This is a genomic window from Psychrobacillus sp. Z3-81, assembly GCF_056620325.1.
On sequence record NZ_JBWQPU010000022.1, the window covers coordinates 1 to 45,143 of the forward strand.

At 39.7% G+C, this 45,143-nt stretch carries 47 protein-coding genes, 1 riboswitch and 1 other annotated feature; of the genes, 28 read left to right on the plus strand and 19 right to left on the minus strand.

What is annotated here, in order from left to right; all coding sequences use genetic code 11:
- Positions 1-218: 218 nt before the first annotated feature.
- Entirely contained in the window at positions 219-776 is a 558-nt protein-coding gene (locus tag AC1ECF_RS16700; protein WP_480390564.1) for a GNAT family N-acetyltransferase, read from the plus strand.
- A 26-nt stretch (positions 777-802) separates the two neighbouring features.
- Here the strand turns inward: AC1ECF_RS16700 and AC1ECF_RS16705 are convergent, their stop codons facing one another.
- Positions 803-1,087 carry a hypothetical protein gene (locus tag AC1ECF_RS16705; protein WP_480390565.1) on the minus strand — a complete coding sequence of 95 codons (285 nt, stop codon included), beginning with the start codon at positions 1,085-1,087 and terminating at the stop codon, positions 803-805.
- Positions 1,088-1,204: 117 nt separating this feature from the next.
- On the opposite strand from AC1ECF_RS16705, the gene AC1ECF_RS16710 reads away from it, so the two are divergent.
- Together AC1ECF_RS16710 and recQ are read left to right on the plus strand one after the other, a co-directional pair.
- Positions 1,205-1,441: a hypothetical protein gene (locus tag AC1ECF_RS16710; protein WP_480390566.1), complete on the plus strand. Its 237-nt coding sequence runs from the start codon at positions 1,205-1,207 to the stop codon at positions 1,439-1,441.
- 42 nt (positions 1,442-1,483) lie between these two features.
- Positions 1,484-3,250, plus strand: coding sequence for a DNA helicase RecQ (recQ, locus tag AC1ECF_RS16715; protein WP_480390567.1), 1,767 nt, complete (start codon positions 1,484-1,486; stop codon positions 3,248-3,250).
- On the opposite strand, the gene AC1ECF_RS16720 is transcribed toward recQ, so the two are convergent.
- On the minus strand, positions 3,235-3,456 hold the full coding sequence (locus AC1ECF_RS16720) for a DUF2187 family protein (protein WP_480390568.1): 222 nt from the start codon (positions 3,454-3,456) through the stop codon (positions 3,235-3,237). The two genes, recQ and AC1ECF_RS16720, sit on opposite strands and share 16 nt — an antisense overlap.
- Positions 3,457-3,651: 195 nt before the next feature.
- On the opposite strand from AC1ECF_RS16720, the gene AC1ECF_RS16725 reads away from it, so the two are divergent.
- Both AC1ECF_RS16725 and AC1ECF_RS16730 read left to right on the plus strand, forming a co-directional pair.
- Entirely contained in the window at positions 3,652-5,091 is a 1,440-nt protein-coding gene (locus AC1ECF_RS16725; protein WP_480390569.1) for a DEAD/DEAH box helicase, read from the plus strand.
- 290 nt (positions 5,092-5,381) lie between these two features.
- A complete protein-coding gene (locus AC1ECF_RS16730) occupies positions 5,382-5,840 on the plus strand; it encodes an SRPBCC family protein (protein ID WP_480390570.1) in 459 nt (152 codons plus the stop codon).
- On the opposite strand, the gene AC1ECF_RS16735 is transcribed toward AC1ECF_RS16730, so the two are convergent.
- From AC1ECF_RS16735 to AC1ECF_RS16745, 3 genes are all read right to left on the minus strand, one after another.
- A complete protein-coding gene (locus AC1ECF_RS16735; RefSeq protein WP_480390571.1) occupies positions 5,837-6,694 on the minus strand; it encodes an alpha/beta fold hydrolase in 858 nt (285 codons plus the stop codon). The two genes, AC1ECF_RS16730 and AC1ECF_RS16735, sit on opposite strands and share 4 nt — an antisense overlap.
- Before the next feature lie 243 nt (positions 6,695-6,937).
- A complete protein-coding gene (locus tag AC1ECF_RS16740; RefSeq protein ID WP_480390572.1) occupies positions 6,938-7,120 on the minus strand; it encodes a hypothetical protein in 183 nt (60 codons plus the stop codon).
- A gap of 14 nt (positions 7,121-7,134) precedes the next feature.
- Positions 7,135-7,701 (minus strand): DJ-1/PfpI family protein, encoded by a 567-nt coding sequence (locus AC1ECF_RS16745; RefSeq protein WP_480390573.1) that lies wholly within the window; start codon positions 7,699-7,701, stop codon positions 7,135-7,137.
- A gap of 144 nt (positions 7,702-7,845) precedes the next feature.
- On the opposite strand from AC1ECF_RS16745, the gene AC1ECF_RS16750 reads away from it, so the two are divergent.
- From AC1ECF_RS16750 to AC1ECF_RS16765, 4 genes are all read left to right on the plus strand, one after another.
- Positions 7,846-8,934, plus strand: coding sequence for an AI-2E family transporter (locus tag AC1ECF_RS16750; protein WP_480390574.1), 1,089 nt, complete (start codon positions 7,846-7,848; stop codon positions 8,932-8,934).
- 12 nt (positions 8,935-8,946) lie between these two features.
- Positions 8,947-9,402 carry a PH domain-containing protein gene (locus AC1ECF_RS16755; RefSeq protein WP_480390575.1) on the plus strand — a complete coding sequence of 152 codons (456 nt, stop codon included), beginning with the start codon at positions 8,947-8,949 and terminating at the stop codon, positions 9,400-9,402.
- 9 nt (positions 9,403-9,411) lie between these two features.
- On the plus strand, positions 9,412-9,795 hold the full coding sequence (locus tag AC1ECF_RS16760) for a DnaJ family domain-containing protein (protein WP_480390576.1): 384 nt from the start codon (positions 9,412-9,414) through the stop codon (positions 9,793-9,795).
- Between the two features lie 197 nt (positions 9,796-9,992).
- Positions 9,993-10,532 (plus strand): biotin transporter BioY, encoded by a 540-nt coding sequence (locus tag AC1ECF_RS16765; protein ID WP_480390577.1) that lies wholly within the window; start codon positions 9,993-9,995, stop codon positions 10,530-10,532.
- Between the two features lie 246 nt (positions 10,533-10,778).
- On the opposite strand, the gene AC1ECF_RS16770 is transcribed toward AC1ECF_RS16765, so the two are convergent.
- Complete coding sequence (locus AC1ECF_RS16770) at positions 10,779-11,096, minus strand: DUF3243 family protein (protein WP_480390578.1); 318 nt, start codon at positions 11,094-11,096, stop codon at positions 10,779-10,781.
- Between the two features lie 363 nt (positions 11,097-11,459).
- Here AC1ECF_RS16770 and AC1ECF_RS16775 point away from each other — a divergent pair, with 363 nt between their 5' ends.
- Both AC1ECF_RS16775 and AC1ECF_RS16780 read left to right on the plus strand, forming a co-directional pair.
- The gene (locus AC1ECF_RS16775; RefSeq protein ID WP_480390579.1) at positions 11,460-12,611 is read left to right on the plus strand and encodes an NAD(P)-dependent malic enzyme; all 1,152 of its coding nucleotides are present in this window, start codon (positions 11,460-11,462) and stop codon (positions 12,609-12,611) included.
- Between the two features lie 713 nt (positions 12,612-13,324).
- Positions 13,325-15,463 carry a YhgE/Pip family protein gene (locus AC1ECF_RS16780; RefSeq protein ID WP_480390580.1) on the plus strand — a complete coding sequence of 713 codons (2,139 nt, stop codon included), beginning with the start codon at positions 13,325-13,327 and terminating at the stop codon, positions 15,461-15,463.
- 43 nt (positions 15,464-15,506) lie between these two features.
- On the opposite strand, the gene pepT is transcribed toward AC1ECF_RS16780, so the two are convergent.
- The 3 genes from pepT to AC1ECF_RS16795 form a co-directional block, all read right to left on the minus strand.
- Positions 15,507-16,733, minus strand: coding sequence for a peptidase T (gene pepT / locus AC1ECF_RS16785; protein WP_480390581.1), 1,227 nt, complete (start codon positions 16,731-16,733; stop codon positions 15,507-15,509).
- 36 nt (positions 16,734-16,769) lie between these two features.
- Positions 16,770-17,420 carry a lysoplasmalogenase gene (locus tag AC1ECF_RS16790; RefSeq protein WP_480390582.1) on the minus strand — a complete coding sequence of 217 codons (651 nt, stop codon included), beginning with the start codon at positions 17,418-17,420 and terminating at the stop codon, positions 16,770-16,772.
- A gap of 220 nt (positions 17,421-17,640) precedes the next feature.
- The gene (locus AC1ECF_RS16795) at positions 17,641-19,290 is read right to left on the minus strand and encodes a M3 family oligoendopeptidase (protein WP_480390610.1); all 1,650 of its coding nucleotides are present in this window, start codon (positions 19,288-19,290) and stop codon (positions 17,641-17,643) included.
- Between the two features lie 197 nt (positions 19,291-19,487).
- Between AC1ECF_RS16795 and AC1ECF_RS16800 the strand changes: the two genes are divergently transcribed.
- The 4 genes from AC1ECF_RS16800 (at position 19,488) to AC1ECF_RS16815 (ending at position 21,967) form a co-directional block, all read left to right on the plus strand.
- Positions 19,488-20,243, plus strand: coding sequence for a DUF2087 domain-containing protein (locus AC1ECF_RS16800; RefSeq protein WP_480390583.1), 756 nt, complete (start codon positions 19,488-19,490; stop codon positions 20,241-20,243).
- Positions 20,244-20,299: 56 nt separating this feature from the next.
- A complete protein-coding gene (locus AC1ECF_RS16805; RefSeq protein WP_480390584.1) occupies positions 20,300-20,644 on the plus strand; it encodes a DUF6176 family protein in 345 nt (114 codons plus the stop codon).
- A 115-nt stretch (positions 20,645-20,759) separates the two neighbouring features.
- Entirely contained in the window at positions 20,760-21,500 is a 741-nt protein-coding gene (locus AC1ECF_RS16810) for a class I SAM-dependent methyltransferase (protein ID WP_480390585.1), read from the plus strand.
- On the plus strand, positions 21,497-21,967 hold the full coding sequence (locus AC1ECF_RS16815; RefSeq protein WP_480390586.1) for a DinB family protein: 471 nt from the start codon (positions 21,497-21,499) through the stop codon (positions 21,965-21,967). Before AC1ECF_RS16810 ends, AC1ECF_RS16815 begins: the two co-directional genes overlap by 4 nt.
- Before the next feature lie 834 nt (positions 21,968-22,801).
- On the opposite strand, the gene AC1ECF_RS16820 is transcribed toward AC1ECF_RS16815, so the two are convergent.
- Together AC1ECF_RS16820 and AC1ECF_RS16825 are read right to left on the minus strand one after the other, a co-directional pair.
- Complete coding sequence (locus AC1ECF_RS16820; RefSeq protein WP_480390587.1) at positions 22,802-23,389, minus strand: YdcF family protein; 588 nt, start codon at positions 23,387-23,389, stop codon at positions 22,802-22,804.
- Positions 23,390-23,398: 9 nt separating this feature from the next.
- Positions 23,399-24,046 carry a glycerol-3-phosphate acyltransferase gene (locus AC1ECF_RS16825; protein ID WP_480390588.1) on the minus strand — a complete coding sequence of 216 codons (648 nt, stop codon included), beginning with the start codon at positions 24,044-24,046 and terminating at the stop codon, positions 23,399-23,401.
- 140 nt (positions 24,047-24,186) lie between these two features.
- A riboswitch (SAM riboswitch) is annotated at positions 24,187-24,298 on the plus strand.
- Positions 24,299-24,412: 114 nt separating this feature from the next.
- On the opposite strand from AC1ECF_RS16825, the gene AC1ECF_RS16830 reads away from it, so the two are divergent.
- Entirely contained in the window at positions 24,413-25,705 is a 1,293-nt protein-coding gene (locus AC1ECF_RS16830) for an O-acetylhomoserine aminocarboxypropyltransferase/cysteine synthase family protein (RefSeq protein ID WP_480390589.1), read from the plus strand.
- A 124-nt stretch (positions 25,706-25,829) separates the two neighbouring features.
- Positions 25,830-26,816 carry a homoserine dehydrogenase gene (locus tag AC1ECF_RS16835; protein WP_480390590.1) on the plus strand — a complete coding sequence of 329 codons (987 nt, stop codon included), beginning with the start codon at positions 25,830-25,832 and terminating at the stop codon, positions 26,814-26,816.
- Between the two features lie 144 nt (positions 26,817-26,960).
- On the opposite strand, the gene AC1ECF_RS16840 is transcribed toward AC1ECF_RS16835, so the two are convergent.
- From AC1ECF_RS16840 to AC1ECF_RS16855, 4 genes are all read right to left on the minus strand, one after another.
- Complete coding sequence (locus AC1ECF_RS16840) at positions 26,961-27,512, minus strand: hypothetical protein (RefSeq protein ID WP_480390591.1); 552 nt, start codon at positions 27,510-27,512, stop codon at positions 26,961-26,963.
- A gap of 103 nt (positions 27,513-27,615) precedes the next feature.
- A complete protein-coding gene (lysS, locus tag AC1ECF_RS16845) occupies positions 27,616-29,079 on the minus strand; it encodes a lysine--tRNA ligase (protein WP_480390592.1) in 1,464 nt (487 codons plus the stop codon).
- Positions 29,080-29,143: 64 nt separating this feature from the next.
- Positions 29,144-29,403 (minus strand) — a binding site (T-box leader).
- Positions 29,404-29,480: 77 nt separating this feature from the next.
- The gene (locus AC1ECF_RS16850; protein WP_480390593.1) at positions 29,481-29,942 is read right to left on the minus strand and encodes an NUDIX domain-containing protein; all 462 of its coding nucleotides are present in this window, start codon (positions 29,940-29,942) and stop codon (positions 29,481-29,483) included.
- A gap of 349 nt (positions 29,943-30,291) precedes the next feature.
- On the minus strand, positions 30,292-30,522 hold the full coding sequence (locus AC1ECF_RS16855; RefSeq protein WP_480390594.1) for an excisionase family DNA-binding protein: 231 nt from the start codon (positions 30,520-30,522) through the stop codon (positions 30,292-30,294).
- 95 nt (positions 30,523-30,617) lie between these two features.
- On the opposite strand from AC1ECF_RS16855, the gene AC1ECF_RS16860 reads away from it, so the two are divergent.
- On the plus strand, positions 30,618-31,481 hold the full coding sequence (locus AC1ECF_RS16860; protein ID WP_480390595.1) for a DMT family transporter: 864 nt from the start codon (positions 30,618-30,620) through the stop codon (positions 31,479-31,481).
- A gap of 131 nt (positions 31,482-31,612) precedes the next feature.
- On the plus strand, positions 31,613-31,990 hold the full coding sequence (locus AC1ECF_RS16865; RefSeq protein WP_480390596.1) for an SET domain-containing protein: 378 nt from the start codon (positions 31,613-31,615) through the stop codon (positions 31,988-31,990).
- A gap of 43 nt (positions 31,991-32,033) precedes the next feature.
- Here the strand turns inward: AC1ECF_RS16865 and AC1ECF_RS16870 are convergent, their stop codons facing one another.
- Positions 32,034-32,288: a transposase gene (locus AC1ECF_RS16870; RefSeq protein ID WP_480390597.1), complete on the minus strand. Its 255-nt coding sequence runs from the start codon at positions 32,286-32,288 to the stop codon at positions 32,034-32,036.
- A 503-nt stretch (positions 32,289-32,791) separates the two neighbouring features.
- On the opposite strand from AC1ECF_RS16870, the gene AC1ECF_RS16875 reads away from it, so the two are divergent.
- From AC1ECF_RS16875 to AC1ECF_RS16885, 3 genes are all read left to right on the plus strand, one after another.
- On the plus strand, positions 32,792-33,127 hold the full coding sequence (locus AC1ECF_RS16875) for an NIPSNAP family protein (protein ID WP_480390598.1): 336 nt from the start codon (positions 32,792-32,794) through the stop codon (positions 33,125-33,127).
- 137 nt (positions 33,128-33,264) lie between these two features.
- Positions 33,265-33,789, plus strand: coding sequence for a sigma-70 family RNA polymerase sigma factor (locus AC1ECF_RS16880; RefSeq protein WP_480390599.1), 525 nt, complete (start codon positions 33,265-33,267; stop codon positions 33,787-33,789).
- Entirely contained in the window at positions 33,782-35,149 is a 1,368-nt protein-coding gene (locus AC1ECF_RS16885) for a DUF4652 domain-containing protein (protein WP_480390600.1), read from the plus strand. The genes AC1ECF_RS16880 and AC1ECF_RS16885 overlap by 8 nt, the downstream gene beginning before the upstream one ends.
- Before the next feature lie 100 nt (positions 35,150-35,249).
- Here the strand turns inward: AC1ECF_RS16885 and AC1ECF_RS16890 are convergent, their stop codons facing one another.
- Complete coding sequence (locus AC1ECF_RS16890) at positions 35,250-35,720, minus strand: GNAT family N-acetyltransferase (RefSeq protein WP_480390601.1); 471 nt, start codon at positions 35,718-35,720, stop codon at positions 35,250-35,252.
- A 250-nt stretch (positions 35,721-35,970) separates the two neighbouring features.
- Positions 35,971-36,627, minus strand: coding sequence for a LytTR family DNA-binding domain-containing protein (locus AC1ECF_RS16895; RefSeq protein ID WP_480390602.1), 657 nt, complete (start codon positions 36,625-36,627; stop codon positions 35,971-35,973).
- Positions 36,628-36,816: 189 nt separating this feature from the next.
- Between AC1ECF_RS16895 and aceA the strand changes: the two genes are divergently transcribed.
- Both aceA and aceB read left to right on the plus strand, forming a co-directional pair.
- On the plus strand, positions 36,817-38,097 hold the full coding sequence (gene aceA, locus AC1ECF_RS16900; RefSeq protein ID WP_480390603.1) for an isocitrate lyase: 1,281 nt from the start codon (positions 36,817-36,819) through the stop codon (positions 38,095-38,097).
- A 22-nt stretch (positions 38,098-38,119) separates the two neighbouring features.
- Positions 38,120-39,715: a malate synthase A gene (aceB, locus tag AC1ECF_RS16905; RefSeq protein WP_480390604.1), complete on the plus strand. Its 1,596-nt coding sequence runs from the start codon at positions 38,120-38,122 to the stop codon at positions 39,713-39,715.
- Between the two features lie 182 nt (positions 39,716-39,897).
- Here the strand turns inward: aceB and AC1ECF_RS16910 are convergent, their stop codons facing one another.
- Positions 39,898-40,803 (minus strand): BsuPI-related putative proteinase inhibitor, encoded by a 906-nt coding sequence (locus AC1ECF_RS16910; protein WP_480390605.1) that lies wholly within the window; start codon positions 40,801-40,803, stop codon positions 39,898-39,900.
- Between the two features lie 343 nt (positions 40,804-41,146).
- Here AC1ECF_RS16910 and AC1ECF_RS16915 point away from each other — a divergent pair, with 343 nt between their 5' ends.
- The 4 genes from AC1ECF_RS16915 to AC1ECF_RS16930 all read left to right on the plus strand — a co-directional run bounded on the left by AC1ECF_RS16915 (position 41,147) and on the right by AC1ECF_RS16930 (position 44,996).
- A complete protein-coding gene (locus AC1ECF_RS16915; RefSeq protein WP_480390606.1) occupies positions 41,147-41,812 on the plus strand; it encodes a potassium channel family protein in 666 nt (221 codons plus the stop codon).
- A 244-nt stretch (positions 41,813-42,056) separates the two neighbouring features.
- The gene (locus tag AC1ECF_RS16920; protein ID WP_480390607.1) at positions 42,057-42,749 is read left to right on the plus strand and encodes a response regulator transcription factor; all 693 of its coding nucleotides are present in this window, start codon (positions 42,057-42,059) and stop codon (positions 42,747-42,749) included.
- Positions 42,727-42,894, plus strand: a complete 168-nt coding sequence (locus AC1ECF_RS16925) for a hypothetical protein (protein ID WP_480390608.1) — start codon at positions 42,727-42,729, stop codon at positions 42,892-42,894. The genes AC1ECF_RS16920 and AC1ECF_RS16925 overlap by 23 nt, the downstream gene beginning before the upstream one ends.
- Positions 42,891-44,996: a sensor histidine kinase gene (locus AC1ECF_RS16930; RefSeq protein ID WP_480390609.1), complete on the plus strand. Its 2,106-nt coding sequence runs from the start codon at positions 42,891-42,893 to the stop codon at positions 44,994-44,996. The genes AC1ECF_RS16925 and AC1ECF_RS16930 overlap by 4 nt, the downstream gene beginning before the upstream one ends.
- Positions 44,997-45,143: the final 147 nt, after the last annotated feature.

Below are 45,143 nucleotides of genomic sequence, written 5' to 3' on the forward strand. Positions count from 1 at the left end.
TTTATTCATCGTATACTTGGTCATAAAAAACTGCACCTCCAATTGTTAGATGTGTCTAACAAACGGGGTGCAGTTCAGAATCATAAGTGCTTTCTTTAATCAGAGATATGTCTTTTAATTGTTTTGAGTGCATAAAATTTACTAAGTTCAAGAGACGGATTTCTCGCTTTAAGAGAAATTTAAGAGAAAGATGGAAATGCGGAAAAGGGGCGGATTGGATGAACTTAAGAGAAGAGCCAATTACGAAGAGATCAAAGGAAATGGAGAAAGTAAAAGAATTATTGCTTAGTTCTTTTCCTGAAAATGAACAAATTCCATTTGGCTTTTTGTTATGGAGAGCAAAAAGAGAATATGTAGATTTTTTAGCTTTTTATGATAGTGATGTCTTTGTTGGATTCACTTATTTAATCACTTATGAAGATTTGACGTTTATTTTATATTTGGCAATAAACGATAAAATTAGATCAAAAGGATATGGGAAAAAGGTATTGTCACAAATAAAAGAAAAGTACCCAGATAACCGAATAGTCCTTAATATTGAAGCGGTTGACGAGACTGCAAGTAACTACGAGCAAAGAGTTATAACGAAAAATTTTTATCTTCGAAACGGTTATCGAAATACAAACCTAAATATGATAGATAGTGGAAATTCATACGAGGTTATGATTAATCGAGGGATGATTTCGAAAGATGAGTATTTGAAATTGTTGAAGAGATTTCCTGGGACTTTCCTTTTTCATTTTGTTAAATCTAACATATCAATATCAACAGAATGAAACAGCAAGAAGTGTTTCTTTTCATATCAATCATGCCATTTTTTAAAAATGCCTATTAGTAATAGGATAAGACCAAGTATGAAAATAATAGGAAATAAAATTACCATCATGGCTCCTGCGGCAAAACCATCCCCAACGAGTATCCCAACACTCATACCGAATAGCCAACTAAGGCCCGGCGCGAAAATGAACATAGTTAGTAAACCCCAAGTAACAAACTTCCTTTTTCTACTTTTCTTCAAAGTTAGTAAAAATCCCACATAAACAGTAACGAAAACAAAAATAAAAGCGAATAATAGTAATTCCCACATTTGGCTTCCCCCTCTCCTATTTGACGAAAAGCAGGAAGAGAAAGATTCCTTGAATCTCCTTCTCTACCGACCTTGTGGTACAATGGAGATAGATATGTAACGGAAAGGAAGTTACCATTGAATAAATTAAAAGGTATTGTGCCTATCATGGTAATAGTAATCATATTGGCCACGATTATGCTAAGTCAGGATCAATACGATGAAGTATCCAACCTAAATAAAATTATCATGACTGCTGGAGCAGCAATCCTTTCTTCTCTTCTTGGATTACTGTTATTAAGACCAGACAAAGACAAGATTGATCCAAAGCCGACGAATCAATCAGGACCGAATAAAAGAGGAAACGGAAAATAATCTGTTTCCTCTTTTGCTTCACTAATATAAGGAGTGACATTATTGATAAAACAAGCAAGACAATTACTGCATAAATACTACGGCTACGACTCCTTCCGTGAGGGGCAGGAAACGATTATCCAACATGTGTTGAATCAGCAATCCAGCTTATGTGTAATGCCTACTGGAGGAGGGAAATCGCTCTGTTATCAGATTCCTTCTCTTATGCTAGAAGGTACTACCATTGTGATTTCTCCCTTAATTTCCCTCATGAAGGATCAGGTGGACACACTATTGCAGGCGGGGATACCAGCAGCCTTCATCAATAGCTCATTGACTACGGAAGAAGTGAGAGAAACTATGGAGGAGGTTGTGAATGGTCAGTATCGCTTACTGTACATTGCTCCTGAACGACTAGATTCGCAATTTTTTTTAAACCAGCTAAAAAGAGTAAAGGTGCCTTTGATTGCAATAGATGAAGCGCATTGTATTTCACAGTGGGGACATGATTTTCGTCCTAGCTACCGTTTGATTCATCGATTAAAGGAAGTTTTTACCGAGGAGCCTGTCATCTTAGCGCTAACTGCAACAGCAACTCCGGCTGTTCGAGAGGATATTTGCAAGCTACTGCAAATCAGTGAAGACCACACGGTAATTACGGGTTTTGAAAGAGAGAATCTAACCTTTTCTGTCGTGTTGGGACAAGACAAAAACAAATTCCTCAAGGATTTTATTAAAAAGAATGCAAATGAAGTTGGGATTATTTATGCAGCAACGAGAAAGACAGTGGACTTGCTCTATGATTTGTTAAATAAAGCAGGGGTTCGTGCTGCAAAGTATCATGCAGGCTTGTCCGAGGTAATGCGGAATCAAGAGCAGGAACGCTTTCTGACGGATGACGCTCAGGTAATGGTTGCCACGAATGCTTTTGGTATGGGGATCGATAAATCCAATGTTCGCTATGTCATTCATTATCAGCTACCGAAAAATATGGAAAGCTATTATCAGGAGGCAGGGAGAGCAGGGAGAGATGGATTGCCAAGTGAATGTGTTGTCCTCTATGCATCTCAAGACGTCCAAACGCAACGTTTCTTAATTGATCAGTCACCGGACCGCGATAGAATTCCGCAAGAGCTAGAAAAACTCCAAGGAATGGTAGATTACTGTCATACAGAAAGCTGTCTACAAAAATTCATCGTAGAATACTTTGGCGAACCAACTAGCGGGGACTGTGGCAGATGTGGAAACTGCACAGATAATAGAGAAATTCAGGATGTCACAAAGGAAGTGCAAATGGTCCTTTCTTGTGTTGTTCGCATGGGACAAAAATTTGGAAAGACGATAACTGCGCAAGTTTTAACTGGCTCAAAAAACAAAAAAATCCAAGACTTTGGATTTACGAAGCTATCTACTTATGGAATTTTAAAAGGAAAATCAGTAAAAGAGGTTTCTGGACTTATTGAGTTTATGATTGCAGAGGGATTATTACTAGTAAACCATGGGAGCATGCCTACGATTTATATTTCCCCTAAGGGGAAGGAAGTTTTATTAGGGAGTAGTAAAATTATGCGAAGAGGGGCAACGGTAACGAAGAAAATTGCTGTGGATGATCCGTTATTTGAAGGATTAAGAGCACTTCGGAAAAAACTTGCGGACGAGGCAGGAGTACCTCCGTTTGTCATTTTTTCTGATAAAACGTTACAGGACATGTGTGTAAAGCGTCCGCAAACCGAAGAAGAGCTATTAGATGTCCATGGTGTTGGCGCTAATAAACGAGATAAATACGGAAAGGCATTTATCGAGGAAATTAGACGTTATATTACGGTGTAGTGTTTATGAGATACTACTGTTAAGTTGGAAGGGACATTAATCTTTTTTGCATCTTCCGTGGATATTTCCACAATTACCGATTGCTCTAAGATTTTAAAGATTGTGCCTTGCACCTCATGGTTATTTCGAGTAAAAGAGATTTTCTCATCAATTTTCCGTGCTGCCACGAAAGGTGTAACATCCTTTGGTTGTCGTTGGAAACTCATGTCATTGCCTCTTTTCTATAAAATTCTCACAAAAAGCGATAGTTTCATTGTACCATAGATGGAACCTAAACAGAGGAAATTAAGCTTTTATATAGAGAGATTACCAGAATAAGATACGTTTTTGTCGATTAAACGAATAAATTAGTTGTCGAAGTTTAAAATTAATTAGAAAGCTTAAAATAGAGGAGAAAATAAATGAACCAGTTTAAAAATCTAAAATTAGATGAAAAAATTATAAAAGCGATTGACCAGTTAGGCTACCAAGAGCCGACAGAGGTTCAGCAAAGAGTGATACCGGTTGCACTACAAAAGCAGGATGTAACAGTCCAATCTAAAACAGGAAGTGGTAAAACTGCTGCCTATGCTATTCCACTGTGTCAATTAGTGAAATGGGAAGAAAACAAGCCACAGGTACTTGTTTTGGTTCCTACGAGAGAGCTAGCTGTACAGGTACAGGAGGACTTTACAAATATCGGCCGTTTTAAGCGGATAAAGGCTCTTGCTGTCTATGGAAAGTCTCCTTTTGCAAAGCAAAAGCTTGCATTAAAGCAGAAGACACATATAGTAGTGGGTACCCCAGGGCGTGTATTAGACCATATAGAAAAGGGTACGCTTGACGTTTCGAAAATAGAATACTTAGTGCTTGATGAAGCAGATGAAATGTTAAATATGGGATTCCTAGAGCAGGTAGAATCTATTATTAAACTGTTGCCGGAGAACCGCACAACGATGCTTTTTTCAGCCACACTTTCTGAGGATATAAAGAACTTGAGCAGTGCGCATATGAAAGCACCTGTTTCTGTCGAGGTTGAAACCAATGAGTTACAACCATCCTCTATCGAGCATGCAAAATATGTCGTAAAAGAGGAAGAGAAGATAGCATTTCTGGAAAAGATGACAATTGTAGAAAATCCAGATAGCTGTATTATCTTTTGTCGAACGAAGGATCGCGTTGATATGCTAGTGGATGTGCTGGACCGAAAAGGATACACAGCAGATAAGCTTCATGGGGGCATGCATCAAGAAGACCGTTTCGAAGTGATGGATGATTTCCGAAGAGGGGAATTTCGCTATCTTATTGCAACGGATGTAGCAGCACGTGGAATTGATATAGAAAATATAAGCCTTGTTGTTCATTTTGATGTACCACTTGAACGAGAAAGCTATGTACACCGTACGGGTAGAACTGGACGTGCTGGGATGACCGGAAAGTCTATTTTACTTGCTACCCCTCACGAAGGGAAATTTGTAAAAGAAATTGAGGAATATATCGGCTTTGAAATAGAAGCGGGTCCTAACTATACAGAAGAAGAGGTTTCGAAAAATAGAGAAGCTTTCCTTGAGAAAATGGAGGAAGCACCTAAGCTTAAATCACAGAAAGGTGAAAAGCTAAACGAAGGTATTACGAAGCTTTATTTTAACGGTGGTAAGAAAAAGAAGCTTCGCGCAGTCGATTTTGTAGGAACCATCGCAAGAATAAATGGTGTCACTGCCGACGATATTGGCATTATTACGATTCAGGACAACTCGACCTATGTAGAAATACTAAACGGTAAAGGTCCCCTTGTATTAAAGACCATGAAAAACACAACAGTAAAAGGAAAACAACTGAAGGTCCACATAGCGAAGAAATAATGATGGAGGCTTGGACAAAAAAACATGATGAGTATATTCCACTTGTTAAAGATTTTTATTAGGAAGTACTCATGGTTCAAAGCGGTGCCGATGATTGCTGTAAAAACAGGGTTACAGTTGAGCCATAGCAACAGTATGCGTTAGCGTGCAGCTATGGCTCATTTTAAGTTTGGAAAATAAGAACGTCTCATCGTGCGATAACGTTTTCCTGCTCTAAGTGGCCGTCGCATCGGAGGACCAAAAAGAACGTCTTAATTGTCCCACCCTCATGCTGATAAGGAGCAAAGTTTATGCCAGTAATCCAATATGAAGTGTATATAGAAGCGCCAATAGAAGTCTGCTTTGACTTAGCCAGAGACATTGATATACATATGAAAACAACAGCCAAAACAAAAGAGAGAGCAATTGCCGGAGTTACTTCGGGATACATTGAAGAGGGGCAGACCGTTACTTGGGAAGCAGTACATCTAGGAGTTAAGCAAAGACTAACAGCTAAAATTTCGCAGATGGATCGACCACACAAATTTACAGATGTCATGGTGAAGGGGGCATTCCATTCCTTTACCCACACCCATGAGTTTGTTCAAAAAGGTAACGGTACAGTAATGAAGGATACCTTCATCTATACTTCTCCCTTAGGTATCCTTGGTAAGCTTGCAGATAAACTGTTTTTAGAAAGATATATGAGAAACTTTATTGTGACTCGTGTAGATGCTCTAAAAAAGTACGCAGAAGAACAATACAATTAGTTAGGAAATGAGAGTCCCTGAACAATGAAAGAAACAGCCTCCTCAAAAGCTTGTTTTTCCTCTAAAAAAGGATAATGATTACTTTCTTCAAAAATCCATAAAGAGGAGCGGGGGATCAATTCTTTCATTTCAAATGAAAATTCTACTGGACATTGGACGTCATGTTGTCCGCAAAGGATATAGGTTTTGACTTGAATGGAAGGCAACTGACGAGTGACATCGTAAATCAGCGCCTCTCTGCTAAAAAAGTTCAATCGACTAGCAACAATGCTTTTGGAGATACCTTTAGAAAAGAACTCCTCATATTTTTCGGGACGATAAAGGGAAAGCTGGATTCTTTTCTTGCTATAGGAAGTTCTTTCTTCAGCAGAAAGAGTAGATTTTTTCAATATCTCCATCAGCTCTTGCATTCTAGCATAGTGGGGATGTTTTTCATTATAAATACATCTTTCAGAGGAGGAGCTGTATTCTCTGGCAGCTGATCCTACAGCGATAAGAGCATCCAATGAAGAGGAGAAATGGATTCCATAAAGAAGTCCTAGCATTCCGCCTGTTGAATGTCCGACAAAGGCCCAAGTTGTGAATCCTTTTGATTCTCTTATAGCCTCTAAATCTAGTACAGCATCAATCATACTAAGCTCAAATGCTTCCTTTGGCTTTTCTGAATTCCCTGCATCCCTTAAATTGACTAGGAATACCTGATAATGGTCGGTGAACATCTCTGCAAAATAGTCACCAGAGCTGTTGTATTCTGAATACAAATGGGTGACACAGAGGGGTTTACCAACTCCCTTTGTAAAAATCTCAAACCTTCCCCTTGGCGTCTGAAGCATTTCCACCTTCCATTTCGTCATGGTCCATTCTCCTTTGGTTCTTTTGGTAAAAGTGGATTAATTGTTCCTGACCAGCTCTAAGGTCACTTAATAGGCTTGTGATATATATTAATAAAACAATAATGAAACACACTACAAATAAAATTATTTCATTGCCTCCGAACAAACTTAAATCCAATAATCCAATAATGATAGATAGAATCATACTTATAAATAAAATGAATGATATCTTATCCAAATTAATTCTTGTGTCTCCTCAGAGTGTTATTTTATTTTTTCATTTAGCTCCCTTAACAGATTAATCGCATAGATTAACAAGATGACTATAAGGGATAAAATAAAGACAAACACCAGCTCTAGGTCATTGAATAACACACCAATTCCCATAAAAATAAGCGTAAGAATCCAACTGAAGGCTAAAATTAGCAGTATTCTAATTAAACGCATACAAGCACTCCTTTCTATGCTGACCCTTTGCAGAATGTAAGAATAGACTCTGCATGCTTGCTGTCTTTGATAAGTCCGGCTAATTTGCATACCTCTAGTGTAAATTGCGGAAAAGCAGTTCCTTTTGCTGTGATAAAGCCTTTTCCAATTTCCACCTCACTACCGATATAGTGAGCACCTTCAAATAACTCTCTAAAGTGCTCGAAGGTCCCAGGCTGACAAGTAAACTCCTTTCCTTCAAGCAAACCTGCTTTTGAAAGAAATGTAGCGGAGGCACAAATACTTGCAATAGGGATATGGAGTGAATAAGCTTGTTTTAATAAGTCTGAAAGAGTGGAGTTATCCAGTACCTCTTGCACACCATCTCCTCCTGGTAGTAGAACAAGATCAAACTTCCGAACATCCACCTCTTCCGCGGAAGTGTTTGCAATTGTTGTCAAGCCAGCAACACTCTCTACAGGCTTTCCATCCGCACTAAAAGTAGTTATTTGGGCTTTCCCAAGCTTTCTTAGAAAGAATAAAGTATGAGCAACCTCAAAGTCGGCATATTGAGGAAAAGCAAAGAATAATACATTCATCATAGATGTCCCCTTTGGTTTAATATGGTAAATAATCATACTAATAGTTTATCATAGAAGATGGTAATATTATTGATAGGAAATGAAACTTTCCCAGAAGTTCATACGTAATGTAATTTAGGATAAATTAGAGGATGTGAAGTAATTTTGACCAAGAAGCTCTGGTTTCAAGTTGGAGTAGCAATTTTATTAACTTTAGGTATTATTTATATGTTTATGCTTGTAAAAGGCATATTCTCACCATTCATTATTATTGCCCAGGCAATTTTTGTCCCATTATTGCTTGGAGGAGTACTATTTTATTTAACTCGCCCGTTACAAAAATGGTTAGAGTCAAATAAGTTTCCACGATGGGCTAGTATTATCTCTGTTTTTATCGTAATCGGATTATTAGGATGGGGCTTCTATGCATTAGTAGGTCCTGCTGTTTCAAAGCAAGTAAGTACTCTAAGTAAAAATATGCCGGAAATGGTGAAGGAAGTGGAGGAATTTATAAATTACTCTATTTCTCAGCGAGATAGGTTCTCGGAGCTTCCACAAGCGATTCAGGACACAGTTGAGAGTGCAGCTAAAAAAATAGATAGCTTTGCTGTGTCGGCGGGATCCATTCTTGTGAAATTTATTCAAAATGTTTTTCAAGGGGTATTTCTACTTATACTAGTGCCTTTCTTCCTAGTATATATGTTGAAGGATCATGAGAAATTTCTTCCTTTTGTCACTCAATTCTTTAAGGGAGACAAAAAGAAGTGGGTTGCTAAGACATTAAGAGATATTGATGCAACATTGCGTGCGTACATTCAAGGGCAATTATTTGTCAGCTTTTTAGTAGGAGTCATGCTCTTTATTGGTTACTCTATTATCGGACTTGAGTATGCGCTGTTATTAGCCATTTTTGGTATGCTAATGAATGTAATTCCTTTCTTGGGACCTTACATTTCATTGGTGCCAGCGTTAATAATTGCACTAATACAAGAGCCAAGACTTGCTATTTATGTAGCGATTGTCATGCTATTAGCACAGCAGATTGAAAGTAATTTTATAACTCCGAATGTGATGGGTAAATCCTTGGATATTCATCCTTTAACAGTTATTACAATCATTTTGGCTGCGGGGAATATAGCTGGACTATGGGGAATTATTTTAGGGGTTCCTACTTATGCAGTGATTAAATCTATTCTAAAGAATATCTATGCTATTCGAGAGGGGATAAAGGATACCGCCACCAAGTCGGTATAAGGGGTGTTTGGGATGGAGTTTACGTCGAAGATGGACAGTACGTTTAAAAAGTTGATGGGCATAGCCATGGGGCTTATAGGGGTAGCTTGTCTTTGGCCAGTAGCTTATGAAATATTTATAAGTGAAAAAAAACCGGAGTGGGCCGGTATCTTCCTCTGTCTTGCCTTGCTTGTATTATTCGAGGGTTTTTTACTTTGGATATCCCTAGATATCCGCTATGTGTTCGAGAAGGACTATCTCTTTGTTAAAGGTGGTCCTTTCCGAAGCAAAATCCCTTATGAGGATATAACCAAGGTTAACCATACGAAGGAAATTCTATCTGGTTATCGTATTCTGTCCTCTAAGGATGCCTTAGAAATTCACTACAAAAGAGCTTCCTTAGGGAGTGTCATCATCTCTCCTAGCGATAAAGAGAAGTTTTTGGAGGTCCTATTACAAAAAGTACCGTCTATTCATTATGTGAAATGAGGGATAGGGATGGATCAATTTGAGAACCAGCCAAGAAATGACTTAATGGGAGATATTTTAAGGTCGTACGAGAAGACAGGTGGAATGGATAACTTGAAAGGCCAAGGAAAGCCTCTGAGTGAGGAATACCTTACTGGAGACGTCTTTCAACACTTTCAAAAGATTGCAAAGGATGCAGGCTTTAAACCCCATTGGCTAAAGCTTCAACACGAAATTCGAGAAGAAATCCAAGATATCTCGAATAAGAAGAAGAGCGGTCTAACAGAAGGTTTGCAGTTCCGCATCACAAAAGTAAATGAGAAAATTATTGCTTATAACAAGGCATGTCCTCCTCCTTTACAAAAGGGACAGGTAAGATGGGAAACCATAGAGAATATAGTCCAACATTGGTAGACAAAACCTATATGGTTTTGTCTTTTTTTATAGCACTTTGCCAATTTTGATGGGACAGCTCAGTATTCGAAGTGCTTTATTGTCCTTCACTTGCGCCCTCTCCCTTATACAATTTTCAGAACCCTCTTTCTATTATTTGTTAAATGTGTTAACTTATAATGACATTTAGGTTTACTCATTTTAAAGGGGAAATGGAAATGGGAAATAAAAAACTAAAGGAAATGATTGTAGCGGCGATGTTTGCTGCAATCATAGCAGTGGCTGCACAAATAATGCTCAATATTCCACCGGTGCCGTTCACTTTATTAACCATTGCAGTCATGTTAACAGCTACTATTTTACCAACTAGATATACTCTATTGGCAATCGTTTTATACCTTGCAATGGGGATGGCAGGTGCTCCAGTTTTTGGGGGCATGAAGGGCGGGCTTGCTGTACTTACAGGACCTACGGGAGGTTATTTAGTAGGTCTTCTTCCTGTTGCAGTATTCATAAGCAGTTATACAGAGTTTTTTAAGTACAACAAATGGCATACTATTATCGCGAATTGTTTAGGTGCTCTGCTTATTTTGGTAATTGGTTCCTTGTGGTTAAAAATAGTGTCTGGATTAACATGGCATGCTGCGTTCGAAAGTGGATTACTTCTTTTTATAGTTCCCGACTTAATAAAAGCTATAATAGCTGCATTTGTTGGTTTGCGCATAAGGGTACGACTAAAGTCCGCAAAATTAATATAAAAAATAAAAGAATTGCTCCTGGAGGTAGAGCAATTCTTTTATCTTTAACTAGGGGGATAACGCTCCTCGCTAGAGGAACGATCTTTGGTGTGAGTAGGATTTTTTTCGTCTTCCAAATTGAGTCTTAGATCTTCGATAGAAATGGTGTCAACGGTCTGCATATCCTCATGCATATCGAATATGCTAATTTTATCCGACTTGACTCCTTCAGGATTATCCATAAATCGGCCATCAGCTTCTTTTCGATTATCCTTCATTCTTCACAAGATTTAATAACATGTGGCTAAGAGCTTTTTGCTGATCTTTGTCAGAGCTTTTCCACAGTTCTTTTAGAAGGTGCTCTTCACGATTTCTTGGTTCTTCATGAGTCGCAAGGTAGCCAGCAACTTTTTCTGTAGCTTTTGCTAACGTTTCTTCACTGAAGCCCATTTTCTCTCCAGCACGTACTTTATCAGCAAGGTAGCCTTTAAAAGTTGAGAAGTTCTTCAGAATATCGTCTTTTTGCTCAGGACTAAAGCTTTCTAAAGCGATTTCTACTTCTTTATTGATGTTTTTCTTCTTCATGCTTTTCCTCCTCCCTTTTCTGTATTTAGCTATTCCCAGCGATGATGGTAATATGCATTTTAAGGTTCTAAAAAAAATAGGAAATCTATTGACATTTTAATTGAAAATGATTATCATTACCATATAGAAAACCTCCTCTTAAAATAGAGAAGGCTCTTACAGCAACTTTTCTCCAAATTGTCGCTGAAAAAGTTAATTTTGCACAAGTGACTCCCCTCAACAGTTAACATTGTGCATTAGTAAGGTATCTACTCCCATTGTAGATACCTTTTTTTTATGAGAAAAATGGATACAAATTGTCATCCAGCTTCATAATACTGATAAACATTTAAACAAATTACATGTGTGGGGATGTGTCGGTAGATGACTTTAAGGGAAAGTGCTTTACAGCTTCATCAAGAAAATCAAGGGAAAATGGAGATAAAAACAAAGGTGCCAGTAAATAATATGGATGACCTTAGCTTAGCTTATTCTCCTGGGGTGGCAGAGCCATGTATAGAAATTCAAAAGGATGCTAATAAAGCATATGAATATACCATGAAAGGCAACTTAGTTGGTGTTGTGACGGATGGCTCAGCTGTTTTGGGATTAGGAGATATTGGTCCGCTTGCTGCATTACCTGTGATGGAGGGTAAGTCGATTTTATTAAAGGAATTTGCAGGTATTGATGCCTTTCCTATTTGTCTAGACACGAAAGATGTAGAGGAGATTATCAAAACGGTGAAGGCGCTGAGTCCGACGTTCGGTGCGATTAATTTGGAGGACATATCAGCACCTCGTTGCTTTGAAATTGAAACCCGACTTCGAGAGGAATTAGATATTCCTGTTTTCCATGATGATCAGCATGGTACAGCAATTGTGGTCAGTGCAGGATTGGTGAATGCCCTAAAGCTAGTGGACAAAAAGAAAGAGAACATAAAGATTGTCGTTAATGGAGCAGGTGCTGCCGGAATATCTATCCTAAAGCTTTTAAATCAACAAGGTTATACGGAAATTATAATGTGTGATACGAGAGGAATTATATATAAAAATCGGGAGCAGGGCATGAATGCGGTAAAACAAATGGTAGCAGATATATCTAATCCTAATGGCATAAAGGGTGGTTTAGAAGAGGCGATGAAAGGCGCTGACGTCTTTATAGGTGTATCTGTGGCAAACCTGCTGACGAAACAAATAATTGACTCTATGAATGAGGATCCAATTATTTTTGCTCTAGCAAATCCTCATCCTGAGATTTCGTATGAAAATGCAGTGGAATGGGGCGTGCGAATAATAGCTACTGGTCGATCAGATTACCCTAACCAAATTAATAATGTGTTAGCTTTCCCAGGGATTTTCAAAGGTGCTTTAGAATCTCGTGCAAAAGACATTACAGAAAAGATGAAGCTTGCAGCGGTGGAGGCGATAGCATCCTTGATCTCACCTGAGGAGCTAACTGAACAATATATCATCCCTAAGCCATTTGACCAAAGAGTAGTGACGGCCGTTGCAACAGCAGTAAGCGCTGCAGATTAGAAACCTTTTCCCTTTTTATCCGTAGAGGAGGGAATAAAAATGGAACCCTTAGAATATTACGTTTCCACAAGGCCCGAGGCGACCGCTTGTCTAGTTGAAGAACTTATTGTTCATGGCTCGCTCTGTGGTCAGGGGTGTGGGAAGCAGCCTTATAAATAGCATGGAAAAAGCGCTTGAACCATATAAAATGTAACCCATCAACCTGGTTGGTGGGTTTTATTTATGTTAGTTTAGCTTGGACGAAATAAGGGAGTGTAGATAGCAAGTAACTGTAGAATTGACTGTTTTCAATGGAGTTTTAACGGGAAAAATACTTGACTTCAGCAAGTAACTTCTCTCAATCCGCAAGTATTTCCGTTTATTTGGAAATTATTGAGGGGTGAGGTTGTCCCTAGAACTTTTCCATCCTTTTAAGTGAACGGAATCTTTAATCTATCAGGTATTAGTCTATCCTTTTCACTATTCATCCATTTCTAATTAGTAGCCTTTTCATTTTCTTCCTCGCCAAATAATCTTTCCACTATAACAACTCTCCAAAACACAACAGTATCAGTACTTTTACTGTTATAGTAGCCAAAATAAACGCTCCTTTTTACAGAAATTGTTATATAACAAAAATAATGTATTTTCTAAAAATTTGAAATATAATTAGTGTAAGAATAAAATGAATGACCATTCATTTTATTCGAAAAAAAAGATAAAGGGGGTTTAGTATGGGAACGTTCAAACTGCTGGGAAAAGAGCTTTCTAAGCTCACAGAGAAAAAAGGGGTGTTATTTTCTCTAATCGGAGTTCTCTTGATTCCGATTGTCTATGTTGCTGTATTGTTGTCTGCAACATGGGGTCCATATGATAATTTAGACAATCTTCCTGTTGCATTTGTCAATAACGATGAAGGCGCTATGTCCGGTGAAACACCTATTAATGTGGGAGCCGATTTGGTTGAAGAACTAAAGGCAAATCCTTCATTAGGATGGAATTTTGTATCGAAAGAGGAAGCGGAAAAGGGATTAAAAAGCCAAAAATATTACATGATGGTGGAAATCCCACAAGATTTCTCTAAAAAGGTTTCTACTGTATTAGATGCAAATCCTGAAACCCCGGAGCTTCTTTATACACAAAATGAGGGGCTAAATTTTATGGCATCTCAAGTAACCAAAAGCGCTACGGAGAAGCTAAGAGAACAGCTAGGAAATAAGATTACAGAAACATATACTCGTACATTATTTGCTCGTTTTGGAGATATTTCGAATGGCTTTGCTAGTGGTGCGGACGGATCTAACCAAATCTATGAAGGGACCACGACTCTCTCTAATGGGACTAATCAATTACTTCAATCTTTAAATGAGAAGTCAGGTGACATTCAAACACTAGCAACTGGTGCTCAAACTGCAGAGCAAGGAGCTTCGCAGTTATTAAACTCTATCAAGGGTGGAGAAGGAGATATCAGAAGACTTGCTGCAGGTTCTAAAGAATTAGCAACGGGTGTAGATTCCTTGAAAGCAGGCTCTGAGCAAGTGTTAGCAGGCTTACAATCTGCTAAAGCAGGCAGTGCTAATTTGACAGCAGGACTAGAAAAACAATTAAAGCCGGGGACGGAGCAGCTAGCTGCTGGCATAACGAAAGTGACAGAAACAACGAAAACGCTTTCAGGTGGCTCTCAGCAACTAACTGATGGGTTGAAGGCATACTTAGCGAAGCATCCTGAGCTTGCGAAGGACGTAGATTTTCTCACTTTAGTTGGGACAAGCGAAAAAATCTCTCAAGGGTTAGTCCAATTCGACCAACAGGTTCAGCCTTTACAGCAAGGAGCTAACACGGTTGTGGCTGGTGTGAATCAACTAACAGCTGGCTCTAAGCAGCTAGATGGCGGTTTAAATCAGCTTGTAGCAGGACAAACCTCCGCAGTAGCTGGTATTGATAAGCTGAAATCTGGTGCAAACCAAGTGGCTAATGGGAACTCTTCTCTCACTGTTTCTTGGAATAGAATCACTAATGCTGTTTCTGACCTAAAAACTGGACTATCTCAAATTAGTGAGGGCAACCAAACAGTAGCAGTAGGTTGGGAAACAATTACGTTAGGGGTTAATTCTTTAAACGATGGAGCAACGAAGCTCCAGAGTGGAAGCCAAGAGTTGAACACTGGGCTTACAGGTGGGCGTGACCAAGTAAGTGCTATTCAAGTTGGAGACAACAATATTGCGATGTTTGCAAATCCTGTTCAATTGAAGGGGGATACAGTTAACGGCTATAGCTTCTATCGTGATTCAACAGCGCCTTATATTATTTCCTTGGCATTGTTTGTAGGCATGCTAGTACTGTCCTTTATAGTAGACTTCAAGCGTCCAGCTGTATTACCGGGATCGGTTGTTAGCTGGTATACAAGCAAACTACTACAGCTTTCTATTTTTGCGGTAGCGCAAGGGCTATTCGTATCCTTGTTTACGCTATTATTCCTCAAGCTGGATGTTGCAAACGCCGGGCTGTTCATTCTGTTCACGATTTTCGTGAGCTTGACTTTCATGGCGATTATATTCTTCTTGGTAGCAGTAGGTGGAAACATCGGCCGTTTTGTAGCCCTTGCATTTATCGTATTGCAGTTATCTACAACAGGATCAAACCTTCCGATCCCTATGCTGCCTGAGAACTTACAAACATTAAGTAAATTCTTACCGTTAACTTACTCAAATGCAGGCTTTAAAGGAATTATCTCATTAGGGGATACGCCGTACCTAATGGCGAATGCGTTTGTATTGCTGATGGTATTACTAGCGTTCCTAGTATTGGCATTTGCAGTATTTGCATTTAGCTATAAAAAAGTTACTAGTTCTTTCACGAAAGAAGCGATCTAATAAAAAAGCGTCAGACTCCTCGGTGGGTCTGACGCTTTAAAAATTAAGCTTGTTTTTCGAAGGATTGGATAATCCCCTTCATTACTTCTGTAGCCTTTTCCATGGCATCCACTGAGATGTATTCATACTTCCCGTGATAGTTTTCTCCGCCAGTAAAGACATTTGGTGTCGGCATTCCCATAAAGGAGAGCTGAGAACCATCTGTTCCTCCTCGAACTGGGATGATTAAAGGTTCAATTCCTAAATCGATCATGACATCCTTTGCGATATCTACGATTTCCATTACAGGAGTGATTTTCTCTCCCATATTGTAGTATTGGTCATTTACAGTTACTTCAATTGCTTTTTCTCCATAAGCCGCCTTTAATTTTTCAGCAGTATCAAGGAACAACTGTTTTTTCGCTTCAAATTTTACGCGGTCATGGTCTCGGATGATATAGCTTAATTCCGTTTTCTCTACGTCTCCATTAAACTTCATGAGATGGATGAATCCCTCGTAGCCATCTGTCTTTTCTGGAACCTCATCCTCTGGCATATGAGCTTGGAATTTTGTTGCGATGGTAATAGCGTTGACCATTTTATCCTTCGCAGATCCAGGATGAACGCTCTTTCCGTATGTGATTACTTTAGCGCCGGCAGCATTGAAGCTTTCATATTGAAGCTCACCAAGTGGCCCGCCATCCATTGTATACGCATACTTCGCACCAAACTTCTCTACATCAAACTTATGAGGTCCACGTCCAATTTCCTCGTCCGGCGTAAATGCCACACGAATCTTCCCGTGCTTCACCTCTGGGTTTTGAAGGAAGTATTCCATTGCAGTCATAATAATGGCAATTCCGGCTTTATTGTCGGCGCCAAGAAGTGTGGTACCGTCTGTTGTCATTAAAGTATGACCTACATAATTCTCTAATTCCGGAAAGTCAGCAACCGTCATCACAGTAGACTCGTTTAGTTGAATATCTTTCCCGTCATAGCTCTCGATTATTTGAGGCTTCACGTTTTTCCCTGTATAGTCTGTTGCTGTATCGACATGCGCTAAGAAGCCGATTGTAGGGACTTCTTTATCTGTATTAGCTGGAAGAGATGCGAAAAGATAGCCATTTTCATCTAATGTGATTTCTTCCATTCCAAGCTCTTCTAATTCTTTTTGTAATAAATGCAGTAAATCCCATTGTCCTTCTGTCGAAGGGCATGTTGGGCTTGCGGCATCCGATTGCGTATCAATTTTAGCGTAGCGAGTTAAACGGTCAATTAAAGTATTTTTCATGTGTAAAAGTCTCCTCCATTGGTGCAAAGCATGTCTTTATTTTAACAGATTATTCCGAGAAGCGGAATAATGGGCGTAAATACTATGGGCGAATAAAAATTGAGCTCCGTAATAGGAAATCATGATGAGGGCGTGAGAGTACGGCACCTCCATGATAAATTTATTAATCGCTAGAATGGAATCGGAAAAAATGAAAGAAATAGCTCCGACAATGGCTAATTTGTTGCCGGTTTGGATTGCATTCCAACCCATCGTAAGAATGACTGCGATATATAACACTACCGCAACAGCAAGGACCATATCTCCGTCTCTCCATAATGTTCCGGCTAACCAGATTACCATAATGAGACCATATGCAAGCAATAGAGCAGCAGCCCACTTTGGGATTGACTTTGCTTTAATCTTGCGAAACGCAAATATATACCAAATATGACCGATTAAAAAGGTAATTAAACCAATGATAAACCAATAAATAAGACCGTCAGCAAGCATACAGATAAATAAACCAGTAACGATTAGCGTTTTATAGTTTTTTGGTGTCCCAGCTGGCTGTAGCAGCGCATAAAGAATAATAAGAAGCATAGGTATTAATTTAAAGAAAATTTTGGTGCCGACCGGCTCTGCTGGAATAAAGAAAATATAAATAATCCCCATTACTCCTGCTAGTATTGCAATGATTTTATTCACAAAATAAGCCTCCTTTTTCTTCTATTTTATTTTCGAGAGTATAGTGAAAATTTCCTTCCATACAAGTAAAAAAAGGGAATTCTGAAAACTATCTAGAGAGGGGTCCTTTGCAAAAAGGATAGATCTGACTAAAGCTGGAGCAATAATACACAAAGAAGGAAGGGGTGCCCCATAAGTTTTCTGCTTATAGGACACCCTTTCTTATAAAACAATCATGCTATTAAAGAGCTGCGTCATCTACGCTATTTAAATATTCTTCTATAGTGCCAATTACTGACTCTACGCAGCCATCCTCGAATGGAGAAATAAGGTTCGCTTCTTCTACTAGCTTTGTGAAGGATTTGGAGCCACCAAGTGAGCAAAGGTGAAGATAATCCTTCCAAGCCTCCTCATGATTTTCTCTAGAACGCTTCCAGAATTGGAACGCACAGATCTGAGCCAATGTGTAGTCAATGTAATAGAATGGGCTACCAAAAATGTGACCTTGTCTATGCCAGAAACCACCATTTTCGTAATAGCTATTTCCATCATAGTCACGGTGTGGTAAGTAAGCTTTTTCGATTTCTCTCCAAGCAGCCTTTCTTTCCTTAGGCGTCATTTCAGGATTTTCATACACAACGTGCTGGAATTCATCTACTGCCACACCATATGGAAGGAATTGAAGACCGCTACTTAAATGAGCAAACTTATATTTTTCCGTTTGGTCTTTAAAGAAAAGCTCCATCCAAGGCCATGTGAAAAATTCCATACTCATCGAGTGGATTTCTGCTGATTCAAAGGTTGGCCATAGATATTCTGGGATTCCGATATTTCTGCTAGAGTAAACCTGAAAGGCGTGACCAGCTTCGTGTGTTAAGACATCAATGTCTCCTGACGTTCCATTGAAGTTGGAGAAAATAAATGGAGATTCATAGTCCTCGATGAAGGTACAATAGCCTCCAGCCTCTTTCCCTTTTTTCGCAACTAAATCCATCAAATCACGATCAATCATGAATTGGAAAAACTCAGCCGTCTCTGGAGAAAGTTCTTCATACATTTTCTTGCCATTTTCAATAATCCATTCAGGAGAACCCTGTGGTGTAGCATTTCCTGTTAAAAAGTTAAGTGGTTCATCATAGAATTTTAGCTTTTCTACGCCAATGCGCTTCGCTTGACGCTCATACAGCTTTGTAGTTAATGGGACAATAAATTCCTTTACTTGATCACGGAAGTTTTTCACCATAGCTGCATCATAATCGATACGATTCATGCGAACATAACCAAGCTCTACAAAGTTTTTATAGCCAAGCTTTGTCGCAATTTCATGACGTGTTTTTACTAATTGATCGTATATATCATCAAACTTTTCTTCATTATCAGAGAAGAAGCTAGCTGATGTTTCTCTTGCTTTTTTACGTGTTTCGCGATCTGTTGACTCAGTAAACTTCCCTAATTGAGCCAGTGTGTATATTTCACCTTCAAATTCGACCTGTGCAGAAGCCACTAGCTTTGAATAATCCGAGCTTAGTTTATTTTCTTTTTGCATTAGGCCAATTACCTCAGGAGAAAAGGCTTTTATTTGAAACTCTGCTAGATCAAATAGTTGGCTTCCCCATTTTTCCTCTAGCTCTTTACGGAAAGGCGAAGCTACTAGAATTTTATAATACTCTGTGATTAGCTCCTCTACCTCTGGTCCAGTTTCATCAAGATAATCTCTCTCTTTTTGATAAAACTCATCATGTGTATCGATAGAAGCTCTAATGTACACCAAGTTGGCTTGTGTAGAATAATTGTTGCGAATAGTATTTAAATCTTCGATAATGCTGTTTTGTTCCTCTAACGTAGAAGCTTCCTTTAACTTAGATAAAAGACCGTGAAAGTTTGTCTTCATTTCCACTAATTCGGGTCTCTTATACTCATAATCCTTAAAAGTAACCAATGTTTTTCCCCCTTTGGAATAACTATATTCCTTCTAATTGTGCTTTATTTTCAGATAAATCTCAATACATTAAATTGTCAGTTGACATTATATAGACAATTATATAATATGTTTATAAAAAATCAAACATTTTAAGGGGTTGTTTGTTCGTGGAGTTAATAGAAAACTTTTGGGACGCCAATATGGAGGAGCTGAAGAGGGGGTATACAGAGAGTTCCGAGTCATTTGAGTGCTTACTGTGCGGAGAAAAAATTGAAAAGGGAATTATTTATCCCAAGGAAGAAGTGTTATACGAGGCGGAGCGCTATACAAAGCTTCATATTGAGGAAAAGCACGGATCTGTTTTTCAATATTTAATAGGGTTGAATAAGAAGGTTACTGGTTTAACAGATCATCAAAATAGCCTGCTAGCTCTCTTTTATGAAGGGAAAAATGACAAAGAGATTCAGCAGGAGCTTCAAATTGGTAGCGCTTCTACTATACGTAATCATCGTTTTGTATTAAAGGAAAAGGAGCGACAAGCGAAAATATTTTTGACCTTGATGGAGCTGTTAAAGGAAAAGGATCTACATGCCCCAGCATTTCTTGCTCCGCATAAGAATGCAACGATGGTGGATGACCGATACAATATGACGCAGGAAGAGCAGCAAGTGCTTGAGAAAAAGCTATTTCCTCAAGGTGTTGAAGGGATGCTGGTCAAATTTCCGAAAAAGGAAAAGCAGAAGCTTGGTGTCCTGCGAGTAATTATTAAACGGTTCGAAGAAGGAAAAAGTTACACAGAAAAAGAAGTCAATGAGGTATTAAAAAGCATCTATGATGACTATGTAACATTACGCCGCTACCTTATCCAGTATGGATTTTTAGATCGAAAGGACGATGGGAGCGTCTACTGGGTGAAGAGCTGATAAAAAGAGATGGTGTAAGAATATTAACGAATGAAAGTGTAAGGGGATGAATGAGAATGAATATAGAGTGTACGAGATTTAGAGTGAAACCAGGTAAAACAGAAAAAGTAAATGAGTGGTTAGGCTACTTAAACGAAAATATGGAAGATGTTCTGATGACACTCGAAGGCGAAAAAATGTATGTCGAGACGATTTTTCGAGAAATCTTAAACGGAGAAGAGTATCTATATTGGTACTCTGTTCAAGGGACCGACGGAATCGAGGTGGAGGAATCAGAACACTGGATTGATAAAAAGCACCTTGAATATTGGGAAGAGTGTATCGATAAAACATACAAACCGGTTCATTTACAAACAGAAGTAGTAATGATTCCTGAAAAAGTACGAGAGTCTATGAAATAAGAATTACTATTAGTAAGTCCTGTAAGATAAGAACTTCTTTATTACGTGAATGTATTCTCCGTCAAGAAGGAATGGAAACATACCTTATAGAATGGGGTTATGGGGAGGAATGTACATGAATGATATGTTAGCAATAAATAAAGCGGGCTGGGAAAAATCGGCGGAACGCTTCTTTGGTAGAACGGCACTACCAGATTATGGTCCATATGCACCATCAGAGGATATACTTCAGCTGTTCGGTGATTTGCAGGGAAGAAATGTGTTAGACATAGGTTGTGGCAGTGGGCATTCTCTGCAGTATATGAGTAAGAATGGTGCAAGTGAGCTGTGGGGTCTAGATATGTCCACGAAACAGATAGAGACTGCCACGAATGTACTGGCGAATCAGTCGGTAAAAGTGTCATTGTTTGAATCACCGATGGAGGAAAATCCGGGGCTTCCTGTGGGATATTTTGATGTTGTCTACTCAATCTATGCTCTAGGCTGGACCGTGGATTTAAAGAAAACTCTATCCAACGTTGCAAGTTATTTAAAGCCTGGAGGAGTTTTCATTTTTAGCTGGGAGCATCCCTTACATGATCGGATTACCTATGGAGAAGAGAGATTTTATTTCCAGAAGTCATACAATCAAGAAGGACCGGAATATAACGAAGCGTGGCATAGTGAAGTAATTACGTTCCATCGGAAGCTGAGTACATATATTAATACACTGATAGAATGTGGCTTTGCCATCGAAAAAGTAGTCGATGACGTTGTAATGCCGGAGGGAGAGACTCCACCAACTAAATGGTATTCCAATCAAAAAGCGGAATTTCTTCCGCCGACCTTTATTATAAAGGCGCGTAAAAATGTATGAATCATTATTGTGACAGTGCTTTGAATCAAATAAAAATTGCGTTAGATAGTGTCTTAGTTATCATGGAACAGCTAACAGAGGAAGAGTTGTCGGTAAGACCATCTTCTGAAAAGCGGTCGATCCAGGAGCAGCTGGAACATCTGGTAACGATTTGCAAGGCGGATCTCCTTATCGCAAATGGCTATAGACAGGAAGAGATGAATGAATTCTATTCCTATTTAAAATTCGAAAGTGTAGAGGATTTAAAAAGGGCAGCACTAGAAAACTTTGCTTATCTATCTGCAACCTATAAAGCATATTCCGAAAATCAATTGGAGGAGCAGGCAACCTCCTATTGGGGGGCTACCTACTCAAGATTTGAATGGCTGCTAGAGATTGTAGCTCACCTCTATCACCATAGAGGCCAGCTTCATGCACAGCTAGTATACGGAATGGGTAAAGAGATAAAGGTATCGTTGTTTGAATAGGGGAATTGGTCTTCTAAGTAGTAGAATATTCTAATTAGTAAGGCGGAGATGGAACAGGGAGTAACGTCTAGAGCAGTAAGAATTGGAAATCGAGTGAGAGTAAAATTGCTCTATCCGAGAATAAATAGCCTCCGAACGAGAGTAAATCAGCTGAATGAGAGTAAATAGCTTCCGAGCGAGAGTAACGGGAAGCCATCCGAGAATAAAGTGTCACCGAATGAGATTAACCACCGCCTAACTGAGAGTAACGGCTGACCCAGTAAGAGGTGGGAAATTGAGTGAGAGTAAATAGCCTCCGAGCGAGAGTAACGGCTGACCCAGTAAGAGGTGGAAATCGAGTGAGAGTAACTTCGCCTTATCCGAGAGTAAAGTAACCTCGAACGAGAGTAAATCAGCTGAATGAGAGTAAATAGCTTCCGAGCGAGAGTAACGGGAAGCCATCCGAGAATAAAGTGTCACCGAATGAGATTAACCACCGCCTAACTGAGAGTAACGGCTGACCCAGTAAGAGGTGGGAAATTGAGTGAGAGTAAATAGCCTCCGAGCGAGAGTAACGGCTGACCCAGTAAGAGGTGGAAATCGAGTGAGAGTAACTTCGCCTTATCCGAGAGTAAAGTAACCTCGAACGAGAGTAAATCAGCTGAATGAGAGTCAATAGCCTCCCAGCGAGAATAACGGGAAGCCATCCGAGAATAAAGTATCACCGAATGAGAGTAACCGACGCCTAACTGAGAGTAACGGCCAACCCACCAGTAGGAAGCGGAAAATCAATAATCCTAGCTGCCCCACCCCTTACTCCAATTAAAAAACTCTGCCGTCCACATAGGCAGAGTTTCATTGTCCAGTGATAAATGTCCTTAGTAATGCTACACGTTCCCTTAGTCTCAGCTTTGCCTCGGTTACTGGTGGTGTCTCGGCAGGAACTACGTCTGCATCCCAACCAAGCCCCTCGGCAATTATCTTGGACCGTTGCAAGTGGAAATCACTAGTGATGATAGTGACAGCTTCCACGTCATCAGGCAGAATCTCCTGAGAGAATAGTAGATTTTCATAAGTAGAGGTAGATTTATTTTCCAGAATGATTCTTTCCTCTTCAATCCCGTGTTCGACCAAGTATTCTTTCATTACAACTGCTTCTTCTATATCCTCATCAGGTCCCTGACCACCAGAGACTACTAGTTTGATGTGTGGATATGATTGGGCATATTCCAAAGCGGCTTCTAGTCGATAACGAAGTGCCAAGGATGGGATATTTCCTTCTTTGACTTTTGCTCCTAATACGATTGCATATTCATTTGTGCCATCTGCTGCTGGCTTAAGTCCATCCTCTAGCCATTTGCCAGTTAGTAACCATAATCCTCCTCCAACAAAAAAGGTGATAAAAACGGGTACTAGCACAATCCACCTCATTTTTCTTTTCATGTATGCTCCTTAGGTTGAAGGCTTTTTCTTCTTAATAACGGATGAAAGTGTTCGCTCTTCCTTTTTCATTAGTCGCTGAACATTCTCGCGATGAAGTAGAAGGGCCATCAAGAACAGAAAGCTGGCAACTATGACAGGACCTAATCCGTCTGCTACCCAGAAAGATGCTGCTACGAAAACGATGTAAAATGCAAAAACTCCGATTAATAAATAGTCCGTTATAATAGTGATTGCTATAAGTAGCAGTAATGCGGCAAGCCCTACCGGCCAATGCAATGCAAGTAATACTCCGATAATGGAAGCAGTACCTTTTCCTCCTTGAAAGCGTGTGTAAATAGGAAAGTTATGTCCTAGGATTACAGCAGCCCCAGCTAAATAGAGTAAAAAATCTAACTGTGCAGGAGAAAAAATCTCTGTATATTGAGCAAACAATCGAACGCCAATGATCATAACGGCGCCTTTTAATATATCGATTACCCCAACAAGAATGCCATATTTCCAGCCAAGTACAATGGTTGCGTTAGATGCACCAGAATTATTTAGGCCTTCCTTTTTAATATTCACACCACTAAAAAATTGTGCTAGTTTCGAACCATGAATTGACCCAAGAAGATATCCGATGAAAAGAGTTGCAACTCCATATACCCAAATACTCATTTTACGTTCCCCCTTTCCAAGGTATTCCTTTTATTAAACGAGTGTAAGAACAAAAAAGTTTCAGAATTTTAACTATTTTCCTTGACGAATAAAAGAAGAGGAGCTAAACTGTGTAACAAGATGGAAATACAAACCAAATACTCTTATCAAGAGAGACCGAGGGAATAGGCCCTACGAAGTCCAGCAACCCCAGTTTTTACTGGAAGGTGCTACATCCTACAAATCCATTTAGTTGGATTTGGAAGATAAGAGGAGGAACAAGTCAAACAGTCCCCTCTTCTCATTACTAGAAGAGGGGTTTTCTTGTTCAATATCCTCTCGAGGCCTCCAGCATTCCATCTAAACTACTAAATTGGAGGAATTCAAATGACTAATCTTCACAAAGAAACATTACTTCTGCACGGTGGACAACAACCGGACCCTGTCACTGGCTCACGAGCGGTACCCATTCACAAAACGACTTCCTATGTATTTAAAGACACGGAGCATGCACAAAACTTATTTGCTTTAAAGGAAACTGGTAACATTTACTCCCGTATTACGAACCCAACAGTTGATGTGTTTGAACAACGTATTGCAGCATTAGAAGGAGGAACAGCGGCTGTCGCACTTTCCTCTGGGATGGCGGCTATTGCTTTTTCTATCTTAAATATTGCAGGAGCAGGCGATGAAATAATTGCAGCTGAGAATTTGTATGGAGGAACATTTAATTTATTTGCCCATACACTCCCAAGGTACGGCATTACCGTAAAATTTGTTGATTCAACCAATCCAGAAAGCTTCCGAGAAGCAACTACGGACAAAACAAAGGGATTCTTTGCTGAAATAATCGGTAATCCAAGTCTCAATGTGTTGGACGTAGAGAAAGTGGCAAGCATTGCAAATGAGGTGGGAGTTCCATTACTGGTGGATAATACATTCGCGACACCTTATGGCTGCAATCCAATTGAGCATGGAGCTCACGTGGTGATTCACTCTGCAACAAAGTGGATTGGAGGTCATGGAACAACAATCGGTGGAGTCGTAGTAGACGGTGGTAATTTTAACTGGAACTCTGATAAGTTCCCAGGCTTCACGGAGCCAGATGTAACCTATCATGGATTACGTTACGGCATTGATGTACCAGATGTAGCGTTTGCTATTAAGCTGAGAGTACAGCTGTTAAGAGATTTTGGTCCCTCTCTTAGCCCGGAGGCTGCCTTTTCCTTCTTACAAGGATTGGAGACACTTCATTTAAGGGTGCCGAAGCATAATGAAAATGCACAGGAGATAGCTGAATACTTACAACAGCATGAAGGAGTGACATGGGTCAACTATTTAGGGCTTGAAAGTCACCCGACTCATGAGCTTGCAAAAAAATACTTAACATCAGGATATGGCTCCATTCTAACCTTTGGAGTAAAGGGTGGAAAAGAAGCGGGTCGAAAAATCATCGACAATATTGAAATTTGGTCTCATGTTGCAAACGTAGGAGATGCAAAATCGCTGATTATACACCCAGCATCCACTACCCATCAGCAGCTGACTCCAAAGGATTTAGTAAAGACAGGTGTAACCGAGGATTTAATTCGCTTATCAGTGGGCTTAGAATCAGTCGAAGATTTAAAGGAGGCGCTTGGTAGAGTTCTTCTAGAAAAAACAAATGTCCTCTCTAGATAGAATTTTTGTTGTGATTTGGGTTAAAATGGTCTACAATAAGTAAAATAATCAATCGTTGAAAGATTGGAAAATTTACTTCAGTACGATTTGGCTCAGGTTGTACGGGTTCTGAGGAGGAAACATCATGGCGAAAATTAAAGCGGCAATCTTAGGCTTTGGGACAGTAGGTCAAGGTATATATCACATTGTGAATGAAAAACGAGAAGACTTAAAAAAGTCATTGGGATTAGACATTGAAATTAGTGCAATTCTGATTAGAGATCTAGGGAAGGAAAGACCTGAGACACCAGGTGTTTTAGTCACGGATGATTTTGAGGATATTGAGAATATACCGGGACTTCAAGTGGTATTTGAGGCCATCGTGAATGAAGAGCCAGCATATAGCTATCTATGCAGGGCGATTGACAAAGGATGTCATGTTATTACTGCAAATAAAGTAATGTTTTCAAAATACAGCATCCCACTGCAGGAGAGAGCAAAATCTAGAGGAGTGTACGTTGGTTTTGAGGCTACTACAGCTGGAGGAGTACCGATTATTAAGACACTAAAAAACTTACTACAGGTCAATTCAGTTAAGCGTATTCAAGGTATCTTAAACGGAACCTCCAACTATATTCTTACTCAAATGCGTGTGGAAGGAAGCTCCTTTGAGAGTGCGTTATCAGAAGCACAGCTTTTAGGGTATGCGGAAGCAGATCCTTATAATGATATATCTGGTCAGGACGCTTTTCGAAAACTAATGATCTTAAGTGCGCTAGCATTCGGAAAACAGCCTAACTGGGATGATGTACAGGTAATTGGGATTGATCAAATATCCTCTGAGGATGTAGAAAAAGCAAAGCAGGAGGGATACCGCTATCGCCATGTAGCGGAAATAGAACAAGATGAAAACGGGGACCTATATGCCTCAGTTGGTCCACAGCTTGTGGGACCGGATCATCCGCTTTATGCAATTGAAGGAGTAAACAATGCAGTTTCTTTAGACACAAATTACATTGGTACGCTGACATTGGTAGGACCAGGTGCAGGAATGTACCCAACTGCTAGTGTAATGGTAGAGGATTATGCAGAGATTATTGGAAAACGTGCAGGATTTTTTATTACCATCTAAGGGAACATGCTACTAGAATCACCTGGAGTTGAAGTATCCATTTAAATTAAAGAGGGGTATGCCATTAATATGGGATACCCCTTGCTTCTGCCATTGTCTCAATAAAACATTATTCTTGTCTCATAAAGTGCTCTCACGAACTTTCTACTGCTTGTGCGCCTCCATTTTTCCCCGAGGCCAAATAAAGTATGCAATGGAAATAAAGAAGTCAATCACTAGCACTAGTGACCAGATTTTTAAGGCAATCGATAAAATTTCAGTGCGACTTGCGTCGTTCACTAAATAAATGAAAAGAAATAAAAATCCTGCCCCAATGGCGTATGCTACAAAATGCTGGACAAAGCCTTTCATAGAGAGGCGTGCATATTCGTATCCAACGATTTTCTTCGGCTTTTTGCCTATCCTTTTGAAATAAAATAAAAAGCGTTCATCTGCCCAGCGTATCAGGTTCTTGCCGAACACAATGGATATTCCTAGGTACACAGCGGCAAGGGCATGCACCTCAGTTGCGGTTCCGCCTTTTAGCAAATCAATCGAGGTAAAGACCAATAGAAATAAATTAATAATTGGGGTGATTGCTAGTAGGATACCCCCAAGTCTTTTTCGCTCCAAAGCATATCGAGTGATAAGACCAAGTATAAGAACAACCCAAAAACCTATTTCTGCGGCAAGGATGGACCAAACAATCACCTTCATTTAATCACCTCTTTTTTAGATTATATGAGGCGTTCAGAAAAGATATCAACATATTAACATAATAGTGTGAATAATTTAAATCCTAAGCATAAGTTATTCACTATTAATCGTTTGCCTTCCTGGTTAACGGGAAGAAAACACAATCTTTGATTGTTTTACAATCAGTTAATACCATCAGAAGCCGCTCGATTCCAAAGCCCCAGCCAGAGATGGGAGGCAATCCGTACTCCATCGCAGTTAAATAATCCTCATCCATTTCCATCGCCTCAGTATCGCCGTTTGCTTTTAACCTAGCCTGTGTTTCTAATCTCTTTCTTTGCTCGATTGGGTCTACTAACTCAGAATAAGCGTTAATCACCTCAGCACCATTAATAACCAATTGAAAGCGATCGGTTAGCCTATTGTCTTTGTCGTTTGCTCTTGCTAAAGGTGAAAGGTCTATTGGATGCTCTATAAGGAACGTCGGTTTAATGAGAGCAGGTCTAGAGACTTTTTTGTAGAGTAGGTCAATTAAGTTTCCTCTCCCCATTTGTTTGGCCTCCACATGGTCGAGAGAGATACCTTTCTCTTCGATAGCTTGATACAACTCGGATGCTTCAGGAAAAAGGTCAATATCGATAGCACAGTCCCTCCATATTAAATCTCGGAAGGATATTACCTCCCAGTCCAAAGAAAAATCAATTGGTTGCCCATTGATTGAAACAGTTGTTGTATGAAATGTCTCCTGCAGAACAGTTAACATCATCTCTCTCATAAGTTTCATGGTATCTTTGTAGTTCCAGTAGGCTGCATACCCTTCTAGCATGGTGAATTCTTGTAAGTGCTGGGGACTTATGCCTTCATTTCGAAAACATTTAGCAAACTCAAAAACCTTTGTAAATCCACCAGCTATCAGCCTTTTCAAATAAGTTTCAGGAGCAATTTGTAAGTTCAGCTCTGTATCTAAGGAATGATGAAAGGTAGAAAATGGCTTTGCGATTGCTCCCGAGGAAGTGTGCTGTAAAATCGGTGTTTCAACCTCTAAAAAACCATGGTCTTCAAAAAACCTTCTGATAGAGCGGACTAACCTTGTTCTCGTAAGTAGGCGATTTTTTGTTTCCTCCGTCATGATTAAATCCACATAACGCTGACGGTAGCGAAGCTCAATGCTGCTCAGTCCATGCCATTTCTCAGGTAACGGACGCAATGCTTTTCCAAGGAAAGCATAAGATTGTATGCGAAGCGTTTTTTCACCTGTATTCGTCGTGTACATAGTACCTTCCGCACCTATAAAATCACCAATATCCATAGAATGGAGGAATTGCTCAAATAGAGCTTCTCCAATTTCTTCTCTTTTTAATAAAAGCTGAAGCTTCCCTTCAACGTTAGCAATGGTTAGGAAGCATAGCTTGCTGAAGCTCCTGACGCCAATAATTCTCCCTGCCACTCTAACTCCATTTGCTCCGTCCTCTAGCTGTGACGCATCAAGTAAATCGAAATTGATAGAATATTTCTCCGGATAAACCTGTACATCCGCCGATCGAAGACTCTCTAGTTTTTCTATTCTGCGCAGCATTTGTTCATTCATTCATTTTCCCTCCAATTTTTAAAATCCAGCCCAACAAAAAAACTCTCACCCCCAAGATTTTCATCTTGAGGACGAGAGTATTCATCTCCGTGGTACCACCCCAGTTTATCGGTATGTCACCATACCAACCTCTTCGGGTACGGCATTACACGTATACCCTATCTCTATAACGGGAGATCCCGTCGCAGTATCAATTGCCAGTATGGCAAAATCCGTGCGAAGCTCCGAGCCTTTTTTCATGACGAACGTTAATGCTCCATCCCACCAAACAGGAGCTCTCTAGGAATAACATTTCAGCACTACTCTTCTCTTCTTAGCTTTTTAATCGATTTATAAAATTAAGATTATTCTAAAGAGCGGAACGTAAGAAGTCAACTGAAATTTTAAAGTGTTGCATTGGTTTAATTAATATCTCCTACATAAACAGGCGTTTTAATGCCATCTGCATAAGCCATCAGATGAGGACGAAGGTCAGCTGGCAGTAAATGAAAGGAATCAAGCTTGTCTAGTGGAATCCATTCAATCCCAATTTGTCCGTTATCTAAGTTAGAGCCAATAGGTAATACTTCTTCCTTCAGTGAGCATAAAAACATCAATTCCATCACATGTACACCCGCATGATAGACAGCGACCTCATGATTTTTCCCTATGTACTCTCTAACAAATAAAAGATCTTGAATTTCTATTTCTGCACCGAGCTCTTCCATGCACTCTCGCTTCAAGACATCGTGAAGATTTTCTTCATGATGCTGACCTCCTCCAGGCAAAATATAATACGTACCTGCTTGTTCCTGAATTTTCAGGACCAATAGACAATCATTTTGAATAATAATAGCCTTTGCCGCTGTCCGTCTTAACTTCATGGGTTTCACCTAACCTATGCATTATTTACCAATATGATAGACTATTGGGAAAATTAATACAATATATACCAAATAATTAAGTGAAAAAAGGAAAGTTGGGCAATGGAATTTTCTGCATAATAAAGGGCCCGTCTGAAAAGTCATTTTGAGACGGGCCCTTTGCGACGAGGCTGGTGGCATTTTGATGCGACCACCACAGGAGCAAAGAAAATGTCTGAAAAGTCCCTTTGCGACGAGGCTGGTGGCATTTTAATGCGACCACCGCAGGAGCAATGCTACATAGCAGATACCTGTCAAAGAAGGAAGGGGGTGTCCCATAAGTTTTTTACTTATGGGACACCCCCGTAATTTAATCTTCGTCTTTTACATCTATATCCTCTGGAATAGGGGTATTTCTCCATTCTTCGATTAATTGCTTCACTTCTTCTAATTGTTCAAAATGGGTCTCAAACTGGGAGCTGTTTACCAAGTATTGTTCCCCGTCAAATACCGCTCGGATTTTCTTTTCAGCTATATATCTTCGGACTTGCTCCACAGGCATAGATAAATATGCGGCTACTTCTTCAACTGTCATATACATGTGCAAATCCCTCCTATCTATATTAGTATAAGGGAGAGAAAACCTTATCTCAATCTCTGTTTCTATCATTACATAGGAAAGGTCTGTGTATAATCATGACAATAATTCCATACATACTTGTACTTCTAGGGGCAATGCTCTGGGGTACGACAGGCACAGCTCAAACTTTTCTACCGGACGACGCGCATCCCTTCCTCATAAGTGCTGGTAGGTCAGCGGTCGGTGGATTTTCGCTATTAGTTTTTATGATTTTATTTAAAAAAATAAAGTTCTCTACCTGGCCTTGGAAGTACACGCTATATGCTGCAATTTGTATCTCCGCATTTCAGCTCTTATTCTTTTCTTCTGTCCGATTGACGGGGGTGGCGATTGCAAGCGTTGTCGCGATAGGAAGTGCACCAGTATTTTCAGGCATCATAGAATGGCTCTTTTTTAAACAGCGACCAACTAGAATCTGGGGCATCTCTACGACTTTTTCCATTGTAGGCTGTCTCTTTCTATTTCTGACAAAGGGAGAGGTAACGATTAACCCAATCGGGATTGGCTATTCGCTAGTAGCTGGGCTGATTTTTGCTGTTTATACAATGACAAGCAAAAAGCTACTGGAAAAGGAGGATGCAATTGCGATTGTGGCAATGACTTTTTCTGCTAGTGCGGTTCTCTTACTTCCTTTTTTCTTTTTATTGGACACGAGCTGGTTAATTAGTCCAACCAATATTGGGATTATCGTTTACCTAGGGTTGGCCACAACGAGTCTTGCATATGTACTGTACGGAATTGGTCTTCGGCAAATTCCTGCTTCCTCGGCCTTGACCCTATCTTTGGCAGAACCAACAACGGCTGCACTGCTAGGGGTTGTAGTGGTAGGAGAGGTGCTTGGTATGACCTCTTGGATAGGAATTGCCCTGTTATTAGGCAGTATTGTTCTGTTAACAGTGGGAAGTAAAAAAGCGGTGTAAAATACAGCGGGATGGTACAGCTATAAGTGATTTATATTCCTCTTAAGCAGCTACTACTTTAATATAATCAAGCGAAATGTGCCAATTTGTGGTACAATAATAAGATAACTTTAAAGTGAGTAGGCGAATAAATGATAGAGATAAAAACATCTCCACTAAGTGACGGAGAATTTAATAGAGGCGTATTTGCAAAACAGGATATTAAAAAGGGAGAGCTTTTCCATCAAGCACCGGTGATTGCTTATCCAAACGAACAGCATGAGCACATAGAAAAAACGCTACTAGCTGACTATGCTTTTGAATATGGGATTGGGCAATCTGCTATTCTGCTAGGCTATGGAATGCTGTTTAATCATTCCTATGAGCCAAATGCAACCTATGAAATTAATTTTAGAAATCAAACTTTTGATTTCTTTGCACATACAGATATTAAAGCTGGGGATGAAATCCTCATTAACTATAATGGCGACGTAGACGATCAAGACGAGCTATGGTTTAACAAAGAATAAAATAAAAAAGTGTAAGCAAGTAGCGAACTTGTTTACACTTTTTTTATTTTTCGTGAAGGGTGATGACAATTAAACGATACAACAAGTAAACACCGAGATAAGCACCGGAAATTAAGAAAAATGGATTTAAAAAGATTCCGTGAATCGTGGTCATAAAAACGGCATCATCCACGATAATCTGATGAATGGATAGCGAAGCGATATTCCCAAAAATAAGTGCTGAAAGTATAGCCAATACATTAAAAATGAAGCGAAAAACCTTCTTCTTATAAAGTGCATACATCACAATCGGAGCCACTATGCTCCCCAATACTAATAATACCTTCGTTATAGAACCTCCCTATTCTATTACTTTCCTTTCGTTGAGCTGTCTAAACAGTGAGTAGTCAGAAAAATGGAACTAAATGTATTTGGAAGCGTCTAAATAAGGAGAATTCTAGCAGTTTTGTCATCAGGCGTTATTCGAGAAATGGATTGTAGCAAAAACGGGGTCCATTGTAGCAAAAATCGCAGTGATTGTAGCACTTTTTGTTTCATCGAGCTTCTAGGGAATTGATTGTAGCAAAAACGGGGTTCATTGTCGCAAAAACGAGCGTGATTGTAGCAGAAATCGAATTGATTGTAGCACTTTTGAGTTTCCGGAGTCCCTAGGGAAATGATTGTAGCAAAAATGGAGTTCATTGTAGCAAAAAAGAGGCTAATTGTAGCAAAAATCCCAGTGATTGTAGCACTTTTAAATTTCACGAGATTCACTAGTAGCAACAATTCTATTTTACCGATAGTCAGGAAGGGGAATATTGTATGTTTTATCGTCGTAAGCATTATCTGGTGAAGCTAGAAATAGTGGAAAGCTTTAATGAGCATTTTAATGAAACCAATCTACCTGAACAATTAAGGAATGGCTCACGCTTGGTAGGACGCTGGATGAAGGAAAGGGAAGACGGGGTAGAGATTTTCGCTATTTGGGAATACGATAGCTACGAGGATTATGTGAAAATCGAAAAAACAATTAGTAGCAACATGCAACATGTGAAGAGAGTGAAGGCTTGGTACGATAAGCATGGAGGAAAAGAAGAAGTGTTAGCGAAATATTTAATAGAGGTGAAGGACGAGGAAATAATCTCAACTCTTACATAAGTGGATTCTTATAGAATCTGCTTTTTTTTATAGGTCTTAAATGTCCTGCACATACTTCTGATAATTTTTTTATTTTTCTAAAACGCCATACATAGTAGCCTCGTCTATTTAGTAAAGAGAGGAAAGGGGGAGTGAGGGTGAACCGTTATTTAGAGGAACAGCAATTCCAGGAAATCATGCAAGACCATACGGACTACTTACTAAGACTGGCTTATCTGTATGTAAAGGAGTGGCCAGCTGCAGAGGATATTGTGCAGGACGTCTTTTTATCCTACTATCAAAAATTTGAGCAATTTGAAGAGCGAGCCTCTCTCAAGACATACCTTGCCAAAATGACGATCAATCGATCCCAGGATTATTTGAAAAGCTGGCGCTATCGAACTCAAATGCTAACGAATTCATTTAAAGCTCCATCGAAAAAAGGAAGAAATCGCATAGTGGAGAAGGATGAAAAACTAGAGCTAGCGGAGGCAGTACTCCAGCTTCCATTAAAATATCGAGAGGTTATTATTCATTATTATTTTGAAGAGCTTTCCATCCTAGAAGTATCACAGCTCCTTACGATTTCAGACAATACAGTAAAGACTAGACTCCGAAAGGCACGGTCACTCTTGAAGGAACAATTGAAGCATGGTGAATGGGAGGTGCTTGTTCATGAATGAAATAAAGCAGCAGCTTTTAAGGAAGATGGGAGATACCACCGACCGGGCGGCAAGAGTGCAAGAGAACGTACAAAACAACAAGAGGGACTATCCAAAAAGAAAATCTGGGAAATTGATCTATTATACAACAATTGTTGCTTTTGTCAGTTTACTAACAGCAGCTAGTATTTTGCTCATACCAAGTATTCTAGGTGAAAAGCAGATTCAACCCTCAGAGGAACCGACTGAAGTAATTCCACCTGTCGAAGATCCTGTTGAAGAGGAACCAGAAATATCAGAAGGGCTCCCACTGGAAGAGGAGGTTGACCAGACTTGGGCACTAAGAACTTATTTTCCGAGCAATAGCACCTCTACCTTCAATGGAGGTTACGAAAATAGCGGATCTACTATTAAGTCAAAATGGATTAACCAATACTATTTACAGCAAATAATTGAAAATACGGGAACAACCTTCGAGCAGATTTTTCGTTTCAAAGATAACAAAATGGACTTAGTTTATAGAGAAAATATTGATGGTAGATCTCCATCAAATATGACATTTGAAGAATTAGAAGCGTTAACCTCTATTGAGTTATTCCTAGCAGCACCTTTTGAGGTAGGAAGTCAGTTTGGTTATGGCGGACTGTTTGGTGAAGGGGTGATTATTTCATTAGACGAAGAATTAACAACTCCTTTAGGCACTTTTACAGATGTGATGGTAGTGCAGACGGAGGCAGATGGCTACCGAAAAATGAGCTACTATGCTCCGGAATATGGCTATATAAAAGGCGTTGCAGAAGGTTGGGATTGGGATGCCGAGGATTATGTAGTAAATAATACAGAAGAGATTATTGGTATTACGTATGCAGAGCATTCTTTCAATAAAGAAACACCAGCAGCTTTTGAAAAGACGACCACCTCCAATTACAAGCCTAACTTTCATACACCATGGGAGATATCGCCAAATGGGAAACTTCAAACAACGATTGAAGGAAAAGGAGAAAAAGTTATAGAGGAAGGTGTTGCTACTCTAGTAATAGAGAATACCGAAACAAAACAATCTATCATTTTTAAGCTATTAGAATCTGAAAAGTACCCACAATATACACCAAAGGGAGTAGCTTGGATAGACGATCACCAATTATTCGTAATTATTGGTTTTGGTTTCGGGACAGTGAGTATGGGTGGAGAGCTATATATATTAGATATTGAGAAAAATGAGCTAAAGCCTGTTATCACCGAATTAACGAATAAAGAGGAAGTAATGTCTGTAAAAGTAAATGACGATGGTACGTTCACTTATCAGTTATTTGTCTACGACAATGATACTTTATCGTTACCAGAGAGCCATATAGAGGAAAAGACCTTGCCATTACCATAGGGCAACCCCCATTATGAAGAGTGTAAAGTAAAAACACAAAAAAGGACCGAAGCAACAAAAATCGGTCCTTTTATTCTTGCCTTATCACTCTAAATTCTTATCATAAAAGATTCTTCGTCATATCCGTCATATTCTGAAATCCAAGATGCTCGTAGACAGTTCGACCAGCTGAACTCGCCCATAGTCTCGCTTTTTTTGCTCCTTTTTGTTGGAGCCATGAACAGATTTCATCTACTAATTTGTGTGCTAATCCATTACTACGATGTTCTTTTAACGTATAAACAGATATCACCCAACCAAACAGGCTTTGTTCAGGGGCAAGTGGGAAGGGATACTCTGTTCTGACTAAACCTCCTGCACAAGCGACGATGTTATCTTCTTGATCTACAGCAACTCTGAACGATAAATTACCTGATTTATATTCTTTAACAAACAGGTTCTTTACCTCTTCTGCTCTCTGTAAATCTGGTTTTGGTATCCCGTCACATTCGCCCATTTCACAAGCCATCCTGTACCAATAATCTGCTAGAAGTGATATTTCTCCCTCTGTAGCCCATCTTGTCTCATACATGCTATAATCCCCTAACCCAATCGTAGTAGTTGATACTATTCTAACTGTAACATAAGATTTCCCATAGTCTTGGTTGATTTGTTGCGAATCAATCACCGTAATTTTTATAGGTAAATTACTGTTTGTTTCTTTATTATCTACTTCTACCAGGATTTTATTACGCTTCCTTTTCGGTGAATTTTAGTTATCTTGGGGTATTTGTTTGCTGTTTAAGTAATAACATAAGAAAGGTACTAAAGAGTGCCCCTTTTTAAAACCCTAAAGTTTCTCTCACGCTAGCTAAATAGGATTGGCTAACTGGCAGCTCTTTGCCACTCTGTAATACAATCACTAAATTAGAGGAAAAATCACGAACGATTTTATCAATAAAATCAATATTTACTATATACGATCTGTGTATTCGTAAAAATTGGGCTGGCAGTTTTCGTTCTAGCTCCTTGAGAGCAGTGTTAATCTTATATGGTTTCTCCTCAGCGTAGTACCATGTCTTCTTTTGGAGGCTCTCGATGTGTGAAATCCTCTCGATAGAAATTGGCTTCCATTCTTCCTCTCGTTTTCCGGTAAGAAAGTGAACGGGTGGTGTTACTGTAACAGTGTGATTTGGAGGAAGGATTACAATGAGTGCGGCTTGTTCGCCATTTAGCTCGATTGGGTAGCCGATTCCGTAATATGGCAAACCATATAATGTCATGTCCATTGTAGCTTCTGCTCTTTTCCCGGTCTGTATAACAAGATCTGCAATACTTCCCTTCTCTACTAATTGTCCCTCTGCTATCTGCAAATCCTGAATCCCAGCTCCATAATAAATGTACTGTCCTTGTGAAGCGATAGCGATTGAAGCCTCCTTTGGAATCCACTCCTCTAATAGATTGCCATACTTCTTTAATTGGTCTTTGGTAATTTCCATCACTACACCCCTTTGAAAATTTTATGACTCATCACGCTTATTTTTCGTTCATCCCCAAAATTATGCATTTTATCCAAATACTCATACAATTGTTTCTATTCTGTTATATATTACATTATAATAAAGTTAACTGTTATGATACAGTAAAAAGAATAGAAATCCAAAAATTAGTAGAGAGGTGTGTTATGAATGACAAAAAGACAACAACAAGTAGAAGAACTACAAAAGCAATGGAGTGAGGAGCGTTGGAAAGGGATTGAGCGACCATATTCTGCTGAAGATGTTATTAAACTACGAGGCTCTCTTCAAATTGAATATACATTAGCAAGAAAAGGAGCAGAGCGCCTATGGAATTCTCTTCATAAGGAGGACTTTATCAATGCTCTAGGTGCGTTAACTGGTAACCAAGCTGTTCAGCAAGTGAAAGCGGGATTGCAGGCTATCTACCTAAGTGGATGGCAAGTGGCGGCGGATGCAAACTTATCAGGTCAAATGTATCCGGATCAAAGCTTATATCCAGCAAATAGTGTGCCAGCTGTTGTAAAACGTATCAACCAGGCACTGCAACGTGCAGACCAAATTGACCAAGCAGAAGGCCGAGAAGAAGAGTTTGATTGGTTTGCTCCTATTGTTGCGGATGCAGAAGCAGGATTTGGTGGTCCACTAAATGTATTCGAGCTTATTAAAGGAATGATTGAAGCAGGAGCAGCTGGAGTCCATTTAGAGGACCAACTGGCATCTGAAAAGAAATGTGGTCATTTAGGAGGAAAAGTGTTACTCCCTACACAAAATGCTATCCGTAACTTAACTGCAGCTCGCTTAGCAGCGGATGTATGTGGGGTACCAACCATTATTATTGCTCGTACGGATGCGGATGCAGCAGATATGGTTACAAGCGATATAGATCCACGTGACCATGAATTTATTACAGGAGAAAGAACGCCAGAAGGCTTTTATCGTACAAAAGCAGGGATTGACCAAGCGATTGCCCGTGGTTTAGCTTATGCACCATATGCAGACTTAGTTTGGTGTGAAACATCCCACCCTAGCTTAGAGGAAGCAAAACAATTTGCAGATGCCATCCATGAAAAATATCCAGGCAAAATGTTAGCGTATAACTGCTCACCATCCTTCAACTGGGAAAAGAACCTAGACAAAGAAACGATTGCAAAATATCAAGTAGAGCTAGGAAAGATGGGCTACAAGTTCCAATTCGTAACATTAGCCGGCTTCCACTCATTGAACCACAGTATGTTTGAGCTTGCTCATGACTATAAAACAAACGGAATGGCAGCGTACTCTAAGCTTCAGCAAGCAGAATTTGCGAATGAATCGAAGGGCTACACGGCTACGAAGCATCAACGTGAAGTTGGTACAGGATACTTCGATGAGGTTTCACAAGTGATCTCTGGTGGAACATCATCTACAACAGCAATGAAAGGCTCTACGGAAGTAGCGCAGTTTGCTTGATTATAGAATGGAGGCATAGGGCATGGAACAAACGACAGTAAAAAATATAGAAATTGTTGGAGAAGAGGTGGAGGGCCTCAAGGAGATTCTGACACCGGAAGCATTAGACTTCGTAGCATCTCTTCATCAAAAATTTGATGAGCGACGTAAAGAGCTCTTGATTGCTCGGAGAGACCGTCAGGAAAAGCTAAGTAAGGGTGCGTCTCTTAACTTCCTAGAAGAGACGAAACATATCCGTGAAGCCGATTGGACGATTGCTCCTCTTCCAAAGGATTTGCAGAATCGACGAGTAGAAATCACGGGCCCTGTTAATCGGAAAATGGTCATTAATGCTCTTAACTCTGGTGCAAAGATGTTTATGGCATGCTTTGAGGACGCAACTTCTCCTACATGGGAAAATATGATTGATGGTCAATTGAACATGCGAGATGCAGTCCGTAAAACAATCTCCTTTACACAGCCTGAAACTGGAAAGCTGTATCGATTAAACGAAGAAACAGCGGTTCTAATTGTTCGCCCTCGTGGCCTGCATTTAATGGAGAAGAATGTGCATATTGACGGGAATTCTATCTCTGGCAGCTTCTTCGACTTCGGTCTTTATTTCTATCATAATGTGAAAGAGCTATTGGCTCGAGGAACTGGTCCATACTTCTATTTACCAAAGCTTGAAAGTCATTTAGAGGCAAGGCTTTGGAACGATATTTTTGTATATGCACAAGAGCGTTTTGGTATTCCGGTGGGAACAATTAAAGCGACTGTGCTAATCGAAACTATAACAGCGGCATTTGAAATGGATGAGATTTTATATGAATTAAAAGATCATTCGGCTGGCCTAAACTGCGGTCGCTGGGATTACATTTTCAGTTATATCAAGCGACTACGTAGCCACCCAGAGGTTATCCTGCCGGACCGTGGTCAGGTTACGATGACTTCGCCGTTTATGAGGGCTTACACACAGCTATGCATTAAAACGTGCCATCGCCGAAATGCTCCAGCTATTGGGGGAATGGCAGCTCAAATCCCTATTAAGAATGATGAGGAAGCAAACGAAGCAGCTTTTGCAAAGGTACGAGAGGATAAACGCAGAGAAGCTACCGATGGACACGATGGAACATGGGTGGCGCACCCGGCATTAGTTCCTGTAGCGATGGAGCAGTTTGATGAGCATATGCCTACTCCGAACCAAATCGATCGCAAACGCGAGGATGTGGAAGTGACTGCAGAGGAATTACTGGAGGTGCCTACTGGAACCATTACAGAGGAAGGGCTTCGAATGAACTGCAGTGTTGGTGTTCAATACATCGCAGCTTGGCTAAGAGGAAATGGAGCAGTTCCGATTAATAATCTAATGGAAGATGCTGCTACGGCAGAGATTTCCCGGACTCAAGTTTGGCAATGGGTTCGCCACCCAGAGGGCAAACTAGAAAATGGTCAAAAAATTACGTTTCCACTCGTTGAGCAAGTCCTCACCGAGGAGCTCGGCAAATTGAAAGCTGAACTTGGAAACGAAACCTACAGTAAAGGACGTTATTTAGAGGCGGCAGAGCTATTCTTGACGCTAATTAAAGAAGATACATTTGTAGAATTTCTTACGATTCCAGGCTATGCAAAACTATAGGAGGTGATTGGTATGAACAAGCAAACAACAGAGAAAAAACCGAAAATCTGTCTTGAGTGTGGATGTGTCATCCAAGAAAAAGTCGAATCTCCCATGTTTGAATGTGAACGTTGTCTGAATAATAAATGTGAATAGGAAAATGAAAAACGTGAGAGTCGCAAATGACTCTCACGTTTTCTTTGTTATTCTGGCTTGGTGTATACATCGTCGCGAGTAAATGCTTCTACCGGACCGAAATGCGGAAGTTCTGCATTTTGACCGTTTTCTTTGAAGAGGATTTCCTCTAAGCTTGGGTAAGCATCAAAATAAGAATGAAGAATACTTCCTACGAAAATGGCTTCCCCTGCTGAACCTTCTACATTTTCTAAGATTCCTGACATGTTCAATACAAGTGTTTTCTCTTCATTTTCGAAGCTATAATCCTCAAGGGTTACTTTCGTATCTAACTGGTCAAAAATTTCATGTACCATATCTTTACTTGAGTCTATGGAAGCCTCATGTGGCTCCACATAACTAACTGTTGGGTCAGCACGGTATATGTTTACTGTGCCTGCAGCTTGTTCGTTGCCATTTCCACTTTCGTTAGCAGTCGCCTCGTTCTTACTACCATCAGTCCATTCATACGAAGCTTCTACCTTTTGTTCAGCAAGTTCATTTGCTGTAGACCAAGCAACGATTGTATAGGAGCCTTCTGGAATGTTAGCAGCTGCTAATTCGTTTGGTAGATCTAGAGGAACTTCTATCTTTTCGTTTGGTCCTAGCAATTTATCTTTAATTGCTTGTGTAAACATCTTGTTTGCTGAGTAGCTGAATACTTCTTTATTCTCTTCGTCAAGTAGATGATAATCTACCTCTTGTCCACTAGAGAAGGTAAGCTGTACATCCTCTTGTGATTCATTTTCAATAATAAATACAGCGTCCTCGTTATCCTTCATATCTATAGAAGTCGCAATAGTATTCTCCATATTTTCCTCCCCGCTAGTAGGGTCTTTTTCTTCATCCTTATTGGCATTATTATCACTTGTTCCACAAGCTGCTAAAAATAGAACGAAAGAAAAAGCGATGAATGTAAAGAAAAGTTTTTTCATCATTTTTGCCTCCTTTACTGTATTAGACACGTAAGAACAGAGAAAGTTTCAGGTATTCTAAAAAATGGTTAGATTGTCCTCACTCATGGAATGGTTTATAGGTTTTTCTAATGGGATTACGAAAAAATCATCTATTTAATTGTATTTACAGATACTAAAGAGAGGAGTAATATGTGTATATTTCCATCGTTGAATCCGAGGAGACGGGAAGCCATGTCTAGAAAAGTGATGCGTAGTGAATCCTTTTAGGAAGGGCTACTTTTGGTCTAGCCCGTGAACTAACCTCGTAAGAATGAATAATTAGATGAATTGAAAGCAGATAAAATGAGTAGGAGCGAGCAACATGTCAAAAACAGAAAAACAATTTGCAGTAATTGGACTAGGAAGATTCGGTGGTAGCGTGTGTAGAGAGTTATATTCCTTAGGTCATGAAGTACTAGCGATTGATATAGCTATGGAACGAGTAGAAAATTTTCTCGACTACTCCACGCAAGCAATCCAAGGAGACTCTACAGATGAATCCTTTTTAAAATCGATTGGTATACGAAATTTTGACCACGTGATTGTGGCAATCGGGGAAAATATTCAAGCAAGTGTACTAACGACATTGAATCTTAAGGAGCTTGGTGTTAATAAAGTGTGGGTGAAGGCACAAAATACTTATCATCAGAAAGTTCTAGAAAAAATTGGTGCAGATCGTGTGATTCATCCAGAGGTAGATATGGGGATTCGAGTAGCCAATTCGATGTCCTCTAATCATCTCGTCGATTACATTAACCTTTCTGATGAATATAGCATTGGGGAATATCATGCAACCAAGCTCATTGATAATAAAACCTTACAGGACCTAAATTTTCGAGGGAAATACAGGGTGAACATCCTCGCTATTAGGAGGGATAATCTTGTGAATATAAACCCGCTTCCTACGGATATTGTCAAAGAGGGGGATGTACTAGTAGCGATGGGACTTAACAAGGACTTAAATCGATTCGAAGAGAAGGCGCTTTAACAACCCTTTACATTTTTGACTACATAAAAAATGTTCACCCTAATAGCTGAAAATGTCCCTTATAAATGTGAACGCTGGCAGTCTAACTGCTGGCGTTTTTTTGTTTAGAATAGCGGAAATAACCTTTTGAAACAGATAATGGTATAAAAAGGTTATAATTTTCTTAAGAATTTCTTCAGATTTATGCTACGAGAATGTTCATAATTGAACGATACAATAATGACAGGTGCAAGGGAGGTAGATGGTGAGCATGTACACAGTGTTAATTACAGATGACGACCAAGATATCAGAGATGGAATTGAAATTTATTTAAAAAATGAAGGCTATCGAGTATTAAAGGCAGCGGATGGGAGAGAGGCTCTACAATTACTGAAAGAGAATGAGGTCCATGTCATTATTCTAGATATTATGATGCCGAATATGGACGGAATTTCAGCTACTTTTAAGATTCGAGAGGAGCGTAATGTTCCAATCATTATGCTAAGTGCTAAAGCAGAGGATTCAGATAAGATTCATGGTCTATCTGTTGGAGCAGACGATTATGTAACAAAGCCCTTTCATCCAATGGAGCTTGTTGCTCGTGTAAAATCACAGCTCCGTCGGTATACAAAGCTTGGAACCTTTCAAGGGCAGCAAGAGGTCATCGAAGTGAATGGACTAACGTTAAATCAAGAAGCAAAGGTGCTAACAGTCGAAGGTGAACCGGTTAAGCTCACGCCAATCGAATACAAAATTACAGAGCTGCTCATGCTGAATGCCGGTCGCGTATTTTCCATTCATGACATTTATGAGCGAGTTTGGAACGAGCCCGCATACAACGCAGAAAACATCGTCGCAGTACACATCCGGAAGATTCGAGAGAAGATTGAAGCAGATCCTAAAAATCCTCGATATTTAAAGGTGGTGTGGGGCGTTGGCTACAAAATCGACAAGTAAGGCAAGCATCATTTTATCAATGGCGGCAATTCTATTAGGACTATTGTGCATTGTTTATTTTACACTAAACCTTTTCCCTATCATTTTGGAAAATAATAGCTTTAAACAAATTATAAGAGTGATGAAAGGCGGAACTACCGGATGAAAATGAAATTAGGGAAAGTAATCCTGCTTAGTCTTTTGGCAGTAATAGCAATTACTTCTCTTTATACGCTTGTAGATGAGGGTCGGAATTATATAGGGAAAGATTATTTTGATAGTGATGAGTTTCAATCTGAGCTATCGCAATACCAAACAGAGCTTGTCCCATTAGCGTTAGTGGAACTAGACCCGGAGGAATTAAAGAAGGATATCACTGTAACTCCTTCTGATCTAGAAGAGTATCGCTATCGATATGGTGACCTGGAGAGTCAGTTGGGTTCCATTCGCATGCAGTATGAAGGAGCAGAGGAACAGGCCTTAATTGATGAAAGAGATCAAAAATTAAAGGAAATCACTCGCAATTTTCAGGACGATCAATATGTGGAGAATAAAATAAAAAAGGAAAAAGAGAAAGAAGTTGATGCTTATTTTCAAGGGCTGGAACGAGCGAAGAGAGAATTTGAGTATCGTCAATCCCAGTTTGTCTATGACCTAGAGAATGTGAAATCCGGCGAGAAATTTACTAGTGGCAGCTTGGACGGTAGGCTTGCTTTCGAGAAAGTATATTCCAGTAAAAATGGCTACCTAACAGAGAACCCGATTTATTATCCAACAGAGTCTTTTGATATCTCTCTTCCTCCAGAACGTTTTAAAGGAACGATTGCTATTACAAAGGATAGTATTTTGAACGGCAGTAGAGCCCAGGAATATAGTGATTTTGTTACAAGGCAATGGATTTTCTATGGTCTACTAGTAGGCGGAGTTATTGCAGGCTTCCTTTTTGTAAGGTTATATCGAGGAAATAGAGAGCTCTTTGATTATAAGCCTGGAAGAGAGAAGTTTAGATTGTTGCCGGTGGATGTAAGAATAGCTCTGATTATTGTTTCTGCTTATTTTGCTCTCTTACTTTCCAATAGATTTGTCTGGTCGGTTTTATATTCGTATAGATATATCGATAACTCTATTACTAGCTTATTGCTTGCGGTTGCATTAGTTGCAACAACAATATATATGTGCGAGTGGCTTATAAGGGATTACGCTTGGAAGGATTGGGAGAATAGCTGGATATTGGGGGCGTGGAAATCAATAAAAGGTTTCTTTATGGTTCGCTCTATTGGTCTTCAGATATTGATTCTCCTAGTGGTTATCTTTTTCTGGGGGTTTGGGACGATGCTTTTACTCCAAGTTCCAGAAGCTATCGTAGTCTGGATAGGGGCTTCTCTTTTCATTGGTTTCCCAACACTATTTATTTTATTGTCTAAGACCTCTTATTTAAATCGAATTATCCGGAAGTCAGAGGATATGGTGAAGGGAATAGGGGAGACAGAAATAGAAGTAAAGGGACATTCGGCCATTGCACAATTGGCAGCAAACCTAAATCACCTTCGCGGAAGAGTTCAAACCTCTCGAACCGAGCAAGTGAAAAGTGAGCGCTTGAAAACCGAGCTCATCACCAATGTGAGTCACGATTTACGAACGCCCTTGACGTCGATTATTACGTACACGGATTTACTGAAGAACCCTAATTTAACAGATGAAGAGCGAGCTTCATATATTGCTATTCTGGATAAAAAATCGCTGCGACTAAAAACATTGATTGAGGATTTGTTTGAAGTATCTAAGATGGCATCGGGCAACATGGAGCTAGAAAAACGCAAGGTCGATCTGGTACAGCTTTTAACCCAGGCCATTGCCGAGCATCAAGAGGATATCGATAAGCAAGGACTCGACTTCCGAGTAACAATCGGAACGAAGCCAATCATGGCCTATGTCGATGGCCAAAAATGGTGGCGAATGTTAGATAACCTCATCATCAATACATTAAAATATGCAATGCCGAATACGAGAGTCTATATCAATCTGGACCAGGAAGGGCAGGAAGCTGTTTTTGTCATAAAGAATATTGCTAATTATGAATTAGGCAATAATGATATAGAGGAACTAACAGAACGATTTAAACGAGCAGATACCTCTCGTCATACAGAGGGATCGGGACTAGGTCTTGCGATTGCTCAATCTATTGTAGATTTGCATGGCGGTGTGCTAAATATTGAAGTGGACGGAGATCTTTTCAAAGTCACTGTGCGCGTGCAGGCAGTGTCGTGATTGGATGGAACCCCCTCTTGGTGAGGGGGTTTTTGTGTTGTGAGAGCGCAGCTAGTCTAACCGAGCGAGAATGTTGTAAAAAAAGACGAGAATGTTGTAAAAATGAAGAGCAATGTTGTAAAAACTCGGCCTAATGTTGTAATTCTG

What these genes read in the sequence shown, in the direction of transcription:
- AC1ECF_RS16780 (WP_480390580.1), top strand. Translation starts at nt 13,325, where the DNA reads ATGGGAACGTTCAAACTGCTGGGAAAAGAGCTTTCTAAGCTCACAGAG.
- AC1ECF_RS16835 (WP_480390590.1), top strand. Translation starts at nt 25,830, where the DNA reads ATGGCGAAAATTAAAGCGGCAATCTTAGGCTTTGGGACAGTAGGTCAA.
- pepT (WP_480390581.1), bottom strand. Translation starts at nt 16,733, where the DNA reads ATGAAAAATACTTTAATTGACCGTTTAACTCGCTACGCTAAAATTGAT.
- AC1ECF_RS16770 (WP_480390578.1), bottom strand. Translation starts at nt 11,096, where the DNA reads ATGAAGAAGAAAAACATCAATAAAGAAGTAGAAATCGCTTTAGAAAGC.
- AC1ECF_RS16755 (WP_480390575.1), top strand. Translation starts at nt 8,947, where the DNA reads ATGGAGTTTACGTCGAAGATGGACAGTACGTTTAAAAAGTTGATGGGC.
- AC1ECF_RS16775 (WP_480390579.1), top strand. Translation starts at nt 11,460, where the DNA reads ATGACTTTAAGGGAAAGTGCTTTACAGCTTCATCAAGAAAATCAAGGG.
- AC1ECF_RS16705 (WP_480390565.1), bottom strand. Translation starts at nt 1,087, where the DNA reads ATGTGGGAATTACTATTATTCGCTTTTATTTTTGTTTTCGTTACTGTT.
- aceB (WP_480390604.1), top strand. Translation starts at nt 38,120, where the DNA reads ATGGAACAAACGACAGTAAAAAATATAGAAATTGTTGGAGAAGAGGTG.
- AC1ECF_RS16840 (WP_480390591.1), bottom strand. Translation starts at nt 27,512, where the DNA reads ATGAAGGTGATTGTTTGGTCCATCCTTGCCGCAGAAATAGGTTTTTGG.
- AC1ECF_RS16795 (WP_480390610.1), bottom strand. Translation starts at nt 19,290, where the DNA reads ATGAAGACAAACTTTCACGGTCTTTTATCTAAGTTAAAGGAAGCTTCT.
- AC1ECF_RS16855 (WP_480390594.1), bottom strand. Translation starts at nt 30,522, where the DNA reads ATGTATATGACAGTTGAAGAAGTAGCCGCATATTTATCTATGCCTGTG.
- AC1ECF_RS16930 (WP_480390609.1), top strand. Translation starts at nt 42,891, where the DNA reads ATGAAAATGAAATTAGGGAAAGTAATCCTGCTTAGTCTTTTGGCAGTA.
- AC1ECF_RS16805 (WP_480390584.1), top strand. Translation starts at nt 20,300, where the DNA reads ATGAATATAGAGTGTACGAGATTTAGAGTGAAACCAGGTAAAACAGAA.
- AC1ECF_RS16765 (WP_480390577.1), top strand. Translation starts at nt 9,993, where the DNA reads ATGGGAAATAAAAAACTAAAGGAAATGATTGTAGCGGCGATGTTTGCT.
- AC1ECF_RS16720 (WP_480390568.1), bottom strand. Translation starts at nt 3,456, where the DNA reads ATGAGTTTCCAACGACAACCAAAGGATGTTACACCTTTCGTGGCAGCA.
- AC1ECF_RS16885 (WP_480390600.1), top strand. Translation starts at nt 33,782, where the DNA reads ATGAATGAAATAAAGCAGCAGCTTTTAAGGAAGATGGGAGATACCACC.
- AC1ECF_RS16865 (WP_480390596.1), top strand. Translation starts at nt 31,613, where the DNA reads ATGATAGAGATAAAAACATCTCCACTAAGTGACGGAGAATTTAATAGA.
- AC1ECF_RS16830 (WP_480390589.1), top strand. Translation starts at nt 24,413, where the DNA reads ATGACTAATCTTCACAAAGAAACATTACTTCTGCACGGTGGACAACAA.
- AC1ECF_RS16860 (WP_480390595.1), top strand. Translation starts at nt 30,618, where the DNA reads ATGACAATAATTCCATACATACTTGTACTTCTAGGGGCAATGCTCTGG.
- AC1ECF_RS16725 (WP_480390569.1), top strand. Translation starts at nt 3,652, where the DNA reads ATGAACCAGTTTAAAAATCTAAAATTAGATGAAAAAATTATAAAAGCG.
- AC1ECF_RS16815 (WP_480390586.1), top strand. Translation starts at nt 21,497, where the DNA reads ATGAATCATTATTGTGACAGTGCTTTGAATCAAATAAAAATTGCGTTA.
- AC1ECF_RS16850 (WP_480390593.1), bottom strand. Translation starts at nt 29,942, where the DNA reads ATGAAGTTAAGACGGACAGCGGCAAAGGCTATTATTATTCAAAATGAT.
- AC1ECF_RS16820 (WP_480390587.1), bottom strand. Translation starts at nt 23,389, where the DNA reads ATGAAAAGAAAAATGAGGTGGATTGTGCTAGTACCCGTTTTTATCACC.
- AC1ECF_RS16730 (WP_480390570.1), top strand. Translation starts at nt 5,382, where the DNA reads ATGCCAGTAATCCAATATGAAGTGTATATAGAAGCGCCAATAGAAGTC.
- lysS (WP_480390592.1), bottom strand. Translation starts at nt 29,079, where the DNA reads ATGAATGAACAAATGCTGCGCAGAATAGAAAAACTAGAGAGTCTTCGA.
- AC1ECF_RS16745 (WP_480390573.1), bottom strand. Translation starts at nt 7,701, where the DNA reads ATGATGAATGTATTATTCTTTGCTTTTCCTCAATATGCCGACTTTGAG.
- AC1ECF_RS16910 (WP_480390605.1), bottom strand. Translation starts at nt 40,803, where the DNA reads ATGAAAAAACTTTTCTTTACATTCATCGCTTTTTCTTTCGTTCTATTT.
- aceA (WP_480390603.1), top strand. Translation starts at nt 36,817, where the DNA reads ATGACAAAAAGACAACAACAAGTAGAAGAACTACAAAAGCAATGGAGT.
- AC1ECF_RS16740 (WP_480390572.1), bottom strand. Translation starts at nt 7,120, where the DNA reads ATGCGTTTAATTAGAATACTGCTAATTTTAGCCTTCAGTTGGATTCTT.
- AC1ECF_RS16810 (WP_480390585.1), top strand. Translation starts at nt 20,760, where the DNA reads ATGAATGATATGTTAGCAATAAATAAAGCGGGCTGGGAAAAATCGGCG.
- AC1ECF_RS16875 (WP_480390598.1), top strand. Translation starts at nt 32,792, where the DNA reads ATGTTTTATCGTCGTAAGCATTATCTGGTGAAGCTAGAAATAGTGGAA.
- AC1ECF_RS16700 (WP_480390564.1), top strand. Translation starts at nt 219, where the DNA reads ATGAACTTAAGAGAAGAGCCAATTACGAAGAGATCAAAGGAAATGGAG.
- AC1ECF_RS16735 (WP_480390571.1), bottom strand. Translation starts at nt 6,694, where the DNA reads ATGACGAAATGGAAGGTGGAAATGCTTCAGACGCCAAGGGGAAGGTTT.
- AC1ECF_RS16915 (WP_480390606.1), top strand. Translation starts at nt 41,147, where the DNA reads ATGTCAAAAACAGAAAAACAATTTGCAGTAATTGGACTAGGAAGATTC.
- AC1ECF_RS16895 (WP_480390602.1), bottom strand. Translation starts at nt 36,627, where the DNA reads ATGGAAATTACCAAAGACCAATTAAAGAAGTATGGCAATCTATTAGAG.
- AC1ECF_RS16760 (WP_480390576.1), top strand. Translation starts at nt 9,412, where the DNA reads ATGGATCAATTTGAGAACCAGCCAAGAAATGACTTAATGGGAGATATT.
- AC1ECF_RS16825 (WP_480390588.1), bottom strand. Translation starts at nt 24,046, where the DNA reads ATGAGTATTTGGGTATATGGAGTTGCAACTCTTTTCATCGGATATCTT.
- AC1ECF_RS16890 (WP_480390601.1), bottom strand. Translation starts at nt 35,720, where the DNA reads ATGTATGAGACAAGATGGGCTACAGAGGGAGAAATATCACTTCTAGCA.